We start from the raw sequence: 52,152 nt of genomic DNA, 5'->3' as shown, positions 1-52,152 counted from the left end.
ATCCCGCTTACGGGCGCGCTCCAACAGTGCTTCCATGTGTGCGGAAGCCTCAGGAACGGTATCCACACGATAGGTCAGCGTTGGGGTGAAACGGACACCCAGCTGCTCTCCGACGATCTTCCTGAGCTGGCCACGAGCACGGTGCAGTGCCTCAGCCGCTGCGTCCAGGTCCGGCTCATCGCCAACGTTTTCACCACGGACCGTGTAGAAGATGGTGGCGTCGTGGAGGTCACCGGTCATGGTGACGTCAGTGACAGTGATGAACTCAAGACGACGATCTTTGATCTCGCGTTCAATTGCACTGGCCACGATGGTTTGAATGCGTTTTGCCATTCTTGCTGCGCGTGCGTTATCCACCATGCAGGACCACTCCCTTAAAAAAATTACAGTTGTACTGATTCTTCGGAGATTCTACCCTGTCCACACACCAATCCTGTACCCCGGCCGGTTTTGCTGGTTTGCGGGTTGAGATGCTCAGCGATAACCCCCTTTGAAACGCACTCACCACCATGCCGGTTATCTCCCCTGGGGGATGCAGCAATGACTAAAGCCCGGCCTCTCACAGGTTCTTAACGAATCTGTGAGAGGCCGGGCTTTAGTGGTTCACGCGGAGGGGTTTAAGACTCGCGTGGGACCTCGACCATTTCGAAGGCCTCGATCTTATCGCCGACTGCGATGTTTGGGTAGGACAGAACCATACCGCACTCGTAGCCTGCGGAGACCTCGGTGGAATCATCCTTCTCACGGCGCAGAGATTCAATCTTTGCATTCGGAGCGATGACGTTGCCATCACGGATGATACGAACCGTTGCGTTGCGGCGGACCTTGCCCTCTTCAACCATGCAACCTGCGATGAGGCCGATGGCGGAAGCCTTGAAGATCGCGCGGATCTCAGCCTTGCCGATTTCACGCTCTTCGTAGATTGGCTTGAGCATGCCCTTGAGGGCAGCCTCAACCTCTTCGATGGCGCGGTAGATGATGGTGTAGTAACGAATATCTACACCCTCGGTGTTGGCCTCCTCAGTGGCCTTACCTTCAGCACGGACATTGAAGGCGATGATCACTGCGTCAGAGGCAGCTGCCAGGGTTACGTTGGTCTGGGTAACAGCACCGACACCACGGTCGATGATGTTGAGCTGGACCTCGTCTTCCATCTCAATCTTGAGCAGTGCTTCTTCAAGTGCTTCCACGGAACCTGCGTTGTCACCCTTGAGGATGAGGTTGAGGACCGAGGTCTCCTTGAGGACTGAATCCAGATCCTCGAGGGAGACGCGCTTGCGGGAGCGTGCAGCCAGTGCGTTGCGCTTGCGGGCATTGCGCTGGTTGGCGATCTGACGTGCCAGGCGGTCATCTTCAACAACCAGGAGGTTATCGCCAGCGCCTGGGACTCCATTGAGGCCCTGGACCTGGACCGGACGGGAAGGTCCGGCCTCTTCGACGTCGCGACCGTACTCGTCGACCATGCGACGGACACGACCGTAAGCGTCGCCAGCAACGATGGAGTCACCGACGCGGAGGGTACCGCGCTGGACGATGACGGTGGCAACTGGGCCACGACCACGGTCAAGGTGAGCTTCAATAGCGACACCCTGTGCATCCATGTCTGCGTTGGCAACGAGATCCAGCTGTGCATCTGCGGTGAGGCAGACGGAGCTGAGCAGCTCATCGATGTTCAGACCCTGCTTAGCGGAGATGTCCACGAAGATGGTGTCTCCGCCGTATTCCTCAGGAACCAGACCGTATTCGGTGAGCTGTCCACGGATCTTCTCCGGGGAAGCCTCTGGCTTATCGATCTTGTTCACTGCGACCACGATTGGGACGTCAGCAGCCTTGGCGTGGTTGATTGCTTCCACGGTCTGTGGCATGACGCCGTCATCTGCGGCGACAACGAGAATCGCGATATCTGTGGACTTGGCACCACGGGCACGCATCGCGGTGAAGGCCTCGTGACCTGGGGTATCCAGGAAGGTGATGGCGCGCTCGGAGCCTTCAACCTCAACCTGAACCTGGTAGGCACCGATGCCCTGGGTGATGCCGCCGGCTTCGTCGGAACCGACGTTGGCCTTACGGATCGTGTCCAGGAGTCGGGTCTTACCGTGGTCAACGTGACCCATGACGGTGACAACTGGAGGACGGTTGGTCAGATCATCCTTGCCACCGATGTCTTCGCCGAACTGCAGGTCGAAGCTCTGGAGGAGCTCGCGGTCTTCGTCCTCTGGGGAGACGACCTCAACCTTGTAGTTCATTTCCTCACCGAGCAGCATCAGGGTCTCATCAGAGACAGATGCGGTTGCGGTGACCATTTCACCCAGGTTGAACAGAGCCTGGACCAGTGCTGCCGCGTCTGCGCCGATCTTCTCAGCGAAGTCAGACAGGGATGCACCGCGGGCAAGACGCAGGGTCTGGCCACGGCCGTCTGGCAGGCGAACACCACCAATAACGTTTGGTGCCTGCATTGACTCGTATTCATTGCGCTTCTGACGCTTGGACTTGCGTCCACGACGTGGTGCGCCACCCGGACGACCGAATGCGCCTGCGGTACCGCCACGACGGCCGCCACGGCCTGCGCCGCCGCCACCACCACGGTTGAAGCCACCTGGACCTCCTGGACCACCCTGGCCGCCGCCGCGACCACCCTTGCCAGGTGCCTTGGCAGGCATCTGACCTGGGGTTGGAGGCATCATTGCTGGTGATGGACGACGTCCGCCACCCTGACGCTCCTGAGTGGTTCCACCCTGGGTGTTACCGCCCTGTGGGCGAGGTCCACCGGCACCTGGGCCTGGGCGTGCGCCGCCACGACCGGGCTGACCATCACGCTGTCCACCCTGTGGGCGTGGGCCGCCGCCCTGTGGGCGAGGTCCACCTCCCGGACGGGGTCCGCCACCTGGGCGTGGGCCGCCGCCCGGACGTGGTGCCGGACGATCTCCTGTGGAGAATGGGTTGTTGGCCACGCGAGGTGCGCGTGCACCTGGCTTGGGGCCTGGCTTTGCCATCGGACGTGGCATCGCGTTTGGACGAGGAGCTTCGCCACCCGGCTTCGGGGTGGACTTCTCCTCGGCTGCCTTCTTCGCAGCATCGCCCGGGGTTGGTCCGGAGAATGCCGGCTTCGGCGCTGCTGGCTTGGCAGCAGCAGAGGTTGGCTTTGCAGCAGCAGGCTTCGGGGTGGAAGCAGCAGGCTTTGCAGCAGCAGGCTTCGCTGCTGCCGGCTTGGGTGTCGCCGGCTTTGCGGCTGCTGGTTTTGCGGCTGCTGGCTTTGCCGGAACACCGGGCTTAGCAGCTGCGACGGCACCCGGGGTCGGGCCCGGGGTTGCCTTTGATGCTGTACCTGGCTTTGGTGCAGCAGCGGCAGGCTTGGCGCCTGGTTTCGCTGCTGGCTTTGCCGGGGCAGGCTTGTTATCGGTGTCGGCCTTGGCCGCACCGGTTGCTTCGTAGTGTTCCTGCATCTTCTTCACCACTGGGGGTTCAATGGTGGATGATGCGGTTTTAACGAACTCGCCCTGCTCTTTGAGCGTGGTGAGTAGTTCCTTGCTGGTAATACCGAGCTTCTTAGCGAGCTCGTGTACACGTAGCTTTCCGGGCACTTTTCTCCTCTAGATGTTTCGCCAGAGGTCAAAGGCCCAAAAATTGGGACCCAGAACTCTAGCAGTGATTATTGACGTTCATCGCTGATGCTTCATCGTGCGCTCATCAGTGTTCAGTCTTCCTTATGATGTCGGGGTCCGGCGGTTTTTTCCGCCAGGTACGTGCGTACGTGACCTGTATCCACCTGGGTGGACACCCTCAGCGCTCGGCCAAAGGCACGACGCTGTTCAGCAAGCTCCAATGCGGCAATGGTGGGTGTCAGCCATGCTCCCCTGCCCTGCATCCGACGCTTCGGATCAGGAAGGATCACACCGGGCTCATCCGGGTGTTCGACGACACGGAGTAGAGCGATATCTTTCATTCGCTTCTTCGTGGCAACACAGGTACGGATCCGGATTGACGTGTTATCAGCACAAGCCTCAACAACAGACGGTGGTGTCATACTTTCCACATCAGCGTTGGAAGCTAGTTGCATTCAATCCCTTTCACGTTTTAAGACCACCCGATTGTTTCCGATCGGATTGATTTCCACAGGCCGCACATGGGCCTTTTCCAATATTACGCTATAAAGACCAAAAATTGGAACCTGTGAACAAGATCCTCACAGATTCCAATTGTTATGTGGCCTTAACCAGGGTTACAGGGAGGTAATTTTCCCGTGAATCCCGGAGGTTCAAAGCGAAGACAATCAGGCCATGTCGGAGTGGATGTCAATCTTCCATCCGGTCAGACGAGCTGCCAGCCGGGCGTTCTGCCCTTCCTTGCCGATCGCCAGAGACAGCTGGTAGTCAGGCACAATGACGCGTGCCGTCTGCTGTTCCTCATCTATGACCTCAACCTTGACCACCTTTGATGGGGCCAGGGCGTTGCCGACGAAAACCGCTGGATCATCGGAGTAGTCAATGATGTCGATCTTCTCTCCACCAAGCTCGCGCATGATGTTGGACACACGCTGTCCGCGGGGGCCGATGCAGGCTCCCTTGGCATTGAGGTTCTTCACGGTTGCCTGCACGGCGACCTTGGAACGATGGCCAGCTTCACGGGAGATCGCGACGATCTCCACGGATCCGTCAGCAACCTCAGGGATCTCCAGTTCGAAGAGTTTGCGCACCAGCTCCGGGTGGGTGCGGGACAGGTTGACCTGAATCCCCACCGGGCCCTTGCCCACACCAACGACATAGCTCTTCACACGGTCACCGTGCTTGAGCTTCTCACCGGGGATCTGCTCTGCAGGGAGAAGGATGCCGTCCTGGTTGTCAGCCTCAGTACCGAGCTGGACCACCACGATGCCACGTTCTGCAGCACGGGAATCAGCCTGGACGATGCCGGACATGACGGTGCCTTCGTAGTCTGCGTAGGCATCAAAGGCACGATCAGCTTCAGCTTCACGGAGTCGACGGACGATGGCGTCACGGACCGCACGTGCTGAAACACGACCGAAGTTCGATGGGGTGTCGTCGTACTCGGAGGAGACGCTGCCGTCGTCACCGAATTCGGTGACTATAACCGTTACGGCGCCGGTGGAGGTATCAATGTCCACGCGTGCCTTGGTATTGTCGGACTGCTCGGTCTCCTGGTAATCCAGGTAGGAATGCAGGAGTGCAGTTGCAATCGTGCGCACAAGGTCGTCGACCCTGATTCCCTTTTCAGTCTCGATGGCTTTCAGAGCCTGGACATCAATATTCACTTGTCTTCCTCTCAAGCTTCCGCGGGGTTACGGGGTGTTTTCTCCCACGGCTTCGTCGAATGTGCGTTCCGCCAGGGCAAGTTCATCCTGCGCAGGTTTCGCGAATTCAATTTCTACCACCGCATGGGGGTTCTTGGCTAATTCCAGAACACCGACCTCAAGCAACTTCTTGTTCCGTGTGATGAGAATGACAGCTGTCTCATCGGAATTGAGCGCACCGATCCGGGATACCTGCTTGACACCGTCTTCCTGGATGGACACCAGACGGCCACGGTTGCGTCGCCAGTGGCGAGGCTGAGTCAGTGGCATGTCCACGCCCGGGGTGGATACCTCAAGCAGGTAGCCAGCTCCGAAGTTCAGTTCTCCGCGGGCCTCGGCAGCGTCGAAAAGCTCTCCGATCTCGTTGCTGGCTACCTCCAAGAGGTCAAGGTCGGGGCGGGAGTCGGAGTCGAGCTTGATTGCCACGCTGGATTTGGGTCCGGCCTTGGTCACGCGGAGACCTTCAACATCAAGACGATGTGAGGCTGCGAGTGGGGTGATCAGAGTGATCAGTTCTTCTTCGGTGGGAAATGCCATACCGATCAGGATAGCCGGTGTGGCGGACTCCCCCGCCTCCAGCCAGGCCACGGTCATGTTGCACCGACCACTGTCCACCCCACCTACTAAGCTTCACCCTATGCGCCCAACCAAGTCCGCCCTTCTGTCTGTCGCAGTGGTTCTGAGTGTCTCCACGATGACTGCATGCACCCCCTCGCCAACCCCGGATGAGACACTGCAGGTGCTCTACCAGGATGCGTTGCATGATGCAGAAGCGCTGACCGGTCTCTCACCCGCAGTCTCAACACTGCGTACAGAGCATGCCGATGAGATTGCGGAAGAGATCAGGCGTCTGTGCGGTTTCACCGATGAGGGTGCGCTTCCGGAGTCATGTGAACTCGAGGTCCCAGCGGTAGCTGCCGCCCCGGCAACCGATGCCGATCACTGGATTGCTGACAGTCAGGTGCGCATACTTAACCAGCTGGGCGGCTTACCGGAAGAATCCATCCCGCTGATCACCGAGCACTATATTGAGCAGGCCCGACTAAGCCCGGTCATTGACAGCATTGACGCCCCAGATGGGGCCATCATCCTCGAGGACGAGGATCTGGCTGCTGCTCAGGAACATCTTGCAGAGGAATATGCGGCCGCCTGGGCACTCGGTGTTGCCCTTGCCCATGTGGACCCTGCGCATCGCGTTGCCACGCAGACCGCCATCGACCGTCACCGTGAATATGCAGCACTCCTGCGCACCGTCATTGAACCTTTCGCGGAAACCAGCCCGTCGGAGCCCGGCTACGATCCACTGAACCTGACCGACCCGGTTGATGGACCTACCGCACTGACCATGATCACTGAGGTTCAGAATCATGCTGTGGACACCTGGCACAGCACTGCCAGCCAGGCCACCGATGATGGTTGGCGCTCTCTGGCCACCCAGCTTGCCGGCGCCACCGCAAAGGATACCGTCCCCTTTTCTTAAAACCATTGCTTGGCCGCGCTTGACCCGTGCGACTTTCCGCCACCCCAGCCACCTCATAGAGACCCGCCTGGGGTGGCGTTTTTGCATTCATCATCACTCCGCTGAGCGGCTGCGACGTATTCCTAGGGCACATGGTACGCAATCGTTTCCGCCGAACCCTCCGGCGTGACCGCCCCACCTACGGGGGTAGAAACGATAACAAATCTGTCACCGTCGCTGCGAGGGCATTTGCAAACGATTTCGAGAAGATGCAGCTAGAGGCAGGATTCCTGTGTTTTTTATTTATTTTCCATGACAAACTCATGAAATCCATCTCTCATGCGGGTTTGGCTGCGACATGAGTCACATTTACTATGCAATCACTGGGTTTCACTCAATAGATCACATGGGTGGGATCAACCACATACTCACGGAGGTCTCAAATGACTTTGAAGAAGTCTCTTGCCGTCACCACGGCAGCGGCGCTGGCGCTCAGCCTCGCGGCGTGCTCCTCAGATTCGGATTCCGATTCCAGCAGCGCAAATGGTGAGGCAGGTTCCGGCGGCGACAACTACGTTGTTGTCAATGGCACCGAGCCACAGAACCCACTGGTTCCAGCCAACACCAATGAGGTGGGTGGCGGGCGTATCGTCGATTCCATCTTCGCCGGCCTCGTCTACTACACCGTTGATGGTTCAGTAGAAAACGATCTCGCGGAATCTATTGAGCTTGAAGGTGAGAAGACCTACCGTGTGACCCTGAAGGAGGGCCAGACCTTCACTGATGGCACTCCGGTCACCGCCAACAGCTTCGTTGATGCCTGGAACTACGCTGTGGCCAACTCCATGCTCTCCTCCTACTTCTTCGAGCCGATTCTCGGCTATGAAGAGGGAGTGGAATCCATGGAGGGTCTCGAGGTTGTCGATGACACCACCTTCACCATCGAGCTGATCCAGCCTGAGGCTGACTTCCCACTGCGTCTGGGATACTCCGCGTTCTACCCACTGCCTGAGTCCGCCTTTGATGACATGGATGCCTTCGGTGAAAACCCTGTCAGTAACGGCCCCTACAAGCTGGCTGAGTGGAACCACCAGCAGGATGCCATCATCGTCCCGAATGAGGACTATGACGGTGGCCGTGCCGCACAGAATGACGGCGTGAAGTTCGTCTTCTACCCGACCTTCGATTCCGCCTATGCGGATCTGCTCTCTGACAACCTGGATGTTCTGGATACCATCCCGGATTCTGCATTCAGCAACTATGAGGATGAGCTCGAGGGCCGCTCCATCAACCAGCCTTCTGCTGTGGTTCAGACCTTCACCATCCCGGAGAGCCTCGAGCACTTCTCCGGCGAGGAAGGCAGCCTGCGCCGCCAGGCACTGTCCATGGCTGTCAACCGGGAAGAGATCACTGAGACCATCTTCGAAGGCACCCGCACCCCGGCAACCGACTTCACCTCCCCGGTCATCGACGGGCACTCCGGTTCCCTTGAGGGCGCCGAGGTTCTGGAATATGATCCAGAGCGCGCGAAGGAACTGTGGGCTGAAGCCGACGAGATCGCGCCATGGAGCGGTGAGTTCACCATCTCCTATAACGCTGACGGTGGCCACCAGGCCTGGGTTGATGCTGTTGCTAACTCCATCCGCAACACCCTTGGGATTGATGCTCTGGGCAACCCCTACCCAGACTTCAAGTCCCTGCGCGATGACGTGACCAACCGCACCATCGACGGAGCATTCCGTACCGGCTGGCAGGCCGACTACCCATCCATGGGTAATTTCCTCGGCCCTCTGTACGGCACCGGTGCAGGTTCCAACGACGGCGACTACTCCAACCCTGACTTCGATGCCAAGCTCTCCGAGGCCGCAAATGCTGATGACTCTGAGCAAGCAAGCGCCCTCTACAACGAAGCACAGGAGATCCTGCTGCAAGACCTTCCAGTCATCCCGACCTGGTATCAGAATGCAGTCGGTGGCTACTCCAACAATGTCGACAACGTCGAATTCATGTGGAATTCCCAACCTGCCTACTTCCAGATCACCAAGAAGTAAGATCTTAAAAACCATCGGTGAACAGGCTTGATTCAATCAAGCCGCCCTAAGGCCCAGGACAGCAACTACCAACCCCTGGGCCTTTCGGTTGTCATAAGAACATTTCCGTGTGGTTTAGCTTTTCCCGCTGAGGAAGGCATCCACAGATGTAATCTCCTCAGTGGGATGAGGAAGCTACACAGCAACTAGCTTTCAATAATTTCCATCCCTTTCTCTCATCCACCCCAACACAAGCAAGGACACCCACGCTCATGCTTCGTTATGTCGGGCGGCGATTGCTCCAGATGATTCCGGTCTTCTTCGGAGCAACCCTGCTGATCTACGCACTTGTGTTCCTCATGCCTGGTGATCCAGTCCAGGCACTCGGCGGTGACCGTGGTCTTACCGAGGCCGCAGCTCAGCGAATCCGCGAGGAATACAATCTGGACAAGCCTTTCCTGATGCAGTACCTGCTGTACATCAAGGGCATCTTCGTTCTGGACTTCGGAACCACCTTCTCTGGACAGCCGGTTCTTGATGTCATGGCCAATGCCTTCCCGGTCACCATCAAACTTGCCCTGATGGCCCTGGCCTTCGAAGCAGTCTTCGGTATCGGCTTCGGTGTCTACGCCGGTATGCGCCGCGGCGGTTTCTTCGACTCCACCGTCTTGGTGCTATCCCTGGTTGTCATCGCGGTCCCCACCTTCGTCATCGGCTTCGTGCTGCAGTTTCTGGTGGGCGTGCAATGGGGTCTTCTGCCAGTCACAGTCGGATCCAATGAGTCCTTCACTTCCCTACTCATGCCAGCCTTTGTTCTCGGCGCCGTGTCCTTTGCCTATGTGCTCCGTCTAACCAGACAATCCGTCAGTGAGAACCTCCGTGCCGACTATGTGCGTACCGCACGTGCCAAGGGCATGAGCAACTTCACGGTGATGAACCGCCACATCCTGCGAAATTCATTGATCCCGGTTGCCACCTTCCTGGGCGCTGACCTGGGAGCACTCATGGGTGGCGCGATTGTCACCGAGGGTATCTTCGGCATCAACGGTGTCGGCGGAACCCTGTACCAGGCCATTCTCAAGGGTGAACCCACCACCGTGGTCTCCATCGTCACAGTCCTGGTGATCGTCTATATCATCGCCAACCTCCTCGTAGACCTGATCTACGCCGTGCTCGATCCGAGGATTCGCTATGTCTAACAATGAATTCCACACCAACAAGGCGTTCGGTCAAGACGATAAGACAAACGAGAACGCACTCTTCTTCCCCGAAGGCCGCGGCGAAGCACTCGTCCGCCCCGGCCAGGAACATTTCATCGCCGATACTGATGAAACCGGTCTCGGTGCTGTTGATGCCGTTGCTGATAACTCCGCACCAACTTCCATGTGGGGTGAGGCCTGGCGTGACCTGCGTGGTCGACCACTGTTTTGGGTGTCCTCCGTTCTGATCCTGCTGGCGTTGGCCCTGGCTCTGGTGCCACAACTGTTCACCTCTACAGATCCGCAGTACTGTGTGCTGTCCAATTCCCTTGATGGCCCGCAGCCCGGTCACCCCTTCGGCTTTGACCGTCAGGGCTGCGATATCTTCGCCCGCACCGTCTACGGTGCACGCGCCTCCGTGGCCGTGGGCGTTCTCACCACCTTGCTGGTAGTGCTGATCGGTACCGTCTTCGGTGCCCTGGCTGGCTTCCTCGGTGGCTGGGTGGACACGATTCTCTCCCGCGTCACCGACATGTTCTTCGCCATTCCACTGGTACTGGCCGCCATCGTCGTCATGCAGGTATTCAAGGAGCACCGCACCATCATCACGGTGATCCTGGTCCTCGGCCTATTCGGCTGGACCAATATCGCACGTATCACCCGTGGTGCCGTGATGTCTGTGAAGAACGAGGAGTTTGTCACCTCAGCACGTGCACTGGGTGCTTCCAAGACCAAGCAACTGCTCTCCCACATCATGCCGAATGCGGCAGCGCCGATCATCGTATACGCCACCGTGGCACTGGGTACCTTCATCGTTGCTGAGGCAACACTCTCGTTCCTGGGAATCGGGCTACCGCCGAGCATCGTCTCCTGGGGTGCTGATATTGCCAAGGCACAGACCTCGCTGCGCACACAGCCCATGGTTCTCTTCTACCCCGCCATGGCACTGGCACTGACCGTTTTGAGCTTCATCATGATGGGCGATGTCGTCCGCGATGCTCTTGATCCGAAGGAGAGGAAGCGATGAGCAACCACAACCCAGCCATTTCTGAGAACACCCCTGACCACGTCGGCGATACTCCTCTGCTGGAACTGCGTGATCTGGAAATCTCCTTCACCAGTTCCACCGGTGTGGTCAATGCCGTCCGCGGTGCCAACCTGACCATCTACCCCGGACAGTCGGTGGCCATCGTCGGCGAGTCCGGATCCGGTAAGTCCACCACTGCGATGTCCATCATCGGACTGCTGCCCGGTACCGGAAAAGTCACCAGCGGCAGCATCTTCTTCGAAGGTGCTGACATCACCAGGCTTTCCAACAAGCAGATGCAGAAGTACCGCGGTTCAGAGATCGGTCTTGTCCCACAGGATCCGATGACCAACCTGAACCCGGTATGGAAGATCGGTTCGCAGGTCAAGGAATCTCTGCGGGCTAACAATGTTGTCTCCGGTTCCGAAATGGACAAGCGGGTGGCTGAGCTTCTGGAGGAAGCCGGTCTGCCCGATGCGGAACGACGCGCCAAGCAGTATCCACATGAGTTCTCCGGTGGTATGCGCCAGCGTGCGCTGATCGGCATCGGACTGGCGGCACGCCCCAAACTGCTCATCGCCGATGAACCCACCTCTGCCCTTGATGTGACAGTCCAGCGCCAGATCCTCGATCATCTGGACGGTCTGACCAAGGAGCTGGGTACAGCAGTTCTGTTCATCACCCACGATCTGGGTCTGGCCGCTGAACGTGCAGAACACCTGGTGGTGATGCACCGTGGACGCATCGTGGAATCCGGACCTTCACTGGATATCCTGCGCAACCCCCAACATCCGTACACCAGGCGACTGGTTGCGGCTGCCCCCTCCCTGGCTTCTGCACGTATCCGCAGTGCCCAGGAAAAGGGTATTGAATCCAGCGAGCTGCTCACCGCCACCTCTGGTGACACTGCTGACAAGACCCATGAGGAACGCGTCATTGAGGTCAAAAACCTCACCAAGGAATTCAACATCCGTGGTGCCAAGGGTGCGAAGAAAACACTCAAAGCTGTTGACGATGTCTCCTTCTATGTCCGCAAGGGCACCACGACCGCACTGGTGGGTGAATCCGGTTCGGGCAAGTCCACGGTGGCGAACATGGTTCTGAACCTTCTTGATCCCACCAGCGGCCAGGTGCTCTATAACGGCACGGATCTGTCCACCCTGAGCAATAAAGACCTGTTCAACATGCGTCGTAAGCTGCAGGTGGTCTTCCAGAATCCCTATGGTTCCCTGGATCCGATGTATTCGATCTACCGGTGTATCGAAGAACCACTGGTGATCCACAAGGTCGGTGGTGACCGCAAGGCACGGGAAAAGCGTGTTGCTGAACTATTGGACATGGTGTCCATGCCTCGTTCTGCCATGCGACGTTATCCCAATGAACTGTCTGGTGGTCAGCGTCAGCGCATCGCGATCGCCCGTGCACTCGCACTTGATCCAGAGGTGATCGTGCTGGATGAGGCAGTCTCTGCACTGGATGTGCTGGTGCAGAACCAAATCCTCAAACTCCTTGCTGAACTGCAGCATGACCTGGATCTGACCTACCTGTTCATCACCCATGACCTGGCGGTGGTTCGTCAGACCGCTGATGATGTGGTGGTCATGCAGCAGGGCCGTGTTGTTGAAGCTGGTGCCACCGATGACATCTTCAACAATCCCCGCGAGGAATACACCCATAATCTCATCACTTCTGTGCCTGGTCTGGGTATTGAACTGGGCACCGGGGAGAACCTCAACCTAGGTTAGGTCCTTTCTGGCGATAAGATCGAGAACACCCGTTCCCCTCCTATGGAGGTGAACGGGTGTTCTGTTCTGAGCGGGGACGTAGAGACTTTAAGCGCGGTTCTCCCGAACCAGCTTGACGATGTGCTCGACAGCCTCGTCGATATCAAGCTCTGTCTTCTCGCCACCGCGGACACGGAGTTCAACCTTGCCTTCGGCGTAGCCACGGCCCAAGATCAGGGCATAAGGCATACCCAGGAGCTCGGAGTCCTTGAACTTCACACCAGGGCTGACCTTGGCACGGTCGTCGAAAAGCACCTCGATGCCGGCCTGGGACAGCTCTGTGGCATAGCGCTCAGCTGCCTCAATGGCTGCGGCGTCCTTATTGGCTGCAACGACGTGCACCTGAAATGGTGCGACGTTGACCGGCCAGTTGAGGCCTGCGCCGTCGAAACGCTGCTCGGCGAGTACTGCCAACAGACGGGAGACACCGATGCCGTAGGAACCCATGGTGGGGACGGCACGTTTGCCATTTTCATCCAGGATCTGGACATCGAAGGCTTCGGTGTACTTGCGACCGAGCTGGAAGATATGACCCACCTCGATGCCGCGGGCCAGGGTCAGTTCGCCTTGTCCCTCAGGCGCGGGGTCGCCTTCCTTGATCTCTGCTGCTTCCACAAAACCATCCGGGGTGAAGTCACGGCCGACAACCAGGCCGACAACGTGACGTTCCTTGGCGTCAGCACCGGTGATCCAGGAGGTTCCGGTGACCACGCGTGGGTCAGCCAAGACACGGATGCCGTTCTTAGCCAAACCAACCGGACCGACGTAGCCCTTGACCAGGAATGGGTGCTTGATAAAATCAGATTCCACCGCGAGCTCAACCTCAGCAGGCTCCAGTGAAGCCTCGAGACGCTTCATGTCCACTTCGCGGTCACCTGGGATCAGGATGCCGGTGAGTTCCCAGTCCTCAGCGCCTGGTTCGCGGGTTTTGACCACGATACACTTCAGGGTGTCTGCAGCCTCAACCTTGTCGCCGTTGACCTCGACACCGATGGAGTTGGCCCACTCGACGAGTGCCTCGATGGTTTCCGATACCGGGGTCTCATGAACAACAGCCTCAGGAAGACCTTCGATGGAGCGTTCCTTACCTGGCTGGGTCACCACAGCTTCAACGTTGGCTGCGTAGTCGCCCCCGGTGGAGCGGACGAAGGTGTCCTCACCGTTGGCGGATACCGCCAGGAATTCCTCGGATGCAGATCCACCCATGGCTCCGGATGTTGCCTGACAGATGACGTATTCCACGCCCAGACGATCAAGAATGCGCTGGTAGGCCGCACGGTGGCGGGCATAGGACTCCTCGAGTCCTGCATCAGTCATGTCGAAAGAGTAGGAATCCTTCATCACGAACTCACGGCCGCGGAGGATGCCGGCGCGTGGGCGTGCTTCATCACGGTACTTGGTCTGAATCTGAAACAGGGTGACCGGGAAGTCCTTGTAGGAGTTGTACAGGTCCTTCACCGTTGCGGTGAACATCTCCTCATGTGTCGGGCCCAGGAGATAGTCAGCTCCCTTGCGGTCCTTGAGACGGAACAGCTCATCACCGTATTCGGTCCAGCGATCGGTGGTCTCATAAGGCTCACGGGGAAGCAGGCCCGGGAATAGGAGTTCCTGTCCACCGATGGCGTTCATCTCTTCGCGCACAACATTTTCAATGTTGCGCAGGGCACGCAGTCCGAGCGGAAGCCAGGAATAGACACCCGGCGCTACACGGCGGATAAAGCCGGCACGGACGAGGAGCTTGTGGCTCGGAACTTCTGCATCCGCAGGGTCTTCGCGCAGGGTGCGCAGGAAGAGCGTGGAAAGACGTGTAATCATAAGTGTAAAATATACCCCTTCAACTGGGCTTGTCCGCTTGGGGCAGGGTTTGAAGAATCCATAAAAAGCGGACCTTATTTGCTGCCAGATTGTTATAGCTCCGGCAGGGGTCTGAACACACTGCCTACCTCTGCAAATGCTACCCCCTATGTCTAATTGCGCGAAGCTGCCCCTGAGAGTTGCCTCATCGGGAAGAGTCATCGCAGGGATTTTTTCTGAGTTCTGCTTCCTGAAAATTATATTTACCCAGCTTAAATGATATTTTCTGCAGAGCTTCTTCTCTCAGGTGGGTAGATTCAACACAGTGCCCGGATCAACCCCCGGGGTTTAGCTGCTCACATGTGCTTTGTACGCTGATACTCATGTTGATTCTCCTGCCCCCTTCAGAAACCAAAACTCCCGGAGGCACCGGCGCTCCGCTGGATCTTGCATCGCTGAGCTTCACTGATCTCAACCCGGCGCGGGAATCCATCATTGTTGATCTGATGAGGCTCTCCCCTGAGCAGGCACTGCCGATCCTGGGCATTTCTGAGAAGTTGCGTGCTGAAGCGGTGGCCAACACGGAGTTGCTGACGGCACCTACGATGCCTGCGGTGCTGCGGTATTCCGGTGTGCTTTTCGACGCCTTGGACGCATCCACGCTTGGGTCGGAGGCGCTGGACCGTCTTGTCATTGGCTCTGCGCTGTTTGGGGTTGTGCATGCCGGGGATTCCATTCCGCATTACCGTCTCTCCGGTGGCACCAAGCTTCCGGATGCACAGGGTTCGCTGCCCACGATGAAGGCACGGTGGGGTAAGTCAATCACCTCTGCCCTTGCTGGGGTTGATGGGTTGGTCATTGATCTGCGTAGCGGCACCTACCAGCAGTTGGGTCGGGTTCCTGAGGCGGTGACGGTCCGGGTGGAATCAGTCATGGAGGATGGCTCCCGGAGGGTGGTCAGTCACTTCAATAAGCATTACAAGGGGCAGTTGGCCCGTGTGTTGGCGATGTCTCCGTGTGAGGCCACCTCTGCTGCAGAGGTGGCTGATATTGCCCGGGAAACAGGCATGACGGTGGAGATCTCTGCCGAGGTCAACCCGAAGGTGAAGGAAACGCTGACGCTGGTGGTCTAACTCTGTGAGAGTCAGAAAAACTGTCCAGGAACATGTGAAAAAGACATGCCCCTGGGCAGTGTGCTGTCTAGGCGTTGATGACTGTTTTGATGTTGTCACCATTCATATCGGAGAGTCTGACGCAGACCCCACCGAGAAGTTCAGCCAGGACCGCTGCGCGTTCCTTGCGGATCTTGAGACGGCCTTCGCAGTCAATGACCAGGTTTCCTGACAGGCCTGATTTCACCACTGTCCGGGCTGCGGTGACAATGCCTTGCTCACCGGCATCGGAGGTGTCTTCACCATCGGTCATCACCACCAGCAGAGGACGGCGTGATGGTTCCCTGCGGTGTTCGCGTTCCATCAGGTCCTTGGCCATGATCAGGCCTTCTGCCAGTGGGGTGCGTCCACCCATGGGCATGGCGTCCAGGGATTTCTGGGCCATGTCCACAGAGCTGGTCGGTGACAGCACCAGGGTGGGTTTGTTTCCATTGACAGCAATGACGGCGACCTTGTCGCGGCGTTGGTAGGCATCAGTGAGCATGGACATGATCGCCCCGGTCACCGCACGGACTCGGGAACGGGCCGCCATGGATCCTGAGGTGTCCACCACGAAGACGATGAGGTTGGCTTCTTTACCCCGTCGCAAGGATCCGCGGAGATCCTCCGGGCGGAAGTCAACCAAGCCATCGACCACCGCGGCGCCACGGTCAGCGGCTGCCATGAGTGTGCCCACCAGGTTGATGCCGTGTCCTCCCTGCTTGGGTCGGACATCAGCGCCCTGACGGGAGTAAGATTTGGAACGCCTACCTGGGGTGGAGTCCTCATCACCCATGGTGTTGAGTTTAAAAACCCTAGGAGCGAAAGGTGTCGCCGTGGCCGGCAGAACCTACCTTTCCGGTCGTCTGGGCCTTCGCCTGGGAGCTTCCCTGCTGACCTTCCTCATCGGTGGGGTTCTCGGTGTCCTTCAGTGCCGTCGCATTGGTTTCCTCATCGGTGACCTTTGCTGCCGGCCCATCCTTCTCATTGTCCTTGAAGAAGTTACGGGCTTCCTGGAGAACCTCCTGAAGCTTGCGCTCCTCCATCTCCGGAGCGTCGAAGGGGTTGCGGCGGCGACGGTGTGGGAGTGCGAGGCGGGCTGCCACCTCCACATCTTCGTTGGTGATGTGGGTACGCCCCTGCCAGGCGGCGTGTGCCAGGGCGGTGCGCGTGATCACGAGATCGGCACGCATGCCATCAACCTCAGTGCGGGCACACAGCCAGGCGATCTGGGAGAGGATGGAATCTGCAAGCTCAACCTCACCAAGGAGCTGCTTGGCAGCCCTGATGCGCTCAGCGGTCTCAGCGTCTTGTGCTGACCACTTCTCCACGAACTGCTCCGGGTTGGCCTCAAAGCCCAGGCGCCTGCGGATGATTTCCACACGTACCTCGGGATTGTCGGAAGCCGCCACATCAACGGCCAGGCCGAAACGGTCTAGCAGCTGTGGGCGGAGTTCGCCCTCTTCAGGGTTCATCGTGCCCACCAGCACGAAGTTCGCCGGGGAGGAGTGGGAGATGCCGTCACGTTCGATGGTGACACGGCCACTGGCTGCGGCATCCAAAAGTGCATCCACCAGGTGATCCGCAAGTAGGTTGACCTCATCTACGTAGAGCACGCCACCATCAGCCTGTGCCAGCAGGCCCGGCTGGTATTCAGCCCTGCCTGAGGTAAGTACGGTCTCCATGTTCAGGGAGCCGACAACACGGTCCTCGGTGGCACCGAGGGGAAGGTTGACCAGGGGGGCACCGTCGAGAAGCCCGGCGAATGCACGCACGGTGGTTGTCTTGGCGGTGCCTTTCTCACCACGGATGACCACTCCGCCGATGCGCGGGGAGATGGCGGTGAGGATCAGTGCGAGCCGGAGTTCATCCTGGCCTACCACTGCTGAAAATGGATATCGGACAACCTGATTCGGAGACATTGTGTGTGGCATGAACCTTTCCGTGTGTTCTGTTCAAGTGACATCCCACGGGGACACAGGCCCTCCATTTCTCAGCATCACCATGTCAATCACATGAGTCTATGCATACACATACGCATACGTGAGATGCCCTGCTGTGATTTACGAGGGGCCCACCACGAGGGAGGGATGTTCGTTACCTTACCCACCACACCTGTTTTTCCCTTCACGTCGACTTGCACACGTGGGCACTGAGCGATGTTTTACCCCCAACGCGGGTAAAAATTCGTCCGTATCACGAACATTGTGGCGTTGCAGGTTCGGGAGTTTTTACAGGGAACTCGAGAGTCCGGCGACCTCTCCGATGACATAGACTGCTGGTGGTTTGATGCCTTCCTCCACCATCACCGTTCCCAGTTCCTCCAGGGAACAGCGAACAGATTTCTGGGCTGCCAGGGTTCCCTCCTGGATGATGGCCACCGGAGTCTGAGGTGATAGCCCGCCTGCCATGAGTGCGGTGGCGATCTTCGGAGCGTTCTTCACGCCCATGATCACGGATAGTGTTCCACCACTTTTAGCCAATGCGTCCCAGTCCAGAAGCGAGTTCTCATGACCGGGTGGCAGGTGTCCGGAGATCACCGTGAAGGAATGCACCACCCCACGCTGGGTGATCGGCACACCCGCAGCACCCGGCACAGAGATCGCACTAGTCACCCCGGGGATCACCTCACAGGTGATGCCATGTTCCGCAAGGTGGGCCAGTTCTTCAAAACCCCGGCCGAAAACATAAGGGTCTCCTCCCTTGAGGCGGACGACCTTCTTTCCGGCCTGGGCATAGTCCACGAGCATCTCATTGATGCGGTCCTGGGTAACTTGTCGCCCATAGGGAAGTTTGGATACATCCACGAGCTCCTTAGTGGAGATATCGCAGAGCTTGTCCAGTTCATTGGTGGGCCCGAGGTGGTCTGCCAGGATGACATCTGCCTCCTGCAGCCGGTTCATACCGCGCACGGTGATCAGGTCCCATGCACCCGGCCCACCTCCGATGAGCGTGACACTCTGGATGGACGAAGTGAGATGAGGGGATTCGTCGAAACTCATGGATCAATATCCTAGCCGGTGCATATCGCTAGGCTGGCACCATGAGTACCCCTACGAGTCCGAACACATCCTCATCAGATCACAACTCGGCACCGTTCACCCTCGAGGCACGTTTCGCGAAAGACCTCCCGGAAATGGCCACTGATTGGCAGGGTGAAGAGCAACCTGACCCCACCCTGGTGGTCCTCAATGAGGATCTCGCGCGCCTTTTGGGAATGGATCCGGATTGGCTACGCACCGATGCAGGTGTTGATTTCCTACTCGGCCGCAACCCGGAACCGACCACGAAGATGGTGGCGCAGGGCTATGCCGGACATCAGTTTGGACAGTTTGTCCCCAGTCTGGGTGATGGTCGCGCGCTCCTGCTGGGCGAGGCCCCGTCCACCGACGGGGTCCTGCGGGATATCCACCTCAAAGGCTCTGGTCGGACCCCTTATTCACGCGGTGCCGATGGTCGTTCCGCCGTGGGTCCAGTTCTGCGTGAATACATCATTTCCGAGGCCATGGCGGCCCTGGGGGTTCCCACCACACGGTCACTGGCTGTGATCACCACCGGCAGAAAGGTCCAACGTGAGATGGTCATGCCCGGCGCGGTTCTGGTGCGGGTGGCCAGCAGCCATATCCGTGTCGGTTCCTTTCAGTACGCCAATATCTCCGGTGGGGTGGATCTATCCCGTCGCCTGGCTGACCATGTGATCATGCGTCACTTCCCACAGCTGTCTGGGGAAGCCGGTGCAGAGGTAGAACCCTCACCGCAGTTGTACAGCACGATGTTTGAATTAATCATGCAGGCCCAAGCTGATACCGCAGCAAAATGGATGCGGCTTGGCTTCGTCCATGGGGTGCTCAATACCGATAACACCCTGGTGTCGGGGGAAACCATTGATTATGGTCCGTGTGCCTTCATGGAGCGCTACCGCGATGACGCTGTGTTCAGTTCCATTGATCACCACTCCCGGTATATGTTTGCCAACCAGCCGGTGATCCTGGGATGGAATCTGGCACGTCTGGTGGAAACGCTGATTCCGCTGCTCGGTGAGACTCCTGATGAAGGAATGGAGCAGGCCCAGCACATCATGGGTACCTATAATGATCGCTACCAGGAAGCCTTCCATCAGGAGATGGCACTCAGCTTAGGTCTGGATCCCTCACTTGATGGTGTGTATCAACTGGTCAAGGATTATCTGGAGCTTCTACGCACCCACTCCCCTGACCTGACCACCATGAACCGGACCTTGAGTGACTGGGACAGCAATTCTGTTGCCCCTGAAGGATTTGAGGATTGGACCCAGCGCTGGTTAGGCCATGATCCTGATGTCACGGCGATGCAACAGATCAACCCCGTCTACATCCCACGTAACCACCTGGTGGAGGCTGCCCTGGAACAGGCAGTTGCCGGTGAGTGGGAGGCATTCCATGAACTTCTGGCGCGGGTGCTCAATCCCTTTGACCGCCAGCCGGGGTCTGAGAGCTTTGAGCAACCCAGCCCAGATGGCTTTGAGGAGGACTACATGACATTTTGTGGAACTTAGTGGGTACACGCCGCCAGGAAACTTGCGATGGCAGGTGTCCTAATCACCGCAGCGGGGTGAATGCGTAATGCGGTGGCGGCTATATTTCCCCGGTGGAAACCCTCCCGCACCACTTGTCCATCATTGCTGCGCCAGGCCCACACAGGGTCCCAACCAGCAGCCTCCGTCAGGATTGCTCCGGCTGTATCAACACCCACCACTCGTTGACCTGCGGGAAACATCACTGAGCCCGTCAAGGACACAGCTTCCCGGTAAAGACCAGGCTCATTAGCACCGGCATCCGCATCCACCCCGAGCTGGTGAGCCACCTGCCAGGCAGCAGGCCCCTGAACATACAATGGTCTGGTGCTGGCAACATATCGCTCCAGATCCGGGGCTGTCGCGCCATCGATGATCAGACCATCACATGCCGGAATATCTTCCGTGAGGGGATCAAAGTCCACCACACAGGCTCCCAGAGCACCGAGCACATCCTGCCACTCCGGCGATGCACCGGTGTTCAACGCGACCACCGGGTCACCGGGACACTTATCGACGCCTGGCTTGTCACCCCCGGTACCAGCGACATTGTCACCTGCTGTCGGATGCTCAGCGAGTTGGACAATCTCATCCATGCTGTCCACCACCCAGACACCCTGAGCTTCCACGGCCACACGGCACATCTCCCGGTGTGTTGCAGTGGCATATCCTGTCAGGATCACCCCCTGGATCCGCACCTCCGGATCCATCATGGTCATCCCCTTGATCACAGCACCAACCGTTTGGAACATCCCAGTGACATCAACAACCAGCACCACCGGCAGCCCGAGGAGGACTGCCAGGTGGGCAGGTGACGCCGGCGCCGTGTCCGACATGCTGGTGTGATCCCCGGGAAGCTGTGGGGCATCAAAAAGCCCACCGGGTCCTATGATCACCGCCACATCCGCACCCTGGCTGGCTTCTGTGTAGAGATCAACTGTTGTCTCCACTCCACACATCACCGGATCCAGTAGGCGGAACCCGGGTACAACCATGCCAGCGCTAAAACAGGCGATGGTGTGAGATATGTCTAGGTGGCTGCACAGGTCATCAAGGATATCGAGTTGTCCACTGCCGGAAGATAGTCCTGTAAGGACCAGACCCGGTGTTGTCATGGAGTGGTGAAATCCTTCATTTCGATCTTCTTCATGTTCATCAACTTCTCAAACGCCCCAGGGTGTGTGAGTAGTTCACCGAGGATGCTCGGTACAATCTGCCAGCTCACCCCGAACTGATCCACCAGCCAACCGCATTGTTCCGCCTCCGGCACAGCTGAGAGTGCCTCCCAGACACGGTCCAGTTCCTCCTGCCCATCAGCCTCAAACATCAGAGACACTCCCGGGGTGAAGGACTCCTGCTGTTCAACCCCGGAATCCATGGCGGTGAACCACTGACCAGCCAACTGGAACTCTGAGAACATCAACGCACCTTCTTCAGCGGGGCCTGTGGGTTCCGGATAATATGCGCGTGCTCCCACACTGGAATCAGGAAATGCCTCCACCCACTGCTCCTGGGCTGCAGCAGCCTTGTTCTGGGCTGCTCCACCAAACATTAATGATGGGAGGACAAAGGGGCGGGCTGCCCCTTCCGGATCAGTGGAAATCAGTTGCCACCCCACCCCGAATCTGTCCTCCACCCAGCCGTAGCTCTGGCTGAAGGGATACTCCCCCAACTCCATGAGCACGCGACCGTCTTCCTTCAGACGATCCCAGACAAGGCTTTGTACCTTGTCCATGTCAGAGCCCATGAGGGGATCAAAATTCAGCATGAAGTTCAAGGCCGGGGTCGGACGGATTTCATCACCGGAATTGATCAGGACGATGCGGAAACCACTGATCTCCAGGGTGATGGATAGTGTCTCCCCTGCCAGGTCCTCCTGCAAGTCAAGCAGTCCCTCCTGTGGATACTGCTCCACCGACCGGATGACTATTCCTCCGGGGACTGATTCGAAGGCGTATTCGTAGAATGCAGCGACCTCATCTGCATTGCCGCTGCACCAGATGTTCGGGATTATTCTCTGCATGCCCCACAGGATACTCCCCACCAGTGGCACAGGGGTGAGCGTCGACAAGCATCAGGTTCCACAACACCACACGCCCCTCCCCTGTGACACCAGTGCTGGTGTCACAGGGGAGGGGCGTGTGGTGGAAGAAAAGGGACTTTTATGCCTCTTCGAGCTTCAAGGTCTTCTGGGTACGTGCCCACTGCTCAGCAAACAGTTCAGGCTCATTGGTGAGCTTCTTGCCGTAGGAAGGAACCATTTCATGGAGCTTCTCGCCCCAGTCGATCATGCGGTCACCGAAACAACGCTCGAGCAGCTCGATCATTGCGGCAGGAGCAATGGATGCTCCCGGGGACGCGCCGAGCAGACCGGCGATGGACCCCTCGGAGTTGTTGATCAGGGTGGTGCCGAATTCCAGGGAACCAAAGCGTGGGGCACCCACAGGCTTGATTACCTGAACGCGCTGACCAGCGGTGATCAGCTCCCAGTCTTCATCCTTGGCATCAGGCATGTACTCGCGCAGAGCTTCCATGCGAGCCTTCTGGTCCTTGACAACCTCAGTGACCAGGTACTTGGTCAGACCGAGTTCCTGCACACCGACGCCGACCATGGAGGTCAGGTTGGATGGGTTCAAGGAGGTGAACAGGTCCAGGTTGGAGCCCTCCTTGAGGAACTTCGGGGTCCAGCCGGCATAGGGACCGAAGAGAAGGCCCTTCTCGCCATCGATCACGCGGGTGTCCAGGTGTGGAACAGACATCGGTGGGGCACCAACGGATGCCTTGCCGTAGACCTTGGCAGCGTGCTTCTCAATGAGTTCCTCATTGGTGCAACGCAGCCACTGGCCGGACACCGGGAAACCACCGAAGCCACGGATCTCGGGGATGCCTGCTTTCTGCAGCAGTGGCAGAGCCATGCCGCCAGCGCCGACGAATACGAAGTTCGCACGGATGGTCTGGGTGTCACCGGTGTGGACGTTCTTGACGGTGACCTTCCACTTGGAACCATCCTGCTTGATGTCCTTGACCTCATGGCCATAGCGGATATCGGTGCCGCCATCCTGGGCAGCCTTGAGGAACTGCTTGGTCTGGGAACCGTAGTTGATGTCGGTGCCCTCGTTAATCCAGGAGATGGCAACCGGCTTGGAGAAGTCACGGCCCTCAGCCATGAGAGGTAGCTTCTCGGAGAAGGTAGCCTCCTCGTCGGAGTACTCCATCCCCGGGAAGAGAGGGTGATCCTTCAGTGCATTGAAACGGTTCTTGATGTACTCAACCTGGTCCGCACCGGTGCCGAAGGACACATGGGGAACGGCGTTGATGAACTCCGAGGGATCAGAAAGAATTCCCTCTTCAACCTGGTGCGCCCAGAACTGGCGGGACACCTGGAACTTCTCATTGATATCGACAGCCTTGGAGATGTCGATCTTGCCGTTTTTCTCAGGCGTGTAGTTGAGCTCACACAGCGCTGAGTGTCCGGTACCGGCGTTGTTCCACGGGGAGGACGACTCCTGTGCCGCTCCATCCAAACGCTCAAAGATCACCTGGGACCAGTTTGGCTCCAGCTGGCGCAACATAGCGCCGAGAGTGGCGCTCATGATTCCAGCACCAACGAGGACTACATCAGCCTCGTCGGTGACCTTCTGTGCGTTCTTCGGGGAATCTGACATGTTCAACTTCCTTTTATCTCCGCGAGTTGTCTGCCGAACACCAGCAGGTGCATCACTTATGGTGCTTCACACTGCTTATGTACAGGACGAATTGACTGCAACGCTTGGCACACACCTGTCCCCTGACGTCATCAAGGCCACACAGGTGCACGTTGTCCGTAGCTAGGTAGTGTACGCCTGCCGGAACAGGGGTACGTAAATACCCTCAATTTAAACTAGCCGATCCGTTTTCAACCCACCCCTCTGACCACCCCCTTTAATGTTCTGTGCCACTCCGGCAGTGCTCACCGCGCTGCCGACCGCTGAACTCCAGGGCCCCTGTGCACCTTCTATCTACCTACGCCTCACCCCCAGAAGCCCAGGTGCCCATACTCATGAGGCATGACCTTTGACCTATCTTGGTTGGCATGGGACTAAACACTGAAGGTGGCACCAATGAAACCGCCCTGGACTCTGCTGGGTGGCGGGAAGACATCTTGGGAAGCAATTACCAGAATCTGACCATCCCCCTGGGATCAGACCCGGACAACGAAACTGATGTCTACGCAACCCTGGTGCGCCACCTTCCTGAAGGAACTGATCTCGCCGAATTCCTCCAACGTCCCGCACTGTTGTGGATTCACGGAATGACGGACTACTTCTTCCATACCGAGTTTGCTGAATTCTTCCATTCCCAGGGTTATGCCATCTATGCCCTTGATCTACGCAAATGCGGTCGCTCCCACCGGCCAGGGCAACTCTGGCACTACGTGTCAGACCTGTCCTATTATTTCCCTGACCTCAACGCTGCCACCGACATAATCACGGCGCAGCACCATCCAGCCTTCTTTCCGGTCGCACACTCCACCGGCGGCCTCATTACCCCGCTCTGGTTGGATCATATGAGAAAAACTGCACCCGATAGGCACGCACAGATCACAGGACTGATTCTCAACAGTCCCTGGTTGGACATGATGCACCCTCCCCGACTGGTCAAAGCTGCCCGACCGGTCATCAACTGGCTGGGCAGGCGTCAACCCTTAAGGGTTCTGCCCAGTGATGGCCTGGGCACCTATGGCCGTTCCATCCACCGGGATCACGAAGGGGAATGGAACTTCGATGTAACACTGAAGCCCATTGAAGGACACCGGAAGAACGTCGGATGGTTACGTGCCATCATGGCCGGTCATGTCGCCATCCACCGGGACACCATCAATGTGGACATGGATGTACTGACCCTGTGTTCAGCTACTTCCTACCTCACACGAAAGGAAGGACCGGAAATCCACTCAAACGATGCCGTCCTGGACGTGGAGCATATTAAGAAATGGTCTCCACACCTGAGCAGGCCTGGGTCACGAGTTACTGTGCGCCCACTTGACGGGGCCCGCCATGATGTCTTCCTCTCCCTCAAACCAGTCCGCGAACAGGCACAGACAGTCATGTTGGACTGGCTCAAAACCAGGGGGAACGATCACACCTCGGGGTTAGAGCATTCAAATCCCTGAGATACTGGGAGGGAACTAAATTCCCTCCAGAGTTGTTGCAGGGGATGTAGTCCAAGAATTTTTATGCTGTTCAAGGATTTTCGCAGGACAATCCCCCATACCTGTGGGCTGCTCCCTGCTCTGAACAGTGGTGGACAACTCACACGCTCCCCTGTGGATCTTTCCCCTGACAGGTCGTGCAGGGTTTCCACTATCTTTATTTTCCCTATCCGTACCCTCTTTCATCACAGGAGTTCCATTTCCATGACCACACCCCAGCACTATGACCTCATCATCATCGGAACAGGCTCCGGTAATTCCATCCCCGGCCCGGAATTTGATGACAAGTCGATTGCCATCGTGGAAAAAGGGGTGTTCGGTGGCACCTGTCTGAATGTTGGGTGCATCCCGACCAAGATGTATGTCTACGCAGCAGATGTCGCCAAGGCAATCAGTGGTGCAGAGAAGTTCGGCATTGACGCCACTTATAACGGTGTGGATTGGCCTTCCATTGTGAAACGTGTCTTTGACAAGCGCATCGACCCCATCGCCCAGGGTGGCGAAGCATATCGACGGGGCCCAGAGACCCCCAACATCGATGTCTATGACATGCATGCCAAGTTTGTCGGTGATAAAACCATCGCAACAGGGCAGGCCGGTGAGGAGAAGATCATCACGGGCGATCAGATTGTCATCGCCACAGGCTCCCGCCCGTTCGTCCCGTCGGCAATCAAGGATTCCGGCGCCCGCTACTACACCAATGAAGACATCATGAGGCTTCCTGAGCTGCCGGAATCCCTTGTGATTGTCGGTGGGGGTTTCATTGCGCTTGAGTTTGCCCATGTGTTTGCCTCACTGGGCACGAAGGTGACCATCATCAACCGTTCCGAGGTTCTCCTTCGTGGTTCGGATGCCGATATTTCCACCCGTATCGCCGAACTTTCCCAAGATCGTTTTGGTATCCGCATGTCCACCCTGGTGACTGATGTGGCGGAGAAATCCAGTGGCTCCCTCGACATCACCCTCAGTTCTGGTGAGAATCTGGAAGCCGATGCACTGCTGGTTGCCACCGGCCGCACACCCAACGGTGACCAGATGGACCTGGACAAGGGCGGCATCGACATGGATGGTCGCAGCATCCAGGTTGATGAATTTGGTCGTACTACATCTGCGGGCGTCTGGGCCCTGGGAGATGTCTCCAGCCCCTACAAGCTGAAGCATGTGGCCAATGCAGAGATGCGTGCGGTCAAGCACAACCTGTTAAACCCGGATGATCTTCGCCCCATGCCGCATAAGCATGTTCCTGCAGCGGTGTTCACCAACCCACAGATCGCTCAAGTCGGACTGACAGAAGAAGAAGCGCGTGAAGCTGAGTACAACCTGAGTATTAAAATTCAGAATTACGGTGACGTTGCGTACGGCTGGGCGATGGAGGACTCCACCGGCTTCGTCAAATTGATCGCTGACAGGGACACCGGCAAACTGCTGGGCGCACATCTCATCGGCCCCCAGGCTTCCACATTGATCCAACAGCTGATCACAGTCATGGCCTTTGATCTGGATCTCCGCGAGGTCGCTACCCAGCAGTACTGGATCCACCCCGCTCTACCAGAAGTAATTGAGAACGCTCTTTTGGGACTTGACCTCTAGATTCAGAACCAGCTCTCCACGAGCTGCCGAACATACAGGCACTAACCAACCGACTAGCCGATCTGATAACCCAGCCAGTTCACAGGAATCCACACACAGCAAACGGGCAGGAAAAAGGGCAAAATCCAACCCTGGAAATCACCCCTTGACACTCCCCCCGTGGCTTGAATGATCAGCAAACGTGTATAAACTTCTCCCCGTTGGATTACCTGACAACCAGTTGGGAAGATCTGAGCATAGAGTCTGAAGCTTGATTGAATTTTCAGGAAACATTCTGAAAATTCGCACCATGGTTTTAAACTCTAGGTACACTACTAGCTAGGCGTTATCTGAAAATCAACACTTCGTTGGTTAGGAGTCGCTGATTGCTATGTTCACCCCTCCGCTTTGGAGGGAAAATGCTACTAACTTTAAAGGACTTTCTCATGCGTTCTTTCCGCACCGCTGCAGTTGCCGGCGTTACTGCAATTGCCCTGTCACTGGGCACCGCTTCCGCTGCTTTCGCACAGGAAGAGGACACCACCTCTAACCTCTCTTCCGGTTTCTCTGCTCTCTCCTCCGGCGGTTTCGCTGGCGTGGGCGATGAGTGGGATGCTGACCTGCCAGCAACTGGCGAGGACATCTTCGGCGAAATTGACGACCGCGAGAACCAGCCAGCTTGGGTTCAGAACATGTACGACCTGACCTGGATGGGCGGCATTGCCTCCCTGCTCGGCGTTGTCATCTTCCCCGCTTACAACTACCTGGTTTACACCGGCGTTCTCAAGTAAGTCACTTCCCACTCTCACTGCACCACCCGAAAGGTACGCAAAAAAATGCGCAAGTTCCGCAATTCTGCTATCGCAATTGTTTCCGCAGCAGCCATCTCCCTGGGTGGCGTCACCGCTGCTTCCGCTCAGGAAGACGCCGCAACCGACGAGACCCCAGGAATCGTTGACATGGTCCGCGATAACGGTTCCACCGCTTCTGACTGGGGCAAGGACCTCGACGCTGACGAAGAGGGATACGGCATCGATGCTTTCGGTTCCTCCCGCAATGACTCCGACGAGGATGCCCCACGCTGGCTCCGCGCTTGGGAGAAGGCATTCGACATCGTCACCGTTGGTGGCGTTCTCGGCATGATCGTCTTCCCAATCGTCAATTTCATGAAGTACAACGGCATCATCAAGTAAACCGTTGTTGATCAGTTGATCAACACTTCACGCTAAGAGCATTCACCATCACGGTGAGTGCTCTTTTTGCATTCCACCCTGCCAGCTACCCCGGGGGCCGATAACCACAAAAACATCGCCCCTCGGTAGACTTGATCCATATCAACACCCCTTATTCAGGAAGAAATTAGAACCACGACGTGACCACCCCTTCCCTTCACGGTTCATTGACTCCCCTTCCCCGTGACCGGGATATCCGTGCAGCTACAGCCAGCATCGCCACAGCCGGTGCTGTGTTCCTGGCAGTAATTGCCGCAGCGCTGATTCCAGGCAGCCCGATCTACTCAGTAGTGTCTGCCGCCGGGGTGGCACTGGGTGCCGCTTCATTGATCGCCCAGCTCCGCCACCGTTCTGCCCCCCGCATCTATCAGTGGTTGTCGGCCCTAGGCGGATTCGTCATTCTTGCCCTGGGCATCCTGGTAGCTGTTGCCAGGATCGGGGATTCAGCCCTGCTGAGCACAGCAGGGCTGATCTCCACCTTCTATCTCATGCCTGTTGCCGCCCTGGCCTGTTATCTGGGAGGACTCGGGCAACTTCCCTTAAAATGGATTGGCCCGACGTTACTGGCCACCGGTGGAGCTGCTGCTACAGTGTGGCTGTCATTGGGTGCTGACAACACAGCAACCATCACTTTGATTTCACTTGCCGCACTAACCGCGATTGTGGGAAATATTTTCCCCCTGGCCAGGGCGGTACGACGCAGGCCGACAACGGGTCCCGGATGGCTCCTGCTGATTCCGGCCACGCTGATGACCCTGCTGATGATCTACATGATCGGACTGGCGCTACTCCCCGATCAGATTCCCTGGCCCTGGCTTTCACCTGTATTGGTGGCCTGGACCTATATGATCTCCGGTGTGCTGGCCACAGTGTCTGGACTGGCCACCTCATCAAGAAGTTGATCAAGGTCCCAGTGTTCTTCCAGAACATCTGCGCTCAGGTCCAACTGCTGTAGGCGACGCTGATGGAAGCAGGTGTCCGTGCCTGACAACAAACCCAGTTTTTCCCACCAGCGAGGCTATCTCGGCGAGGAACTCCCGGCGAGTCATACTGTTGTTCAGCTAACCATGACGCTGTGTGCCAAAGAATACCTGTCATGAGATCCTCCAGCACCGCCCCAGGGCTGTTCATTATTTGGCCGGATCTCGCCCCGGTGTGCCTCATAGGATCCGTCATCATGGCTGATCATCACGGGATAGGTGGAATCGAAGACCGTGTGGGCGTCGAAAAGCTGCAGCCCATCCACCCGGGTGGATGAGCCAGGCCCAATCTGGCTCACGGTGATGAGGTACTGCGTCATCATCTGCCGTTGGTTTCCCACCGGCTTCTGAACAGTCTGACCGGCAACCACCCCCGCTGGTGTGCATCTGGAGGAAATAGCCGCTTTGGTGTCCATACCGGTGAGCGCTTCCAGCTCGTGCAGGCCAGAATGAAGGAGGGTGTGATCACCGCAGAACTTGTTGATCACAAATCCGCTGATTAGTTCACGGTTCTCATCAGAAATAATGGCATGGATGCCGAAGAGGTGGGCTAGTACTCCCCTCGATCAATGTCACCGACGATATGCACAGGAATCTGAGCTTCCTGCGCGAGGCCAAAGTTCGCACAATCAGTGTTGCACAGATTGACCTCCGCCACTGATCCAGATCACTCGCAGATCACCAGGTCAAAGTGTTCACGGAGATCCAGATGGTTATCATGATCCACTACCCCGTGTGTCCCCTAAGCCTGCCCCCTGATGATCAGCTCAGAGCGGTTGTCGGAACCGATTGTGGACAGGTCCGGATTGAAATCCGCTGAGGGATCCAGACCACAGGACAGTGCCTGGGCAGGCCCGATTTCTCCGCCGTCAGGTGTAGGCACGGAGTTATTGGGGATGCTCAGCGACTTGAATTGCGCGACGTTGCAGCCTGCCCTGGACAATGCCCGGCAAAGTCCGGCTGTGATGAGGGATTTTACCCGCATCAGAGGTACTCCCGTCGATCAGCAGGGCGAGGCCTTCAGTCCTAGTGGGTGCTAGACGTTCTCATCTGCGATGGTGAGAATTTCATTGCCATCTTCAGTGATCACGATGGTGTGCTCGAACTGGGCAGTGAATTTCCGGTCGATGTTCTGGACCGTCCAGCCATCATCCCAGATCTCATAATCAAGGGATCCCAGGTTGATCATCGGTTCGATGGTCAGGGTCATGCCCGGCACGAGGATATCGCGGTACTGGGTGTTGTCATAGTGCAGGACAACCAGGCCGTTATGGAAGGTGGGGCCGATGCCGTGGCCGGTGAAGTCCTGGACCACGTTATAACCGAAACGTTTGGCATAGGACTCGATGACCCGGCCGATCACATTGATCTCACGGCCTGGCTTGGCCGCACGGATACTGCGCATCATGGCTTCCTCAGTGCGTTCCACCAGGAGACGGTGCTCCTCAGCAACGTTGCCGGAGAGGAAGGTGGCGTTGCAGTCACCGTGGACACCGTGTTTGAACGCGGTGACGTCAATGTTGACGATATCACCATCTTCAATGACCGTGCTGTCCGGGATACCATGGCAAACAATCTCATTGAGGGAAATGCAGGTGGACTTGGTGAAACCACGGTAGCCGAGGTCAGAGGGGTAGGCACCGTGATCACACATGTACTCGTGAGCAATACGGTCGACCTCATCGGTGGTGACACCTGGTTTCACAGCGGCACCGGCAACCTTGAGGGCATTAGCAGCGATGCGGGAGGTTTCACGCATCGCTTCAATAACATCGTGAGGTTGGACGAAGGGCTCTCCGATGGCCTCCTGGACCTCGTCTTTCCACACGTATTCAGGACGTTCAATATGTGCTGGAACTTCTCTGATCGGGGTGGGCTTACCGGGAACTAGGGGTGCACGCAGTGTAGACATGAAATCCATGGTAGTCCCCCGCCCTTCAGAGGACCGAACCCGGATCCTTCACCCAGGGCACGGCGGTATGACGGAAGCACCCTACGGTCTCCTCACCGGCCCTTCACCAGCAGTGGCAGGAAAACCTAGCCTTGTGCCTCATTAGTTACGGGCGGGGTGATCTCCCTGCTGGTTCTCATCTCATCCAGGCGGATGAAGAAGTGATCGGTGACAGCGGTGGCTGTTTCTGATCCACCGCCCAGGACAACGAGGGTGGCAAAGGCAATGTCATCTTCGCGGTAGCCGGTGAACCAGGCATGTGAGCCTGCATTGATCTCAGCTTCACCAGTCTTGGCATAGACCTGCCCACCGGTCTGCTGCATACCGCGGCCGGTACCGGTGTTGACCACAGAGGCCATCATGCCCTGTAATTGGGAGATCATGGCTGGATCCGGGGCGGGGATATCTTCGCTGACGGTTGTTTCATGTCCCGAGATCAGCACTGGCACCGGGGTCTTTCCGGTAGCCGCTGCTGCAGAGACCAACGCCATGCCGAAGGGGCTGGCCAGGTCGAGGCCCTGGCCATAACCGGCTTCAGTGCGCTCCAGTGGGGTCTCACCTTCCGGAACACTGCCGGTGATGGTGTCCAGTCCTGGAATTTCATAGTCAACGCCGAGTCCAAACTGCTTGGCCACATCCTGCAATTCCCCCGGTGCCAGGTTCGTGGACATCTCCGCGAATGTGGTGTTACAGGATGAGGCAAAGGCATGGTCCAGCGAGGTATTACCCAGTGAGAAGCCGTTATAGTTGGTGACGATGCGGCCGTAGATATTCATCGTGCCGGGACAGGGAACGGTGGAGTTGGGGGTATAGCCCTGGTTCTGGATGCCTGCTGCTGCGGTGATGATCTTGAAGGTGGAGCCCGGTGGGTACATGCCCATCAGGGCAACATCACCATCCTTGTCTGCCTCCCTAGTCTGCGCCACGGCCAGGATTTCACCGTTGGAGGGACGGATGGCCACAAGCATGGCCTTCATCTCCTGCCGGAGATCCACAGCTTCCTGGGCAGCCCGCTGGATGTCATGGTCCAGGCTGATCCGCACACTCGGCGCTAATTCAGGGGCGTTATAGACAACATCATCAATCACCGCACCATTGGCGGTAACAATGGAAACCCGCCAGCCATTGGATCCATCCAATTCCTCATTCACAATCCTGGAGACACGGGAGACGATATCCGGGGCGAAGGAGGGGTCAGTGGGGACCATTGCAGCCTCATCGTTGAAGATCAGGCCGGGGACACCCCCCAGGTCCTGTTCAATCTGCCTTCCAAGTTTCTCATCAACAGTGGTCAACGAATAAGGGCTCTCCCCCAGGTTCTCCATGACCTCATCCGGGTTGATCAGTCCGATCTTCTCATCTCCAGCGTGAGCGTCCTCCAATGCGGCAGCAACCCGTTTGACGGCTGCCGCGGCGTTAGCTGCTTGGGAAGGATCAACCAGGATCCTGATGATGGCACCAGGTTGCAGGACAGGTGCACCATCAGAGGAGATAACGTTGGCACGTTGAGCATTGATCGCACGGAGTTCAAGATGTTGTGTGGCGCCAAGATCAGGGTGGACCAGGGAGGGCTGCCAACGGACGGCCCATTCCTCACCCATCTTGGTCAGGGTCATGGAAGCGTCATAGCTCAGTTCACGTTCACGGGGCAGCTTCCAGGTGACGTTATAGGAGGCGGTGGCAATGGTCTCGCGGGAGTCCACAGAATCTAGGGTGAGTTCAACATCTTCTGCCTGGAGGCCGGAATAGGTGGTGCCCAAGACATCTGTTGCGGTGGCACCCTGATCGGTGATGGTGGACAGGGTCTCATAGTCCTGGGCCGCCCAGGAATCCAAGAACTGTTGTGCCACGGGGTCTGCGGTATCAGGACGAGGCGTGCAGGCCACAAGACCTGCCGAAGTCATCACAACTGTCATGACCGCTGCCACCACGGACCTACGCCACACCTTGTTCATGGGTGAAGATTAACAAAGCTCAATGTGGGTTTTAGGCTCCCACACCGCTGTTTGTTTCAGATGATTCCGTGTTCACGGGCAGCAGCCACAGCTGCTGTCCGAGACATCACATCCAACTTGGTGAACACATGCCCCATGTGGCTTTTCACCGTGGCTTCGGTGAGGAAGAGCTTCTTGCCGATCTCCCGGTTACTCTGCCCTTGGGCCACCAGTGAAAGCACCTCAATCTCCCGTGGTGTCAGGGCGGTCATCGGATTATTCATCCGGCCCATAATCTTGCTGGCGACCTGTCTGGACAGCACAGATTCCCCGCGGGCGGCCTCCCGTACACCTGCGACCAGGTCTTCCGGGGAACTGTCTTTCAGCAGGTACCCCACTGCCCCGGCGGACACGGCACCCACCACATCACCGTCGGTCGAGTAATTGGTCACCACCAACACGTGGGGTGGGTTGTCCAACTGGCGGATCCGACGGGTGGCATCGACCCCACCGGCTTCCCCTGCCCCTGGGGTATCGCCAAATCGCAGGTCCATGAGCACCAGATCAATGTCACCTTCTGCAGCACGAGTCACTGCTTCATCGGGGCTGCCGACCATGCCGGCGATCTCAATATCAGGCTGGTCTGTCAATAATGAGGCCAACCCGGCGCGGACCACCGGGTGGTCGTCGGCAAGCAGGATACGGATCAAGGTGTGCTCCTTATATCTTCAGTGGATGGTGTGGGGTTCGGGGTGGGGATCCTGGCGGAGATACCAGTGCCGCCGCCCGGGGTGGATTCAATGCTTAGGGTGCCACCGAGTTCCATGAGTCTGCGCCTGGCTGTGGGTAGTCCGAAGCCTTGGCTGGTGTCTGCGATTTCGACGGGGTCAAAGCCCTGTCCATTATCAATGACATCCAATAGTACCTGGTCAGGCTGGTAGGTCAGGGTCATCTTGGACTGGGTGGCCCCAGAGTGACGGACCACATTGCCCAGGAGTGTCTGGGCGATGCGCAGCAGATCATGGTCGATCTGGGCTGAAAGTTCACGGGGTACACCGTCGATGTCAAAGGTGATGGCGCTGCCCATGGGGGTGGTGGAGGCAATTCTGGCCAGGGCGACGGGCAGGGTTGCCCCGACCAGTGGTTGTGGTTGTAAGGCTGCGATGATGTTGCGTGTTTCCACCAGGTTTTCTGCTGTGGTTTCCCGCGCTAGTTTCAGCTGTGCCAGGGCTTGTGGGTCATCCACCCGTTTTTCTGCTGCGTGGAGCAGCATCTGGATGGAGGATAGTCCCTGCGCCACGGTGTCGTGGATGTCCCCGGCGATGCGGGTGCGTTCCTCTAATTCACCGGCGGTGCGGGAGGCTTCGAGGGCGGTGGCGCGGGCGTCGACAAGCTCGGTGACTGTTTGTCCCAACAGGCGGAATCCGGTTCCCAAGGTCCAGGCCACCAGTGCACCCAGAATGGGACCGGTGACCACGCCGACGGACCAGCCAAGGTGTCCTGCCAGTGCAGCGATGGCAATCGCGGTGATCACCAGGATGAACACGGCGGAGATCACCGGGCTGGTGACCATGACGATGAGGAAGAACATGGGGAAGGCGAGGTAGGCGGGTTCAGGACCATCCCAGATCATGACCATCCACGCCAGGGTCAGCAGAGTCAACCACATCAGGGGACGGTTGCGCAGGTATCCTCCCGACAGGCTCCCGGCGAAATAGATAAGTATGAAGGGGACTGCCGGGATCCACATGCTCCAGTGTTCTGCCCGCCACAGGACCAACACCAGTAGTGCTGAGATGAGCAGGTGTAATCCCCACCGGAGTGTGGCATGGAGACCGTTGATCCGGTTGAGGGTGAGTTGGCTGGAGGACATTTATCAAAGGATACCGCTGTTGGTAGGTCGGTGAATCCGACTTAGGTCGGAGTCAGGAAGTGGACCTGGGCCGGATTCTTCCCTGCCTCACACAGACGAAGCTTAGAGCTATGTTCCAAGGACTGAAAGAATTACGAGCGGCCAAGGGCCGCACCCTGCTCATTACCGTCACCGTCGGATTGATCGCTGTGCTGGTGACATTCCTGTCAGCACTCACCGCAGGTCTGGGTCACCAGTCGGTCTCCGCATTGAAGGACCTGGCCGACACAGATGATCTCATCCTGGCTGATTCCGGCTCCACCACCCTCTCGGCTTCCACTCTGACACCGGGTGTCACCGCGGATCTGGAGGATGCCGGGGCCACACCGCTGTGGCAGATCCGGGACCGCATCGCCGACACCCCGGTGATGATCCTGAACTCCCATGAGTTGAAGCCCGGGGAGATTTCCCTGCCTTCAGAGATTGATGCCACCACCCTGCTGGACAGCAGTATCTCCGGCATGATCGGATCCGTGGTCGAGACCGACAACAATCTCTACCTGGATCACCTGCCCGTCATGATGGTCTCCACCACTGATGCCCGGAACCTGGCTGAGGTCCGTAACATCGCAGGTCCTGCCGGTGCTTTCCTGCCTGCAGCAGATGCTGATGAGCTTCCCCACGGCACCGTTGCCCTGACCGGCTCTGATCGTTGGACCGCGTCTGCCTCCTATCAGGGTGAGCAGATGTCACTGAACCTGATGATCGTCATGCTCTATGTCATCTCCGGTCTGGTGCTGGGTGCTTTCTTCACCGTGTGGACCATTCAGCGTCTGCGTGGCATCGCGGTGTCCTCCGCGCTGGGTGCTGCCCGCCGTGTCCTGGTTGCAGATGCCCTCGGCCAGGCGGTGATCGTGCTGATCATGGGTATCACCGCCGGTGCGCTGCTCACCGTAGCGGTGGCCCTTGCCGCCAGTGGCACCTTGCCCGTGGTCATCTCCGCGGCCACCATCGTCTACCCCTGTCTGATCCTGGCTGCCTCCGGTCTTGCCGGCGCCGCTGTCTCCCTCAAGCCGGTGTTGTCCGTCTCCCCACGTGCTGCCCTGGTCAACGCTTAAAACCTTCTCTCCTGAAAGTAAAGGATTCACGCCCATGTCACTGTCAGTATCCAATCTCAACCTGACTGTCCGCGATGGTTCCACCGACCGCCATCTCCTCCGCGATATTTCCTTCGAGGTGAGTGCCGGTGAGATCCTCGGTGTCACCGGTCCCTCCGGCTCCGGCAAGTCCACCCTGTTGGGTGTGCTCGGTTGTCTCCAAGGTGCTGATTCCGGTCAGGCCATCCTCAACACCCGTGGGGGTGCCATCGACCTCACCGGTGATGTGTCCGGCAAGGCCGGCGCAAAGATCCGCCGCGAACACATTGGCATCGTGTTCCAGCAGCCCAACCTGCTGTCGTCCTTGAGTGTGCTCGACCAGTTGATCCTGGTCACCCGTCTGGGCCGAATCTGGCCACCGAGCAAGATCCAGCGTGAACTGCATGAGGCCAAGGCCAGAGAGCTTCTCGACGCCGTCGGCCTGCTCGACATGGCTGCGCGCCCGGTCGGTGCGCTCTCTGGTGGGCAGCAGGCCAGGGTGAACCTGGCCCGTGCGCTCATGCACAACCCGGCACTGTTGCTTATCGACGAACCCACTGCTGCCCTTGATCAGCACAATGCCGCTGAAGTCACTGCCCTGATCACGGAGATGGCCCGCACCTACGGTGCCGCCACACTCTATGTCAGCCATGACACTGATCAGCTGAAGATGCTGGATCGGCAGATCACCCTGGTGGATGGCCGTGTGCAAAACCCTGTTGCTATCTAAAATTCAGGTGGATAAATAAGTGTTAGCCCTGTCCCACCTGGGGAAAGGGCTAACACTTTTCTCTGCTGTTTTAACTCAAGTCTACTTGGTGACCTTGACTTCAGCCTTCATGCCGGCGGCTCCTGCAGCGGCCAGGACCTCAGGGTCCATGTCCTCTGCAATACGCATGGCCTCTTCGATGAGAGTCTGGACGATCTGGGATTCCGGGACGGTCTTGATGACTTCACCCTTGACAAAGATCTGACCCTTGCCGTTTCCAGAAGCCACACCCAGGTCAGCATCGCGGGCTTCACCCGGCCCGTTGACAACGCAGCCCATGACAGCAACGCGCAGTGGGATCTCCAGGCCGTCAAGACCTTCGGTGACCTCTTCAGCCAGCTTGTACACATCAACCTGTGCACGGCCGCAAGATGGGCAGGAGACAATCTCCAGCTTGCGGGGACGCAGGTTCATCGACTGCAGGATCTGGTCGCCAACCTTGATTTCTTCAACAGGATCGGCAGACAGGGACACACGGATGGTGTCGCCAATGCCTTGGGAGAGCAGTGCACCGAACGCCACGGAGGACTTGATGGTGCCCATGAACTTGGGTCCCGCCTCAGTCACTCCGAGGTGCAGTGGGTAGTCACACTGTTCGGCAAGCTGGCGGTAGGCCTCAACCATGAGTACCGGGTCAGAGTGCTTCACGGAGATGGCGATATCGCCATAACCATGCTCCTCGAACAGGCCAGCCTCCCACAGTGCAGACTCCACGAGAGCTTCCGGGGTGGCCTTGCCGTGGTACTTGTCCAGGATGCGCTTATCCAGGGAGCCACCATTGACACCGATGCGGATAGGGATGCCCGCGTCACCGGCTGCCTTGGCAACCTCCTTGACACGGCCGTCAAATTCCCTGATGTTGCCAGGGTTGACACGCACCGCAGCACAACCGGCCTCAATGGCCGAGAAGATGTACTTAGGCTGGAAGTGAATATCCGCAATCACCGGGATCGGGGACTTCTTAGCGATGATCGGCAGCGCTTCAGCGTCGATGGTCATCGGGCAGGCCACGCGCACAATGTCACAACCACTGGCGGTCAGCTGGGCGATCTGCTGCAGGGTGGCATTGATGTCATGTGTCTTGGTGGTGGTCATCGACTGCACCGAGATCGGGTGATCGGATCCAACTCCAACCGCCCCCACCATCAGCTGGCGGGTCTTACGACGGGGTGCCAACGTAGGTGGTGGAGTTGGGGGAAGACCAAGACCGATTGGGGTAGACAAGTTACATACTCCTTGAGTCGACAACCCTGTACACCGGTATAAGGCTGTGGGTTGCCGTGAAACGTTCTGGGTGAAGTTCAGTTATGAGACGAAAGTCTATCACTGCATGGGCGGTGGGTAGACCCCCGGAAAGCCGTGGAGGATTCTATCCGAACAATCTGATCGGATTGACCACATCAGCGACGATCACGATCGCACCGATTGACAACAACAACGCCGCCATACCGACGGTGATCGGCATCAATTTGGTGTAATCTGCAGGACCTCCTGGCCCCTTTCCGCGCAGTTTCCGGAAGAAGTCACGGATCTTCTCATAGAGGATCACCGCGATGTGCCCTCCGTCCAGAGGCGGCAGTGGAACCAGGTTGAACAGCGCAAGGAAGAAGTTCAGGCTGGCCAGCATCATCATGAACATGTCCCACATGGAGCGTTCAACCAGTTCCCCACCAATACGGGAGGCGCCGACCACACTCATCGGGCTTTCAATATCGCGTTCTGCACCGAAGATGGATGCCACGACACCGGGGATCTTCGCGGGAAACGCCATGAGACCATCAAATGTGGCCTCAATCATGTCGCCGGTGAAACGTGCAGTTGCTCCCACACCTTCAATTGCGCCGTATTTCTTGTACACATCGGTCGGCGGTTGGCTGGTAACACCGATGGCACCGACGGTGATTTCTTCACCGGTGGCGCTCAGACGGGTGGCGGATTCAACCTCCATGGTGACGTCGATAAGCTCGCTGCCACGCTCCACCAGGACCGTGATCGTCTCACCTGGTAGCAGCAGGACAGTGTCACGCACCTCCTCGAAGGTAACGACCTCCTGGCCATTAACCTCCAGGATGCGGTCACCGACCCGGATCCCGGCATCACCGGCAGGCCCGGTACCGACGCAGTCCGACAAGGTGCTGGTGTCAATCTGGCGGTCTGGAACGCACTGCACAGATCCCACCGTCGGGGTGAAATCCGTATCAGGATTCGGAATTCCGGAGCTCACCGCAACACCGTAGAGAACCAGGAAACCGACCAGGATGTTCATGGCCACGCCGCCGGAGAGCACAATGATGCGCTGCCACCAGGGCTTGTTGTACATGGCACGGTGTTCCTCGCCCGGCTCCAGTTCATCCTGGATGGTCATGCCTGCGATTTCGCAGAACCCACCGACAGGGACAGCCTTCACACCATATTCCGTCTCGCCACGACGGACCGAGAACACATTGGGGCCGAAACCGATGAAGAAGCGACGGACCTTCATACCGAAGATCCGGGCGGTGATGTAATGGCCCCACTCGTGAAGCGCAATGGTTACTGCGATGCCAAAGAAAAATAGCACCACACCGACGAGATAGGCTGCCACGCGGTGGAGCTCCTTACTAACTTCTGTTGTCTTGAAACGGCAGACCTACAGGTACTGCCGCGCACTGTGACTATTTGGCCAGGCGATCAATCAGCTGGTTGGCCCGCATACGTGCCTCAACCTCGGTGGCCAGAATGTCATCGATGTTTGAGGATACACCAGCAAACTGGGAAGCCCCTTCAAGGATTTCCCCCACCACATCGACGATCTGCGGGAAGCGGATCCGTCCTGCCAGAAACGCTGCTGCCGCCTCTTCATTGGCTGCGTTGTACACCGCCGGGAACGTGCCTTTCTTCTGTGCCGCCTGGCGTGCCAACCGCACCGCGGGAAAGGCCTCATCATCCACCGGCTCAAAGGCCCAGGTGTGTGCCTGCGTGAAGTCCAAGGCATGCTGTGCACCGGTGACACGGTGGGGCCAGTTCATGGCCAGGGCGATCGGCAGCTTCATCGACGGTGGTGACGCCTGTGCGATGGTGCCTCCATCTTTGAAGGTGATCATGGAGTGGATGATCGACTGCGAATGAACAGACACATCAATCAGATCTGCATCGATATCAAACAACAGGGTGGCCTCAATCAGCTCCAGCCCCTTATTGATCAGTGTTGCGGAGTTCAAGGTATTCATCTGCCCCATTGACCAGGTGGGGTGCGCCGCCGCCTGTTCAGGAGTGACCTCCCACATCTGCTCCCTCGTCCAGCCGCGGAATGGCCCTCCAGAGGCGGTAAGCACAATGCGTGCCACTTCCTCCTCGGTGCCACTGCGCAGGCACTGCGCCATCGCTGAGTGCTCAGAATCAACCGGGATGATCTGCCCCGGTTTGGCCTGCGAGATCACAAAATCACCACCAGCAACAAGGGATTCCTTATTAGCAAGAGCAAGCTTGGCGCCGGACCGCAAGGTGGCAAGCGTTGCCCCCAGCCCCATCGATCCCACGAGCGCATTGAGAACAGTATCGGCCGGGTTGGTGGCCTGGGTGGAGTCCACCAGATCCTTTGCCGCATCAGCACCAGAAAGAACAGTGCCGCCCAATACTGCACTCACCGTGGCTGCGGCCTGTTCACCTGCCACAGCCACCTGCTCGGGATGGAGATTGAACTTCTGCGCCTGCTCAATGGCCAGCGCCGGGTTAGTGCCACCCACCGCAATACCCGCCAGGGTGAACAGATCCGGGTTATCTGCGATTACTTCCAGCGCCTGGGTACCAATGGAACCGGTGCTTCCGAGGATCAAAATTTTCTTAGTCACAGTGTCTAGTGTCGCATGAGGCACCAGACACTGGACAGCACTGAGGGCTTCCTGCCGGTGCTGCACTGGACAGATATGAGGAGATTCCCCTTCCAACTACACCCGTTTGGGGCGATACAAAGGGTGGGGTTATGGAAAAAGCCAGCAAGAGAACCCCATTACCGCAGCTGAGCGCGATGTGGGCCATAGTGGTTTTTTAGCGTCGCCAGGGGAAATGTGAGAACATGAACGAAGTAAAACCAAGTTCTGTAGGTGCGCTTCACGCTTGAAGGCGTGGTGTGCGAATGAAGGAGTATGACGTGGCTGGTTCCTCCCACAAGATTGAGCCCGAGATCTACAACGGTGTCTCCACCCTTGACGAGCCCTCGGCAGCATGGGGTTGGCACGACATCGGACGTAACGCCATCCAGATTTCTGGTTGGATCTCCGTCCTGTTCCTGCTCGGCATGAACTTCGGCAACCATAAGGGTCACGTTGAGACCATCTGGCTGTGTGTCATCGCTGGCCTGATCGCCATCGGCCTGCTGATCCACCTGTTTGAGCCAAAGCTTTCCCAGGTCCGCACCGTCACCTCCCGCAACAAGCCGGTTGGTCATGTTGAGCCAGACTGGACTTATGACCAGGCCACCCTCTCCGGCACCTGGGGTGAGCTAAATGACAACCAGCTGCGTTCCATCAACATTGATCCAGAGCGCGTTCGTCATCTGCGCCTGGAGGAGAAGAAGTAACACTTCTTCCACCAACGAACTCAAGGAGTCTGCTTTCATCGCAGGCTCCTTTTTCGTACCCTTTACACCCCACCGGAAGTCCCTCATCCACCCGGCTTCACCACTGAAGGATGTCTGCCCCTCTGTGGCTGTTGAAGGTGGTCACCCCCTGGAACTCCACCCCGAATGGTGTATCTGCGGCTGATCTCCCAAAGCCCCCAGGGTGCCATGGTCGAAACAATCTTCCTGTCCACCGGAGAACATGCTCAAGAACGTCATGATCCATATCTAGCTGGAACCAGCCGGCTGGTAGGAGGCACAACTGTAGGAAAGCACAGGGGAGGGTAGGAACACTTCCCTGCTATCCCCTTTGAGTTATTGCCCTGTATCACCATCATCTGCCCTGGCGGTTTTACATGGACCTAGCCCACATAACTTTTCACCTTGTCGAAGATTTCCGGCATGTGATGTTCCACCCGTGTGGAACAGACACGGATGGCCAGTGCATACAGCGCGCCGGGAAGCATCAGAGCCAGGATCTGACCAAGCACCATCATCCAGACGGTATCCGTGTTGTAACCCCAGAGTGTGAGCACAATACCGGGCAGGGAGGGAATCCATCCGAGCAGCATCGTGGCGAAGGCGGAGATGAATGCGGCACCGGAATATCCACTGCGATCACCCCAAGGGCTCGTGCCTGGTTTCGCTGTGGCGAATGGGTTGAATGTGGTGGTGTAGAGGGCGACACCTGCTGTGGTTGCGAGCATCCCGATCGTGAGTCCGATGATCAGCAGAGTGAGGACAAAGTTTCCAGACACCACCAGCGCGATGACCGCATAGAGCAGAAGAAAAACCACTGCCGGGGTCATCTGTGCCAGGTGTCGCCCCAGCAGCAGCGCACGTGCTGGCGCCCCGGAGACAATGTTGATCCAGGTGGAGGGCCCATCATAACCAAAGTCATTGGTGGCCACTGCGCCACTGAAAATGGCCATGAAGATCAGTCCCATGTAGATCATGAAGCTGTCGATGGTAAAACTCTGTACCAGGAAGATCACACCGAGCATGGGGAAGGTGATCATCGCAGCAAGCAATCGGGAATCCCTGACCAGATACAACAGGGAACGGGAGTACACAGCCCAGAAAGGGGTCCAGGGCAGGTTCTGGAAGAACAATGCACGCTTGTCCTGCGCAGAGGCGGCGGACTTCTTCTTGGTTTCGACTCCCCCACCACCATCCAGCGGAGCAGTCAGTGCCTTGGCAATGAAACCCCTCCACAACCAGAATCCTCCAGCCACATAGAGCAGGCTCAGCACAGCAAAGACCGCGGCCATCATCCACTGGCCGGCCACAGCTGCCTCAATCGCACCTGCGGTGGAAGCAAACGGGGTCCACCGGGCAATATCACCGAAGGTGTCAAGGTGTGCGGCAGATCCCTGGGAGGCAAAGAGCTGATAGGCGATGATGAGCACCATGAACCCGACGGAAGCATATAGGCTCATCCGTTCCTTGCTGCCACGGGATGAGGTGGCAGATCCGAGGGAACTGATGAGTTCACCCAGCAGCAGGGTCATGATCAGGGCCAGTGCCAGCATCACCCAGACCACCGGGATCATCGCTGCCGGGTAGAACACTGAGGCAACTACACCGGTGGTCACGGTGCACACCAGGGCTATGATTCCCCGTGACTGCATGAGTGTGGCAATGGCCAGTGCGGGCATGATCTTGCTTGCTTCAATGGGCATCACTGCCAGAGCAGCAGGGTGTATCTGCCCTTCTCCGGAAGGCCACATGATCGCTGCGATGACATAGGCGATGGTTCCGGTAGCCACCACACCGGCCAGCATTCCTGTTGTGCCTTCGGATAGCCCCATGCCCAGCATCACCATGAAACTGAACAACCCGATCAGTCCATAGATCACCACCATCGCAATCATGACGATAGCGGCGCTATTGCCTGCCACCGTGCGTCTCCACAGGGTGGCTTGAAGTTTGAGAAGCGTTCTGGTCATGGTTTCTAACGCTCCCCTTCGGCACGTCCGGAGTTATCGCTGCCATCACCAGCACCATGTCCACCGCCGAGCCAGGACAGTGATCCCTCCCCCAGTGCTGCCCCGCCGACAGCATCCACAAACACATCAGTCAGGGAACGGCCGGCACGAACCTGCTCGACGTGCCCAGCCACCACGACTCGGCCCCTGTTGATGATCGCCACGTGATCACACAGGCCCTCCACCAGTTCCATGACATGGGAGCTGAGCACCACCGTGCCTCCGGTTGCAGCAAAGTTGCGTAGAATTGACTGGATGAGACGTCCAGACACCGGATCAACCGCTTCAAGGGGTTCATCTAGGATCAGTACCTCCGGGTTATGGAGAAGAGCCTGGGCAAGCAGAATCTTCTTGGTCATACCTGCTGAGTAATCAACGATTCTCTTGGATCCTGCATCAGCCAATCCAAGTGCCTGCAGGAGTTCCGTGCTGCGCTGCTGCACCACCGCCTCATCCAGACCACGCAGGGCACCGACGTAGGTCAGGAGTTCCCGCCCGGAGAGTCGGTCAAAGATGGGTAGGCCATCGGCCAGCAGCCCCATGGATTGTTTGGCACGCAGGGGTTCTCGCCAGACATCAGCTCCGGCGATCCAGGCCGCACCATGGGTGGGGCGAATCAGGCCGGTGGCCATGGACAGCATTGTTGTCTTGCCAGCACCGTTGGGGCCGACGATGCCGTAGATTGCACCTCGTGGAATATCCAGGCTGATATTGTCCACTGCCGCCTGGGAGCCATACATCTTGGTCAGCTCCCGTACTGCCAGTGCCTGGTGTGTTGGATCCTTCAGGGGTATCCAGGAGGTTGGAGCATCGTCGGTCATGTCAGTGCAGTATCCTTCCAAAAAGCAAAAATCTCGGGCGGGAACAGCCCTTATCAAAGGGTGTGTTCCCGCCCGAGACTACCACTGCACAAGGATAATCAACGTGAAGTTAATTATGACTTGTCGTGCTTATTTCTTCTCTTCGTTTTCTTCAGCAGCCAGCTGGCCACAGGCCGCAGCGATTTCCTGGCCCTTGGTGTCACGCACAGTGCACGGAACACCCTTGGCGATGACACGGCGGACGAACTCGTCCTGACGATCCTTAGGCGATGCGTCCCACTTGGAGCCCGGGGTCGGGTTGAGTGGAATGAGGTTGACGTGAACGCGGGATCCGAGTGCCTTGTGGAGCTTCTCCCCCAGCATGTCGGCACGCCAGTCTTGATCATTGATGTCGCGGATCAGCGCGTACTCAATGGAGACACGACGACCGGACTTGTCCGCGTAATAACGTGCGGCATCCAGTACCTCGGCCACGGACCAACGGTTGTTCACCGGCACCAGTTCATCACGGAGTTCATCATCCGGGGTGTGCAGGGAGACAGCGAGGGTGACAGACATGTCTTCGTCGGCAAGCTTACGGATCGCCGGTGCCAGTCCCACGGTGGAGACGGTCACACTGCGCTGGGACAGTCCAAAGCCGGCTGGTGCTGGCTGGGTGATCTGACGGACCGCGGAGACCACCCGCTTATAGTTGGCCAATGGCTCGCCCATGCCCATGAACACGATGTTGGACAGACGTCCGCCTTCAGCATGCATGGTGGCTGCCGCGTTGCGGACCTGGTCCACGATCTCACCGGTGGAGAGGTTACGGTCCAGTCCGCCTTGCCCTGTTGCGCAGAATGGGCAGGCCATTCCGCAGCCGGCCTGGGAGGAGATGCACAGGGTGGCTCGATCTGGGTAGCGCATGAGCACTGATTCCAGGAGGGTGCCGTCGTGGAGCTTCCAGAGGGTCTTCTGGGTGTTCTCATCATCGGCTTCCACCACACGCAGGGGTGACATCAATGTGGGGAACAGTGCGTCCTTGACCTGCTGACGTGCTGTCTCAGGCAGGTCAGTCATAGTCATCGGGTCAGCTTCAAGCCGGCCGTAGTAATGGCGGGCAATCTGATTCAATCGGAATTTTGGCAGGCCAAGTTCAGAAAGCGCCTCAATCCGAGCTTCGTCGGAGAGGTCTGCAAAGTGAGCTGGAGGCATACCGCGTTTAGGGGCAGAAAATACCAGTGGTAAGGGTGTAGCCATAATAGTCCCTATTGTTGCACGTGGGAGGGTAAACAGTCTAACTTCAGCGGGAAGGATCACCGCTGGCCAGAGGGTGTGATCTATTCCTCGGCCGTATCGGTGGGCGATGGGTTGCGGTGGTGCTTGATGACGCACCCTCCCGTAAATCAACTATTCGATATCAATAGTAAGAATATGTAGCGAAAATGCCCGACTGGTAGTTCAATGAAGCTATGACTAACCACCGAGCACACACCAACGATCCACATCCGGAGCATGGTGCCGACCCTGCTCTCGACCCCTATATCCAGGATATCCCTGATGCAGGGCACTCCCCCACATCTGTTCCTGCTATCCGGGAGGAGACTCCGGTGCAGGTCGAAGCCGAAACTGTCAGTGAACCAACGCCTCCCAAACAGGAGGCACCGCCTGCAGCCACCAAGACCCTGGCTGGTGGAACCTGGGTGGCCCTCATCGTAGGTGCGCTGTTGTTGATCGCGCTGCTTGTCTTCATTCTGCAGAACCAGGCCTCGGTGGAGATGAATATCATCACCTGGACCTTCGAGATCCCTGCTGGCATCGCCTATCTCCTGTGTGCCATCGCCGGAGCACTCATCATGGCCATGGTCGGTGGCGTGCGCATGTTTGAATACCGTCGCCGGATCAAGAAGATGCGGAAGGCTCTCGCCTGATAGCCCCCTTCCGTTAAAGCATTCAAGGCCTCCCTTCCCCCGGTTTTCACTCCAGGGAAAAGGAGGCCTTGTCTGTTGTGACTTAAGGGTTGTGTGTCAGCCGGCGTAGGAGCTGCTGACCACGCTGAGAATCAGCCAGGTGACCATCGCTGACGGCAGCATGCCATCAAGACGGTCCATGATTCCACCATGACCGGGGAGCAGGTTGGACATGTCCTTAATCCCCAGGTCCCGCTTGAACTGGGATTCCACCAGGTCACCCAGGGTTGCGCAGATAACCAGGCAGATACCCAGCAGCACCCCCAGCCACCAGTGGTGTGCCAGGAGGAAGTGGACTGCGAGTGCGCCGACGATGGAACCAAAAAGGATGGAACCTGCGAAGCCTTCCCAGGATTTCTTCGGGCTGACTGCCGGGGCCATCGGGTGGGAACCGAAGAACACACCGAGGATATACCCACCGACATCTGAACCGATCACACAGAGCATGAAGGTCAGGATGAAGAAGGTGCCTGGGATGCTGTTGTTCTCCATGAGGGAGAGCATCGCAGCGAAACTGCCAAAGAGCGGGATCCAGGTGAGGGTGAAGATTCCCACGGAGGTATCACGCAGATAGTTTTTGGCTTCTTTCTCAGGCCCGTTGTAGAACACCCGGAAGAACATCAGCACTAGGACAGTAGCCACATAGGAGGCCAGGATGCCGGAAGTTCCAAAGGGCCAGGATGTCCAGACCATGGCCTGCCCACCGATGATCATGATCGGCATCGGCAGATGGTAACCGGCTTCCTTAAGCCTGCCGCCCACCTCCCAGGTGGCAACAGCGATGGCCCCGGCGACCAACAGGTACCAGGCCCAGGGGCTGAGCAGAATGCCGATGACGACCAGGAGGGCGAGCCCCACACTGACACCGATGGCTGCTTTTAGATCGCGGCCCGCGCTGTTTTTTGGTTTGGGCATCCGCATGGTCCGGTGATGTTGCTCCGGCTCACTCATGGGGGTTCTCCTCGTGGTTGTCATTATGATCGCAGATGTTGCCAGCTTTTTCTTCCTGGTGCAGGATTTCAGAGAAGCTGCAGACAGAAGAAAGCGTCGCTCCCTCGCCTCCTGGGACGATGAAACGACGGTTCTCAAGTGAACTGAAGAGGCCTTTTAAACCTCCATCAGTTCTGCTTCCTTCCTGGTGACAACCTGGTCAATCTGCTCGATGTAACGAGAGGTGACCTTGTCCAGCTCCTTTTCAGCAGCTGCTACCTCATCTTCGCCGAAGTCGCCGTCCTTCTGAAGCTTCTTCAGTTGCTCCATGCCCTTGCGGCGCACGTTACGGACAGCGATCTTGCCATCTTCACCCTTGCCCTTGGCCATCTTGACCATTTCCTTACGACGCTCCTCAGTCAGCTGAGGGATGGTCACACGCAGCACCTGGCCGTCGTTGGTGGGGTTGACACCCAGGTCAGAGTTACGGATGGCGTTCTCGATCGCCCCCATGGAGTTCATCTCATAAGGCTTGATCAGCAACATGCGTGGCTCAGGAACCGAAATACTGGCCATCTGAGTGATGGGGGTGGGAACACCGTAATAGTCGGCGACGACACGGTTGAACATGGCTGGGTTCGCGCGACCGGTGCGGATGGTGATTAGGTCCTCGCGGGTGTGCTCCACAGTGTGGGACATGCGCTCTTCGGACTCGAAAAGGATCTCGTCAATCATCAGATAATTCTCCTGTGCTTTCGCAGTTCAAGACTTCCTGCGGAAGCCGTGTTCTTTAAAGTAAATCTATCAGGACTCAACCAGAGTACCGATACGCTCGCCGTTCACCGCGCGGGCAATATTGCCTTCGGTCAGCAGGTTGAACACGAGGATCGGCATATTGTTGTCCATGCACAGGCTGAAGGCGGTGGCATCCGCAACCTTCAGTCCCTGCTCAATAACCTGCTTCGGGGTGATTTCGGTGTAGAGCTCCGCCTCAGGGTTGGTACGTGGGTCATCGCTGTAGACTCCGTCCACGGCCTTGGCCATGAGCAGAACATCGCAGCCGATTTCCAGTGCACGCTGTGCTGCAGTGGTATCAGTGGAGAAGTACGGCATACCCATGCCGGCACCGAAGATGACCACGCGTCCCTTTTCCAGGTGACGTTCTGCACGCAGTGGCAGGTAGGGCTCAGCGACCTGCGCCATGTTGATGGCAGTCTGGACACGGCACTCCACGCCGTGCTGGCCGAGGAAGTCCTGGAGTGCCAGACAGTTCATGACTGTACCGAGCATGCCCATGTAGTCGGAACGTGCACGGTCCATTCCGCGCTGCTGAAGCTCAGCACCACGGAAGAAGTTTCCACCACCGATGACCACGGCGATCTCGGCACCGCCCTTGGCAACCTCGGCGATCTGGCGAGCCACGTTGTCAACCACATCTGGGTCGACACCGACTTCACCTCCACCGAACATTTCACCTCCGAGCTTGAGCATTACGCGCTTGTAGCCGTTGCGGGGTTCTTCACTCGGGGTGGTCACCGTGGTGTTCTCCTTCGGTTCGTGGTGGGACAGTTCCATAGTGCTATGGGGGCCTGCCTGCCAGGTGGAAACCTATTTGAAAGCGTTCCCTATTTCTGGCAATTGATCTTACATTGTCTTTATCAAGTTGTTGGATCGGGTGGGGCCCAACTGAGTCTTAAGACTGGTTATGTGGCACGTGTTTCGGTGTCGACTGTGCGCACAATTCAGCCCCGCGCATCTGATGAAGATGATGCACGGGGCTGGTGTGGTTGGTCCCTGTCATATAACAGGGATCAACCATAATCAGGAACGCAGTGCCCTGAAGGTCTTTCTAGGCTTAAGCCTGGCCAACCTCGAAGCGAGCGAAAGAGGTGACGGTGGTGCCAGCCTCATCCAGAACAGCCTTGACGGTCTTCTTGGAGTCAGCGACGGAAGCCTGCTCCAGAAGGACGTTCTCCTTGTAGAAGCCATTCAGACGACCCTCGACGATCTTCGGGATAGCCTGCTCTGGCTTGCCCTCTTCGCGGGTGATCTGCTCAGCGATGGAACGCTCCTTCTCGATGACCTCAGCTGGAACAGCATCACGGGTCAGGTAGGAAGCGCGCAGTGCAGCAATCTGCATTGCGGTCTGACGTGCAGCGGCCTCAGCCTGCTCGCCTTCACCGGTGTAGGCAACCAGGACACCGACGGATGGTGGCAGGTCAGCGGAACGGTGGTGGAGGTAAACAGCAACGTTGTCGCCCTCAAGGGTGACAGCACGACGCAGCTCGAGCTTCTCGCCGATCTTGGCGGAGAACTCCTGCAGTGCGTCTCCAGCGGACTTGCCGTTGAGGTCAGCAGCTGCAAGCTCTTCGGTGGAGTTGGCCTTAGCAGCTGCTGCTGCCTCAGCGATCTCTGCGGCGAAGCTCTTGAACTCATCGTTCTTAGCAACGAAGTCGGTCTCAGAGTTGACCTCGATCATGGTGTTGCCGGAAACAGCGACGAGGCCTTCGGTGGCGTTGCGCTCTGCGCGCTTGCCGACATCCTTGGCGCCCTTGACGCGCAGGATCTCAACAGCCTTGTCGAAGTCGCCAGCGGACTCCTCCAGTGCCTTCTTGCAGTCGAGCATGCCGGAACCGGTGAGTTCGCGGAGCTTCTTAACATCCGCAGCGGTGTAGTTCGCCATTAGGGGGCGATCCTCCTTATGTATGGATAATTAATGCTTTACAAGCTTAGGTTAGGGCACATCGGCCCTGCCCGCCCGTACTCCCATGTGATCGTACATGCAATCACAGGAACACGGTGCGGAAATGGCTGCACGAGAAGCCCCCACGGCGTATGAAATTTATGTAAAAAGTTCCATCGCCGTGGGGGCTTCAAGCATCAGCGGAAAGTTACAGCTTATTCAGCTGCGGTCTCCTGCTTCGCCTCGGTTGCCTCAGGTGCGTCTGCAGCTGGAGCAGCCTCTTCGGTTGCTTCCTCAGCCTTGGTCTCACCTGCAGCCTCACGAGCAGCAGCCAGCTGGCGCTCCTCGCGTGCCTTCTTGCCCTCTTCCACAGCGGTGGAGATAACGCGGGACAGGAGTGCGGTGGAGCGGATAGCGTCGTCGTTACCAGGAACTGGGAAATCGACAACATCCGGATCACAGTTGGTGTCCAGGATGGCAACAACCGGGATGTTCAGCTTGTGAGCCTCGGAGACAGCGATGTGCTCCTTGTTGGTGTCGATGATCCACAGAGCGGAAGGGATGCGGGTCATCTCTGCGATGCCGCCGAGGACGCGCTCCAGCTTGGTGCGCTCGCGGGTCAGCATGAGGATCTCGCGCTTGGTGCGGCCATCGTAGCCACCCTCAGCGGCATCCATTGCCTGGAGTTCCTTCATGCGGCTCAGACGCTTGGAGACGGTCTGGAAGTTGGTCAGCATGCCGCCGAGCCAACGGTGGTTGACATATGGCATGCCAACGCGGTCTGCCTCAACCTGGACAGCTTCCTGTGCCTGCTTCTTGGTACCAACGAAGAGGACGGTGCCGCCGTGAGCAACAGTTTCCTTGACGAACTCGAAGGCCTGATCGATGTAGGTCAGGGTCTGCTGCAGGTCGATGATGTAGATGCCGTTGCGCTCGGTGAAGATGAAACGACGCATCTTCGGGTTCCAGCGGCGGGTCTGGTGACCGAAGTGGACACCAGCATCGAGAAGCTCTCGCATGGTTACAACTGCCATGGTAAGCCCCTTTCTTAAGTATTGAATTTCGGTTTTGGAAAATTTGTGCAGGTTTTGGTCCTGCACCCTAGCGATGGGCTCCATGAACAACACCCGAAAACTCTTTAAAGAGTTTCTGGGACCTGGTTGAACTGGACTTCTGACGCAAAGTTCAGAGTTTTCACCGCGCGTAGTCAATGGCTCTGTCACGCCAACCCGATTAAACGAGAGGGAGTTTTCAGGCACACTGCTGAGAACAGTTTACATACTTTGACCTGCATCCCCAAACGGTAGAAAACGGGCTGTGGACAAGTCTGGGTTGGCCTGTTCCCACCTGTCACACCTGCGCCATGTTCCACAGGCACACACTGAGATCGGTGACACAGGAGCACTGTTGATTGATCATCAAGATATGACTTCCTGGCTTAGCACATCCCACTACAGACAACACCACCTCCGAAACCTTCTCAAGGCTCTGATATTGGCCATCAGCTTATTGGTTGCCTGCTTGTTTTTCTCACCAAGTGCAGCAGCCTATGTAAATCCGGCCTCAGGATTACCCCGTGCCGGCATGATTCTGCGCCCTTTTGATAAGCCGGAGCACAATTGGTTACCCGGCCATCGCGGGGTGGATCTCCCCCTGGATATCGGTGCTGACGTGCTAAGCCCTGCCGATGGAGTGGTGGCTTTTGCCGGCATGGTCGTGGGAACACCGACGATATCGATCACCCACCCAGATGGGGTGAGGACCACCTACCAGCCGGTTCACACCATCCTCACGGTCGGGGAGGTGGTCGCTGAAAAGCAGATTATCGGGCGGCTAGGCCATCCCACCACCCCATACCCGGGGCTGCAGTGGGGTGCGAAGATCGGTGAGGATTACCTCAATCCAATCAGATTGCTACCGGCTCCGACCATCCGACTCAAGCCTCTCACGCCCGCGGGTGCGCCTGCCTGAAGGCATCAAGGAGACGCTGGGAGCTGACATGGGTATAGATCTGGGTCGTCTGCAAGGAGGAATGACCCAACATCTCCTGAACCTGCCGGAGGTCCGCTCCCCCATCCAGCAGGTGTGTTGCCGCAGTATGACGCAGGGAATGCGGGGAAAGATGGTCCACACCTGTGACCATGGCCGCCTGTCCGACAATGCGCCGCACCTGACGGGTATCAATGCGTTTACCGCGAACCCCGACAAAGAGGGCGTCATCTACCTTCGCCAGATCATCACGGACCTCCAACCACTCCCGCAATGC

44 protein-coding genes and 2 pseudogenes are annotated in these 52,152 nt (G+C 57.7%); 17 read left to right on the top strand and 29 right to left on the bottom strand.

Annotated features, from left to right (window positions below; genetic code table 11):
• The 5 genes and pseudogenes from rbfA to rimP form a co-directional block, all read right to left on the bottom strand.
• Window positions 1–360 (bottom strand): 30S ribosome-binding factor RbfA (gene rbfA, locus Q0M74_RS00795; protein ID WP_293950827.1); only part of this gene is annotated, 360 nt, incomplete at its 3' end.
• A 257-nt stretch (window positions 361–617) separates the two neighbouring features.
• Window positions 618–3,581 (bottom strand): translation initiation factor IF-2, encoded by a 2,964-nt coding sequence (infB, locus tag Q0M74_RS00790; protein WP_293950825.1) that lies wholly within the window; start codon window positions 3,579–3,581, stop codon window positions 618–620.
• Between the two features lie 106 nt (window positions 3,582–3,687).
• Window positions 3,688–3,943, bottom strand: a pseudogene (locus Q0M74_RS00785) (YlxR family protein).
• A 327-nt stretch (window positions 3,944–4,270) separates the two neighbouring features.
• Window positions 4,271–5,269 carry a transcription termination factor NusA gene (nusA, locus tag Q0M74_RS00780; protein ID WP_293950821.1) on the bottom strand — a complete coding sequence of 333 codons (999 nt, stop codon included), beginning with the start codon at window positions 5,267–5,269 and terminating at the stop codon, window positions 4,271–4,273.
• A 27-nt stretch (window positions 5,270–5,296) separates the two neighbouring features.
• Window positions 5,297–5,845, bottom strand: a complete 549-nt coding sequence (gene rimP / locus Q0M74_RS00775; protein ID WP_293950819.1) for a ribosome maturation factor RimP — start codon at window positions 5,843–5,845, stop codon at window positions 5,297–5,299.
• Window positions 5,846–5,945: 100 nt separating this feature from the next.
• On the opposite strand from rimP, the gene Q0M74_RS00770 reads away from it, so the two are divergent.
• The 5 genes from Q0M74_RS00770 (at window position 5,946) to Q0M74_RS00750 (ending at window position 12,768) form a co-directional block, all read left to right on the top strand.
• Window positions 5,946–6,788, top strand: coding sequence for a DUF4439 domain-containing protein (locus Q0M74_RS00770; RefSeq protein ID WP_293950817.1), 843 nt, complete (start codon window positions 5,946–5,948; stop codon window positions 6,786–6,788).
• 422 nt (window positions 6,789–7,210) lie between these two features.
• On the top strand, window positions 7,211–8,818 hold the full coding sequence (locus Q0M74_RS00765; RefSeq protein WP_293950815.1) for an ABC transporter substrate-binding protein: 1,608 nt from the start codon (window positions 7,211–7,213) through the stop codon (window positions 8,816–8,818).
• A 251-nt stretch (window positions 8,819–9,069) separates the two neighbouring features.
• Window positions 9,070–9,996 carry an ABC transporter permease gene (locus Q0M74_RS00760; protein ID WP_293950813.1) on the top strand — a complete coding sequence of 309 codons (927 nt, stop codon included), beginning with the start codon at window positions 9,070–9,072 and terminating at the stop codon, window positions 9,994–9,996.
• Entirely contained in the window at window positions 9,989–11,023 is a 1,035-nt protein-coding gene (locus tag Q0M74_RS00755) for an ABC transporter permease (protein WP_293950811.1), read from the top strand. The genes Q0M74_RS00760 and Q0M74_RS00755 overlap by 8 nt, the downstream gene beginning before the upstream one ends.
• Entirely contained in the window at window positions 11,020–12,768 is a 1,749-nt protein-coding gene (locus Q0M74_RS00750; RefSeq protein WP_293950809.1) for an ABC transporter ATP-binding protein, read from the top strand. The genes Q0M74_RS00755 and Q0M74_RS00750 overlap by 4 nt, the downstream gene beginning before the upstream one ends.
• Window positions 12,769–12,855: 87 nt before the next feature.
• Here Q0M74_RS00750 and Q0M74_RS00745 read toward each other — a convergent pair whose 3' ends face one another.
• Window positions 12,856–14,622, bottom strand: a complete 1,767-nt coding sequence (locus Q0M74_RS00745; RefSeq protein WP_293950807.1) for a proline--tRNA ligase — start codon at window positions 14,620–14,622, stop codon at window positions 12,856–12,858.
• Window positions 14,623–14,984: 362 nt separating this feature from the next.
• Between Q0M74_RS00745 and yaaA the strand changes: the two genes are divergently transcribed.
• A complete protein-coding gene (yaaA, locus tag Q0M74_RS00740; protein WP_293950805.1) occupies window positions 14,985–15,734 on the top strand; it encodes a peroxide stress protein YaaA in 750 nt (249 codons plus the stop codon).
• Window positions 15,735–15,801: 67 nt separating this feature from the next.
• Here the strand turns inward: yaaA and Q0M74_RS00735 are convergent, their stop codons facing one another.
• The 3 genes from Q0M74_RS00735 to cobA all read right to left on the bottom strand — a co-directional run bounded on the left by Q0M74_RS00735 (window position 15,802) and on the right by cobA (window position 18,754).
• Window positions 15,802–16,548: a VWA domain-containing protein gene (locus Q0M74_RS00735; protein WP_293950803.1), complete on the bottom strand. Its 747-nt coding sequence runs from the start codon at window positions 16,546–16,548 to the stop codon at window positions 15,802–15,804.
• A gap of 19 nt (window positions 16,549–16,567) precedes the next feature.
• Complete coding sequence (locus tag Q0M74_RS00730) at window positions 16,568–17,674, bottom strand: ATP-binding protein (protein WP_293950801.1); 1,107 nt, start codon at window positions 17,672–17,674, stop codon at window positions 16,568–16,570.
• Between the two features lie 309 nt (window positions 17,675–17,983).
• Window positions 17,984–18,754, bottom strand: coding sequence for a uroporphyrinogen-III C-methyltransferase (gene cobA / locus Q0M74_RS00725; RefSeq protein WP_293950799.1), 771 nt, complete (start codon window positions 18,752–18,754; stop codon window positions 17,984–17,986).
• A gap of 41 nt (window positions 18,755–18,795) precedes the next feature.
• On the opposite strand from cobA, the gene Q0M74_RS00720 reads away from it, so the two are divergent.
• On the top strand, window positions 18,796–20,286 hold the full coding sequence (locus Q0M74_RS00720; RefSeq protein WP_293950797.1) for a YdiU family protein: 1,491 nt from the start codon (window positions 18,796–18,798) through the stop codon (window positions 20,284–20,286).
• On the opposite strand, the gene Q0M74_RS00715 is transcribed toward Q0M74_RS00720, so the two are convergent.
• From Q0M74_RS00715 to mqo, 3 genes are all read right to left on the bottom strand, one after another.
• Window positions 20,283–21,419 carry a hypothetical protein gene (locus tag Q0M74_RS00715; protein ID WP_293950795.1) on the bottom strand — a complete coding sequence of 379 codons (1,137 nt, stop codon included), beginning with the start codon at window positions 21,417–21,419 and terminating at the stop codon, window positions 20,283–20,285. The genes Q0M74_RS00720 and Q0M74_RS00715 overlap by 4 nt on opposite strands.
• Complete coding sequence (locus Q0M74_RS00710) at window positions 21,416–22,327, bottom strand: VOC family protein (RefSeq protein WP_293950793.1); 912 nt, start codon at window positions 22,325–22,327, stop codon at window positions 21,416–21,418. The genes Q0M74_RS00715 and Q0M74_RS00710 overlap by 4 nt, the downstream gene beginning before the upstream one ends.
• 139 nt (window positions 22,328–22,466) lie before the next feature.
• Window positions 22,467–23,969 (bottom strand): malate dehydrogenase (quinone), encoded by a 1,503-nt coding sequence (mqo, locus tag Q0M74_RS00705; RefSeq protein ID WP_293950791.1) that lies wholly within the window; start codon window positions 23,967–23,969, stop codon window positions 22,467–22,469.
• 407 nt (window positions 23,970–24,376) lie between these two features.
• Here mqo and Q0M74_RS00700 point away from each other — a divergent pair, with 407 nt between their 5' ends.
• The 5 genes from Q0M74_RS00700 to Q0M74_RS00680 all read left to right on the top strand — a co-directional run bounded on the left by Q0M74_RS00700 (window position 24,377) and on the right by Q0M74_RS00680 (window position 29,198).
• Window positions 24,377–25,456, top strand: a complete 1,080-nt coding sequence (locus Q0M74_RS00700) for an alpha/beta hydrolase (protein ID WP_293950789.1) — start codon at window positions 24,377–24,379, stop codon at window positions 25,454–25,456.
• A gap of 243 nt (window positions 25,457–25,699) precedes the next feature.
• Window positions 25,700–27,085: a mycothione reductase gene (mtr, locus tag Q0M74_RS00695; RefSeq protein ID WP_293950787.1), complete on the top strand. Its 1,386-nt coding sequence runs from the start codon at window positions 25,700–25,702 to the stop codon at window positions 27,083–27,085.
• A 425-nt stretch (window positions 27,086–27,510) separates the two neighbouring features.
• Window positions 27,511–27,855, top strand: coding sequence for a hypothetical protein (locus Q0M74_RS00690; protein WP_293950785.1), 345 nt, complete (start codon window positions 27,511–27,513; stop codon window positions 27,853–27,855).
• A 45-nt stretch (window positions 27,856–27,900) separates the two neighbouring features.
• Window positions 27,901–28,257, top strand: a complete 357-nt coding sequence (locus Q0M74_RS00685; RefSeq protein ID WP_293950783.1) for a hypothetical protein — start codon at window positions 27,901–27,903, stop codon at window positions 28,255–28,257.
• A gap of 179 nt (window positions 28,258–28,436) precedes the next feature.
• On the top strand, window positions 28,437–29,198 hold the full coding sequence (locus Q0M74_RS00680; protein ID WP_293950781.1) for a hypothetical protein: 762 nt from the start codon (window positions 28,437–28,439) through the stop codon (window positions 29,196–29,198).
• On the opposite strand, the pseudogene Q0M74_RS13855 reads toward Q0M74_RS00680, so the two are convergent.
• The 5 genes and pseudogenes from Q0M74_RS13855 to Q0M74_RS00650 all read right to left on the bottom strand — a co-directional run bounded on the left by Q0M74_RS13855 (window position 29,138) and on the right by Q0M74_RS00650 (window position 35,034).
• A pseudogene (locus tag Q0M74_RS13855) lies at window positions 29,138–30,286 on the bottom strand (hypothetical protein). The gene Q0M74_RS00680 and the pseudogene Q0M74_RS13855 sit on opposite strands and share 61 nt — an antisense overlap.
• A gap of 26 nt (window positions 30,287–30,312) precedes the next feature.
• Window positions 30,313–31,188, bottom strand: a complete 876-nt coding sequence (map, locus tag Q0M74_RS00665; RefSeq protein WP_293950775.1) for a type I methionyl aminopeptidase — start codon at window positions 31,186–31,188, stop codon at window positions 30,313–30,315.
• Between the two features lie 125 nt (window positions 31,189–31,313).
• Complete coding sequence (locus Q0M74_RS00660; RefSeq protein WP_293950773.1) at window positions 31,314–33,182, bottom strand: penicillin-binding transpeptidase domain-containing protein; 1,869 nt, start codon at window positions 33,180–33,182, stop codon at window positions 31,314–31,316.
• Between the two features lie 56 nt (window positions 33,183–33,238).
• Window positions 33,239–33,871: a response regulator transcription factor gene (locus tag Q0M74_RS00655; protein WP_293950772.1), complete on the bottom strand. Its 633-nt coding sequence runs from the start codon at window positions 33,869–33,871 to the stop codon at window positions 33,239–33,241.
• Window positions 33,868–35,034 (bottom strand): sensor histidine kinase, encoded by a 1,167-nt coding sequence (locus tag Q0M74_RS00650; RefSeq protein WP_293950770.1) that lies wholly within the window; start codon window positions 35,032–35,034, stop codon window positions 33,868–33,870. The genes Q0M74_RS00655 and Q0M74_RS00650 overlap by 4 nt, the downstream gene beginning before the upstream one ends.
• A gap of 110 nt (window positions 35,035–35,144) precedes the next feature.
• Here Q0M74_RS00650 and Q0M74_RS00645 point away from each other — a divergent pair, with 110 nt between their 5' ends.
• Together Q0M74_RS00645 and Q0M74_RS00640 are read left to right on the top strand one after the other, a co-directional pair.
• Window positions 35,145–36,131: an ABC transporter permease gene (locus Q0M74_RS00645; protein ID WP_293950768.1), complete on the top strand. Its 987-nt coding sequence runs from the start codon at window positions 35,145–35,147 to the stop codon at window positions 36,129–36,131.
• Between the two features lie 34 nt (window positions 36,132–36,165).
• A complete protein-coding gene (locus tag Q0M74_RS00640) occupies window positions 36,166–36,879 on the top strand; it encodes an ABC transporter ATP-binding protein (RefSeq protein ID WP_293950766.1) in 714 nt (237 codons plus the stop codon).
• 81 nt (window positions 36,880–36,960) lie between these two features.
• On the opposite strand, the gene ispG is transcribed toward Q0M74_RS00640, so the two are convergent.
• The 3 genes from ispG to dxr form a co-directional block, all read right to left on the bottom strand.
• On the bottom strand, window positions 36,961–38,142 hold the full coding sequence (ispG, locus tag Q0M74_RS00635) for a flavodoxin-dependent (E)-4-hydroxy-3-methylbut-2-enyl-diphosphate synthase (RefSeq protein WP_293950764.1): 1,182 nt from the start codon (window positions 38,140–38,142) through the stop codon (window positions 36,961–36,963).
• A 145-nt stretch (window positions 38,143–38,287) separates the two neighbouring features.
• The gene (locus Q0M74_RS00630; protein ID WP_293950762.1) at window positions 38,288–39,502 is read right to left on the bottom strand and encodes an RIP metalloprotease; all 1,215 of its coding nucleotides are present in this window, start codon (window positions 39,500–39,502) and stop codon (window positions 38,288–38,290) included.
• A gap of 70 nt (window positions 39,503–39,572) precedes the next feature.
• Window positions 39,573–40,748: a 1-deoxy-D-xylulose-5-phosphate reductoisomerase gene (dxr, locus tag Q0M74_RS00625; protein ID WP_293950759.1), complete on the bottom strand. Its 1,176-nt coding sequence runs from the start codon at window positions 40,746–40,748 to the stop codon at window positions 39,573–39,575.
• A 299-nt stretch (window positions 40,749–41,047) separates the two neighbouring features.
• Here dxr and Q0M74_RS00620 point away from each other — a divergent pair, with 299 nt between their 5' ends.
• Window positions 41,048–41,476 carry a DUF2631 domain-containing protein gene (locus tag Q0M74_RS00620; protein ID WP_293950758.1) on the top strand — a complete coding sequence of 143 codons (429 nt, stop codon included), beginning with the start codon at window positions 41,048–41,050 and terminating at the stop codon, window positions 41,474–41,476.
• A gap of 401 nt (window positions 41,477–41,877) precedes the next feature.
• Here the strand turns inward: Q0M74_RS00620 and Q0M74_RS00615 are convergent, their stop codons facing one another.
• From Q0M74_RS00615 to rlmN, 3 genes are all read right to left on the bottom strand, one after another.
• A complete protein-coding gene (locus Q0M74_RS00615; protein WP_293950756.1) occupies window positions 41,878–43,464 on the bottom strand; it encodes a hypothetical protein in 1,587 nt (528 codons plus the stop codon).
• Window positions 43,465–43,469: 5 nt separating this feature from the next.
• Window positions 43,470–44,324 carry an ABC transporter ATP-binding protein gene (locus tag Q0M74_RS00610; RefSeq protein WP_293950754.1) on the bottom strand — a complete coding sequence of 285 codons (855 nt, stop codon included), beginning with the start codon at window positions 44,322–44,324 and terminating at the stop codon, window positions 43,470–43,472.
• A gap of 129 nt (window positions 44,325–44,453) precedes the next feature.
• Complete coding sequence (gene rlmN, locus Q0M74_RS00605) at window positions 44,454–45,563, bottom strand: 23S rRNA (adenine(2503)-C(2))-methyltransferase RlmN (RefSeq protein ID WP_293950752.1); 1,110 nt, start codon at window positions 45,561–45,563, stop codon at window positions 44,454–44,456.
• Window positions 45,564–45,775: 212 nt separating this feature from the next.
• Between rlmN and Q0M74_RS00600 the strand changes: the two genes are divergently transcribed.
• A complete protein-coding gene (locus Q0M74_RS00600; RefSeq protein WP_293950750.1) occupies window positions 45,776–46,234 on the top strand; it encodes a lipopolysaccharide assembly LapA domain-containing protein in 459 nt (152 codons plus the stop codon).
• Window positions 46,235–46,330: 96 nt separating this feature from the next.
• Here the strand turns inward: Q0M74_RS00600 and Q0M74_RS00595 are convergent, their stop codons facing one another.
• The 5 genes from Q0M74_RS00595 to rpsB form a co-directional block, all read right to left on the bottom strand.
• Window positions 46,331–47,224, bottom strand: coding sequence for a phosphatidate cytidylyltransferase (locus tag Q0M74_RS00595; RefSeq protein ID WP_293950748.1), 894 nt, complete (start codon window positions 47,222–47,224; stop codon window positions 46,331–46,333).
• A 156-nt stretch (window positions 47,225–47,380) separates the two neighbouring features.
• Complete coding sequence (gene frr / locus Q0M74_RS00590; protein WP_293950746.1) at window positions 47,381–47,938, bottom strand: ribosome recycling factor; 558 nt, start codon at window positions 47,936–47,938, stop codon at window positions 47,381–47,383.
• Between the two features lie 69 nt (window positions 47,939–48,007).
• Window positions 48,008–48,739, bottom strand: a complete 732-nt coding sequence (pyrH, locus tag Q0M74_RS00585) for a UMP kinase (RefSeq protein WP_293950744.1) — start codon at window positions 48,737–48,739, stop codon at window positions 48,008–48,010.
• A 319-nt stretch (window positions 48,740–49,058) separates the two neighbouring features.
• Complete coding sequence (gene tsf, locus Q0M74_RS00580; RefSeq protein WP_293950742.1) at window positions 49,059–49,886, bottom strand: translation elongation factor Ts; 828 nt, start codon at window positions 49,884–49,886, stop codon at window positions 49,059–49,061.
• Window positions 49,887–50,101: 215 nt separating this feature from the next.
• Window positions 50,102–50,920 (bottom strand): 30S ribosomal protein S2, encoded by an 819-nt coding sequence (gene rpsB, locus Q0M74_RS00575; protein ID WP_293950740.1) that lies wholly within the window; start codon window positions 50,918–50,920, stop codon window positions 50,102–50,104.
• A gap of 391 nt (window positions 50,921–51,311) precedes the next feature.
• On the opposite strand from rpsB, the gene Q0M74_RS00570 reads away from it, so the two are divergent.
• A complete protein-coding gene (locus Q0M74_RS00570) occupies window positions 51,312–51,857 on the top strand; it encodes a M23 family metallopeptidase (RefSeq protein ID WP_366087611.1) in 546 nt (181 codons plus the stop codon).
• Here the strand turns inward: Q0M74_RS00570 and Q0M74_RS00565 are convergent.
• Window positions 51,832–52,152: tyrosine-type recombinase/integrase (locus Q0M74_RS00565; protein ID WP_293950736.1), on the bottom strand; the 321-nt coding region annotated here is incomplete at its 5' end. The two genes, Q0M74_RS00570 and Q0M74_RS00565, sit on opposite strands and share 26 nt — an antisense overlap.

Origin of the sequence: uncultured Corynebacterium sp. (genome assembly GCF_945649885.1) — a bacterium.
Taxonomy (GTDB): Bacteria; Actinomycetota; Actinomycetes; order Mycobacteriales; family Mycobacteriaceae; genus Corynebacterium.
The sequence above is the reverse complement of the archived record's forward strand: the minus strand, read 5'-3'. Positions and strand labels throughout refer to the sequence as shown.

Coding starts and splice junctions, on each gene's coding strand:
- rlmN (WP_293950752.1), bottom strand. CDS start 45,563: ATGGCTACACCCTTACCACTGGTATTTTCTGCCCCTAAACGCGGTATG.
- yaaA (WP_293950805.1), top strand. CDS start 14,985: ATGTTGATTCTCCTGCCCCCTTCAGAAACCAAAACTCCCGGAGGCACC.
- Q0M74_RS00610 (WP_293950754.1), bottom strand. CDS start 44,324: ATGACCGACGATGCTCCAACCTCCTGGATACCCCTGAAGGATCCAACA.
- Q0M74_RS00660 (WP_293950773.1), bottom strand. CDS start 33,182: ATGAACAAGGTGTGGCGTAGGTCCGTGGTGGCAGCGGTCATGACAGTT.
- cobA (WP_293950799.1), bottom strand. CDS start 18,754: ATGAGTTTCGACGAATCCCCTCATCTCACTTCGTCCATCCAGAGTGTC.
- Q0M74_RS00570 (WP_366087611.1), top strand. CDS start 51,312: ATGACTTCCTGGCTTAGCACATCCCACTACAGACAACACCACCTCCGA.
- map (WP_293950775.1), bottom strand. CDS start 31,188: ATGTCTACACTGCGTGCACCCCTAGTTCCCGGTAAGCCCACCCCGATC.
- Q0M74_RS00750 (WP_293950809.1), top strand. CDS start 11,020: ATGAGCAACCACAACCCAGCCATTTCTGAGAACACCCCTGACCACGTC.
- Q0M74_RS00690 (WP_293950785.1), top strand. CDS start 27,511: ATGCGTTCTTTCCGCACCGCTGCAGTTGCCGGCGTTACTGCAATTGCC.
- Q0M74_RS00735 (WP_293950803.1), bottom strand. CDS start 16,548: ATGGGTGATGAGGACTCCACCCCAGGTAGGCGTTCCAAATCTTACTCC.
- Q0M74_RS00710 (WP_293950793.1), bottom strand. CDS start 22,327: ATGCAGAGAATAATCCCGAACATCTGGTGCAGCGGCAATGCAGATGAG.
- Q0M74_RS00770 (WP_293950817.1), top strand. CDS start 5,946: ATGCGCCCAACCAAGTCCGCCCTTCTGTCTGTCGCAGTGGTTCTGAGT.
- mtr (WP_293950787.1), top strand. CDS start 25,700: ATGACCACACCCCAGCACTATGACCTCATCATCATCGGAACAGGCTCC.
- mqo (WP_293950791.1), bottom strand. CDS start 23,969: ATGTCAGATTCCCCGAAGAACGCACAGAAGGTCACCGACGAGGCTGAT.
- rimP (WP_293950819.1), bottom strand. CDS start 5,845: ATGGCATTTCCCACCGAAGAAGAACTGATCACTCTGATCACCCCACTC.
- Q0M74_RS00700 (WP_293950789.1), top strand. CDS start 24,377: ATGGGACTAAACACTGAAGGTGGCACCAATGAAACCGCCCTGGACTCT.
- Q0M74_RS00730 (WP_293950801.1), bottom strand. CDS start 17,674: ATGTCTCCGAATCAGGTTGTCCGATATCCATTTTCAGCAGTGGTAGGC.
- rpsB (WP_293950740.1), bottom strand. CDS start 50,920: ATGGCAGTTGTAACCATGCGAGAGCTTCTCGATGCTGGTGTCCACTTC.
- Q0M74_RS00645 (WP_293950768.1), top strand. CDS start 35,145: ATGTTCCAAGGACTGAAAGAATTACGAGCGGCCAAGGGCCGCACCCTG.
- Q0M74_RS00650 (WP_293950770.1), bottom strand. CDS start 35,034: ATGTCCTCCAGCCAACTCACCCTCAACCGGATCAACGGTCTCCATGCC.
- tsf (WP_293950742.1), bottom strand. CDS start 49,886: ATGGCGAACTACACCGCTGCGGATGTTAAGAAGCTCCGCGAACTCACC.
- Q0M74_RS00615 (WP_293950756.1), bottom strand. CDS start 43,464: ATGACCAGAACGCTTCTCAAACTTCAAGCCACCCTGTGGAGACGCACG.
- Q0M74_RS00715 (WP_293950795.1), bottom strand. CDS start 21,419: ATGACAACACCGGGTCTGGTCCTTACAGGACTATCTTCCGGCAGTGGA.
- Q0M74_RS00600 (WP_293950750.1), top strand. CDS start 45,776: ATGACTAACCACCGAGCACACACCAACGATCCACATCCGGAGCATGGT.
- Q0M74_RS00760 (WP_293950813.1), top strand. CDS start 9,070: ATGCTTCGTTATGTCGGGCGGCGATTGCTCCAGATGATTCCGGTCTTC.
- Q0M74_RS00765 (WP_293950815.1), top strand. CDS start 7,211: ATGACTTTGAAGAAGTCTCTTGCCGTCACCACGGCAGCGGCGCTGGCG.
- Q0M74_RS00745 (WP_293950807.1), bottom strand. CDS start 14,622: ATGATTACACGTCTTTCCACGCTCTTCCTGCGCACCCTGCGCGAAGAC.
- frr (WP_293950746.1), bottom strand. CDS start 47,938: ATGATTGACGAGATCCTTTTCGAGTCCGAAGAGCGCATGTCCCACACT.
- Q0M74_RS00755 (WP_293950811.1), top strand. CDS start 9,989: ATGTCTAACAATGAATTCCACACCAACAAGGCGTTCGGTCAAGACGAT.
- Q0M74_RS00640 (WP_293950766.1), top strand. CDS start 36,166: ATGTCACTGTCAGTATCCAATCTCAACCTGACTGTCCGCGATGGTTCC.
- Q0M74_RS00685 (WP_293950783.1), top strand. CDS start 27,901: ATGCGCAAGTTCCGCAATTCTGCTATCGCAATTGTTTCCGCAGCAGCC.
- Q0M74_RS00720 (WP_293950797.1), top strand. CDS start 18,796: ATGAGTACCCCTACGAGTCCGAACACATCCTCATCAGATCACAACTCG.
- Q0M74_RS00595 (WP_293950748.1), bottom strand. CDS start 47,224: ATGAGTGAGCCGGAGCAACATCACCGGACCATGCGGATGCCCAAACCA.